Raw genomic sequence first — 57,671 nt, forward strand, 5'->3', positions numbered from 1 at the left:
GTGGCTACGCCCGTTCCGGAGAGTATCTGTCTACTCTCGCCATTCTTAGATGGGGAAAATGGTCCCCCGGCGGGACGCGCCATCCCTTCACCGGGCTGGCCTGCCTGTTCCGCCAACTGCCCGGGTGTCTGATACCCGATTTCGAACCGCGCCGATTGCCAAGATCGACCAAGACATTCACCCTGGCCTTACCCAGTTGGATCAACTAATGTGAATCCACCTTTGCCAAGGTCAAGATGTGGTTACAAAGCCAGCAAGATGCGAGGGGGCACTACGTTGCCGGACGACGACCCGTTCCGCAGTTCGGCCCCCGACCAGGTCCAGCCAACACGGACAGTCACCGAGATCGGCCCCCTGCCGGACCGGACCGGGCCCGTGCCCCTGTCCTTCGCTCAGCAGCGGTTGTGGTTCCTCGAACGACTCGGCGGCGTCAGCCACGCCTACCACATGCCCATCGCCCTCAAACTCGACGGCTGGCTCGACCACAACGCCCTCACCCAAGCCCTGAACACCATCATCACCCGCCACGAAATACTGCGCACCCGCATCATCACCACCGGCGCCAACGCCCACCAACACATCGACCCACCCCACACAGGCCTCCACCTACAACACCACGACCTCACCGAACACCCCAACCCCCACACCCACCTCACCCAACTACAAGAAACCGAAACCACCACACCATTCGACCTCACCACCGGCCCACTCATCCGAGGCCGACTCATCACCCTCGCCCCCGACCAACACGTACTACTCCTCACAATGCACCACATCATCTCCGACGGCTGGTCCATCGGCATACTCACCCGCGAACTCAGCACCCTCTACACCACCCACCACCACGACCTACCAAACCCACTACCCCCACTCCCCATCCAGTACGCCGACTACGCCACCTGGCAACGCCAATGGCTCACCGGCAACACCCTCACCACCCAGGAAACCTACTGGCGAAACACCCTCACCAACGCACCCACACTCCTCGAACTACCCACCGACCGACCCCGACCCACCGAACAGGACCACCACGGCGCCCAACTAGCCGTGAACTTCGGAGCTGACCTGACCGCTGGCCTGCGAAACCTCAGTGCCCGACACGGCGGCACCCTCTACATGACCCTGCTCACCGGCTGGGCAATCGTCCTGTCCCACCTGTCCGGCCAACACGACCTCGTCATCGGCACCCCCACCGCCAACCGACGCCGAACCGAACTCGAAGACCTCATCGGCTTCTTCGTCAACACCCTCGCCCTACGCATCAACCTCGACGGCAACCCCACCATCACCGAACTACTCGACCGCGTCCGCGACCTCTCCCTCACCACCCTCGAACACCAGGACCTACCCTTCGAACACGTCGTCGAACTCGTCAACCCCACCCGCAGCCTCGCCCACACCCCACTGTTCCAGGTCATGTTCGCCTGGCAGAACACCGAGACCGCCGACCTCACCCTGCCCGGTATCGACGTCAACCCACTACCCACCCCGTACCCGATCGCCAAGTTCGACCTCAACCTCGCACTCGCCGAACACAACAACCGCATCACCGGCAGCCTCGAATACGCCACCGCCCTGTTCGACCAGACCACCGCACACCGCTACACCCGATACCTACACCACATCCTGACCCAGATGGTCGAACACCCCGACCGACCCATCGCCGAACTGACCCTGCTCGACCCGGCCGAACGCCACCAACTGCTGGCCGTCAACAACGACACCACCGCGTACCCGGCCGACCGGACGATCCACGCGCTGTTCGAGGAACGGGCCGCCGCGACCCCCGACGCGGTCGCGCTGACCTTCGAAGGCCAGTCACTCAGTTACGACGACCTCAACAACCGCGCCAACCAACTCGCCCACCACCTACGTGAGCACGGCATCGGCCCTGACTCGCTGGTCGCGGTCTGCATGGAACGCTCGCCAGAGATGATCGTCGGACTGTTGGCCATCCTCAAGGCCGGCGGCGCCTACCTGCCGCTGGACCCGGCCCACCCCGCCGAACGACTGACCTACCTGCTGCGCGACAGCACCCCCAGCATCGTGCTCACCCACGACGCGACCCGTACCCTGCTGGACGGCCTGACATCCGCACCGGTGGTCGACCTCGACGCCCATGCCGCCGACTGGGCGGGCCTGCCCCGCACCGACCCGGCCGTCGACCTCACCCCGGGAAATCTCGCGTACGTCATCTACACCTCCGGCTCCACCGGCCAGCCCAAGGGCGTCATGGTCGAGCACGCCAACGTCGTACGACTGTTCTCGGCCACGGCAGACTGGTTCGGCTTCGGTCCGGCCGACGTGTGGAGTCTCTTCCACTCCTTCGCATTCGACTTCTCCGTCTGGGAGATCTGGGGCGCGTTGCTGCACGGTGGCCGACTGGTGATCGTCCCCCAGTTGACCAGCCGCTCCCCCGCCGACTTCTACCGGCTGCTCTGCGACGAGGGCGTCACCGTCCTCAACCAGACGCCCAGCGCCTTCCGCAGCCTGATCGCGGCCCAGGCCGACAGCTCACGCGCACACCACGTACGCACGGTGGTCTTCGGCGGCGAGGCGCTGGATCCGACGATGCTGAAGCCGTGGTACGCCGACGCCCGCAACGGCCGTACCGAGCTGGTCAACATGTACGGCATCACCGAGACCACGGTGCACGTGACCTACCGGCCGATGACCCCGGCCGACACCGAGCATCCGGGCATCAGCCCGATCGGCCGGCCGATCAGGGACCTACGCCTCTATGTGCTCGACGGGCGGCTCGAACCCGTGCCCCCCGGGGTCGTCGGCGAACTGTACGTCGGTGGCGCGGGCGTCGCGCGCGGCTACCTCAACCGCCCCGAACTGACGGCGGAACGCTTCCTCACCAGCCCCTTCGTCTCCGGCGACCGGCTCTACCGGACCGGTGACCTCGTCCGCCACCGCCCCGACGGCAACCTGGAATACCTGGGACGCAACGACTTCCAGGTGAAGGTCCGTGGCTTCCGCATCGAACTGGGCGAGATCGAGGCCCAGCTGGCCGCATCTCCGGGCGTACGCGAGGCGGTCGTGCTGGCCAGGCCGGACGCGACGGGCGAGACACGGCTGGTCGCCTACTACACCGCGTCGGTACGCAAGCTGGCCGTCGACTCGTTGCGTAACAGACTCTCCGCTGCCCTGCCCGAACACATGGTCCCGGCCGCGTACGTACGGATCGCCGAGTGGCCGCTCACCGCCAACGGGAAGCTCGACCGCCAGGCACTGCCCGCACCCGATGGAATGGCGTTCGCCACCCGGCACTACGCCGACCCGGTCGGTCCGACGGAGGCCGCCCTCGCCGCCATCTGGGCCGAGGTGCTGGGCATCGAACGGGTCGGTCGACACGACAACTTCTTCGCGCTGGGCGGGCACTCGCTGCTGGCCCTGCGGGTGCTGGAGCGGATGCGTCGGCAGGGCATGCACGCCGACGTACGTGTGCTCTTCGGAGCGCCGGTCCTGACCGACCTGGCCACCGCTGTCGCATCCGGACCGGGCCGGGTCGCGGTAACACCCAACCTGATCCCGGTCGGCTGCGCACGGATCACCCCGGACCTACTGCCGCTGGTGGACCTGAGCCAACAGGAGATCGACGCGGTCGTCGCCACGGTGCCCGGCGGAGCGCCGAACGTCCAGGACATCTATCCACTGGCCCCGATGCAGGAAGGCATCCTGTTCCATCACCTGATGGCCCACGACGGCGATCCGTACCTGGTCACCAGCCTGATCGGCTTCCCCGACCGGGACCGGCTGGACCGCTACCGGGACGCGTTGGAGGCCGTGGTCGCCCGGCACGACATCCTACGCACCTCGGTGGTGTGGCAGGGGGTCAACGAACCGGTACAGGTGGTGTGGCGGCAGGCTCCCCTACTGGTGGAGGAGGTCACGCTCGATCCGGCGGGCGGGGACCCGGGTCGGCAGCTACGCGAGCACTTCGACCGGCAGCACACTCGCCTGCCCCTGCATCAGGCTCCCCTGCTACGGCTGCTGATCGCCCGGGACCCGCGCGACGGCCGGTGGCTGGCCCTGGAGCTGATGCACCACATCATCGACGACAACACCTCACTGAAGCAGCTCAACGCGGAGATCCAGGCCCATCTGGCCGGACAGGCCGATCTGTTGCCGCCGGCGCTGCCGTTCCGCGACTTCGTGGCACGGATCCGGCGCGGTACGGACCGGGTCGAGCAGGAGACCTTCTTCCGCGAGATGCTCCGCGACGTCGACACCCCGACCGCGCCGTTCGGCATCCTGGACATCCACGGCGCCGGTCACACCATGCGCGATGCCCGGGTACGCCTGGGCGCGGATCTTTCGCTAAGACTACGGAACCGGGCGCAGGCCCTTCAGGTCAGCGTGACCAGCCTCTTCCACGTCGCCTGGGGGCAGGTGCTGGCCCGGACCAGCAACCGCCAGGACGTCGTCTTCGGCACCGTGCTCTTCGGCCGGATGCAGGGCGACGCGGGCAGCGACCGGATCCTCGGCCCCTTCATCAACACCCTTCCGCTACGGATCACCCTCGGCGAGACCGGCGTCGCAGACTGCGTGCTGCGCACCCACGGGGCGCTGACCGGGCTGATCCGGCACGAACATGCGCCGCTGGCGCTGGCCCAGTCGTGCAGCGGGGTGGTGCCACCGGCCCCACTCTTCACCACCCTGCTGAACTACCGGCACGCCGAGGTGCTGGCCGAGTCCGGGAACACCACGCCGACGATCGGCTCGGACGACCTGACGTACCTCGCCGCCGAGGAGCGCGGCAACTACCCCCTGGCACTGGACGTCGACGACCTGCGCGACGGCTTCGTCGTGACGGTCGCCGCAACGGCTGGGGTGGCGGCCGACAGCGTCTGCGCAATGGTCGAACGGGCGCTGGAGACACTGGCCGACGCGCTCGAGCAGGCACCCGACACGGCGGTCGGCCGGCTCGACGTACTGCCCCCAGTCGAGCGGCACCGGCTCCTCACCGACGGCAACGACGCCACGGTGCCGTATCCGCCGGGGCGCTGTGTGCACCACCTCATCGAGGCCCAGGCGGCCCGTGACCCACACGCGGTGGCCGTCATCCTCGGCGACCAGCGGCTGACCTATGGCGAGTTGAACACGCGGGCCAACCGGTTGGCACACCACCTCCGCAAACATGGCGTCGGGCCAGACCGGCTGGTCGCGATCTGCGTCGAGCGCTCACCGGAGACGGTGGTGAGCCTGCTGGCCGTACTCAAGGCGGGTGGTGCCTACCTGCCGTTGGACCCGGCCTACCCGGTCGAACGGCTCGCCTACATGCTGCGGGACGGTACGCCGGTCGCGGTGCTGACCCATGGCCCGGCCCGGGACCGGCTGCATGCCGCGCTGGCCGGGATCGACGTCGACGTCATCGACCTGGATCTCGACGCGGCCGACTGGGCGGACCTGCCGGTGACCGAACCGGTCGTTGACGGGTTGGCCGCGCACCACCTGGCGTACGTGATCTACACGTCCGGCACCTCTGCCACGGCGAACGGGGTCCTGGTGGAACACGGCCAACTCCTGGCCGTCGCCGCCGCCTGGGAACACCTCTTCGACCTGCGCCCCGGCCTGGTGCACCTGCAGATGGCCAGCTTCTCCTTCGACGTCTTCACCGCCGACGTGGTGCGGGCGTTGGGCTTCGGCGGACGGCTCGTGCTCTGCCCGCGTCCGCTGCTGCTCGACAGCCCCGGTCTGTACGCCCTGCTGCGGCAGCACGACGTGGACTTCGCCGACTTCGTACCGGCGGTACTTAATCCGCTGATGAGCTACCTGGACAGCGTCGGTGGGAACCTCGCCGGGATGGAGACGGTGGTCTGCGGCTCGGACGTCTGGACCCTGGAGAATGCCGTACAGCTGCGGGCACTGTGCGGCCCGCAGGTACGCATCGTCAACGCGTACGGCGTGACCGAGGCGGCCGTCGACAGCACCTGTTACCTGCTCCCGGCCGTCGACGTGGCCGACCTGACCTGCCTACCGATCGGCCGGCCGCTGCCCAACGTGCGGATCCACCTCCTCGACGGAACCGGCGAACCGGTCCCGGCCGGGGTGATCGGTGAGATCTACATCGGTGGTGCGGGGGTGGCACGCGGCTACCTGAACCGACCCGAGCTGACCGCGTACCGCTTCAGCACCAGCCCGTTCGTACCGGGAGACCGGCTCTACAAGACCGGTGACCTGGGTCGCCGGCTGCCGGACGGGCAGATCGAGTTCCTCGGTCGGGACGACTTCCAGGTAAAAATCCGTGGCTTCCGTATCGAGCTCGGCGAGATCGAGGCCCGGCTGGCCGCCTGCCCCGGGGTACGTGAGGCGGTCGTCGTCGCGCGTGCGGATCCCAGCGGTCACCAGCGGCTCATCGCCTACTTCCTGGCTGTCGCCGGGCAGCCGCCGAACGCCAAGGTGTTGCGTGACCGGCTGGCCGCCGAGATGCCGGAGTACATGGTGCCGGCGGCGTACGTACGCCTGGCTGCCTGGCCGCTGACGCCGAACGGCAAGCTCGACCGGGCGGCGCTGCCGACCCCGGACGGCGAGGCCTTCGGTCAGCGCGGCTACGCCGAGCCGCTCGGCCTGCTGGAGACCATGATCGCCGCGATCTGGGCCGAGGTGCTCGGCATCGAGCGGGTCGGCCGCCACGACGACTTCTTCGCCCTCGGCGGTCATTCGCTGCTGGCCATGCGGCTGGTCTCGAAGATCCGTCAGACACTGGGGCGGGAGGTCTCGCCAGCGGCGATCTTCGCGGCTCCGGTCCTCTCCGCCTTCGTCGCACGACTGACGCCGGACGGTCGCGATGTGCTGCCCCCGATCCGCCCGGTGGACCGCACCGGCACGTTGGAACTCTCCTTCGCTCAGCAGCGGTTGTGGTTCCTCGAACGACTCGGCGGCGTCAGCCACGCCTACCACATGCCCATCGCCCTCAAACTCGACGGCTGGCTCGACCACAACGCCCTCACCCAAGCCCTGAACACCATCATCACCCGCCACGAAATACTGCGCACCCGCATCATCACCACCGGCGCCAACGCCCACCAACACATCGACCCACCCCACACAGGCCTCCACCTACAACACCACGACCTCACCGAACACCCCAACCCCCACACCCACCTCACCCAACTACAAGAAACCGAAACCACCACACCATTCGACCTCACCACCGGCCCACTCATCCGAGGCCGACTCATCACCCTCGCCCCCGACCAACACGTACTACTCCTCACAATGCACCACATCATCTCCGACGGCTGGTCCATCGGCATCCTCACCCGCGAACTCAGCACCCTCTACACCGCACACCACCACGACCTACCAAACCCACTACCCCCACTCCCCATCCAGTACGCCGACTACGCCACCTGGCAACGCCAATGGCTCACCGGCAACACCCTCACCACCCAGGAAACCTACTGGCGAAACACCCTCACCAACGCACCCACACTCCTCGAACTACCCACCGACCGACCCCGACCCACCGAACAGGACCACCAGGGTGCCCAACTGGCCGTGAACTTCGGAGCTGACCTGACCGCCGGCCTGCGAAAGCTCAGTGCCCGACACGGCGGCACCCTCTACATGACCCTGCTCACCGGCTGGGCAATCGTCCTGTCCCACCTGTCCGGCCAACACGACCTCGTCATCGGCACCCCCACCGCCAACCGACGCCGAACCGAACTCGAAGACCTCATCGGCTTCTTCGTCAACACCCTCGCCCTACGCATCAACCTCGACGGCAACCCCACCAGCACCGAACTACTCGACCGCGTCCGCGACCTCTCCCTCACCACCCTCGAACACCAGGACCTACCCTTCGAACACGTCGTCGAACTCGTCAACCCCACCCGCAGCCTCGCCCACACCCCACTGTTCCAGGTCATGTTCGCCTGGCAGAACACCGAGGACGGCGTACTGGCACTGCCCGGTATCGAGGTCAGCTCCCTGCCCGCCCCGTACCACAGTGCCAAGTTCGACCTGGTCCTGTCCCTGGCCGAACACAACAACCGCATCACCGGCAGCCTCGAATACGCCACCGCCCTGTTCGACCAGAACACCGCACACCGCTACACCCGATACCTACACCACATCCTGACCCAGATGGTCGAACACCCCGACCGCCCCATAGCCGAACTGACCCTGCTCGATGAGCGTGAGCGGGAGCGGTTGCTGCGTCAGTCCGGTACGTCGCCGGTGGCCCAGGGAGTCCGCGAGCGCTTCGAGGAGCGGGTCGCCGCGACCCCCGACGCAGTCGCAGTGGTCCACGAGGGACAGGCACTGAGCTACCGCGACCTCAACACCCGCGCCAACCAACTCGCCCATCATCTCCGCGACCGGGGCGTCGGCCCCGACTCACTGGTCGCGATCTGCCTACGCCGGTCACCGGACCTGATCGTCGCGTTGGTGGCCATCCTCAAGGCCGGCGGCGCCTACCTGCCGCTGGACCCGACCTACCCCGCCGAACGGCTGGCCTACCTGCTGCGTGACAGCGCCCCGATCCTCCTGGTCACCGGTGGGGACGCGGGTACGGTCGCCAAACTCACCGGCGCACCACCCGCCATCGACCTCGCCACCGACGGGTCCCTCTGGGCCGGTCGACCCACCGGTGATCCTGATCCGGTCACCGGGCCGGACCACCTCGCCTACGTGATCTACACCTCCGGATCGACCGGTCGGCCGAAGGGGGTGGCACAGACGTGGCGATGTCTCGACAATCTGATCGACTGGCAGCTCCGCTACGCCACGCCGGGCGGCCCGGCACCGGACCGGGTACTGCAGTTCGCCTCGATCAGTTTCGACGTGTCCTCACAGGAGGTGTGGAGCACCCTGTGCCAGGGCGGCACGCTGGTGCTGATGGGCGAGGAGCGTAGCCGCGAGCTGGGCCAGCTCCGCCAGTTCATCGCGGAGCAGGGCATACGACGGGCGTTCCTCCCGACGGCGGTGCTGCACCAACTGGCCGGTATCACCGGAGCCGTTCCCCCACTGGCACCCGGCTGCGAGATCATCACCGCGGGCGAGGCACTGCGGGTCAACGACGACGTCCGCGCCCTGCTGACGGGACTGGGTAGCAGGTATCTCTACAACCAGTACGGCCCGACCGAGACCCACGTGGTCAGCCAGTTCGCGCTGGCCACGACGGATGCAGGCAACTGGCCGGCGCTGCCACCGATCGGCCGGCCGATCGCCAACGCCCGGCTCTACGTGCTTGACTCACGACTGGAACCGGTGCCACCCGGTGTGCTCGGCGAGCTCTACATCGGTGGCGCAGGCGTGGCGCGGGGCTATCTCAACCGGCCGGCGCTGACCGCGGCACGGTTCCTGCCCGACCCGTACGCCGGTCCGGGCGAGCGGATGTACCGCAGCGGTGACCTGGTCCGCCGGCTGGCCGACGGCACCATCGAGTTCGTCGGGCGGGCCGACGACCAGGTCAAGGTGCGCGGCTTCCGGGTCGAGCCGGGTGAGATCGAGAGCGTGCTGCGCGACGTGCCGGGGGTACGTGAGGCGGCGGTTCTGCTACGCGAGGACTCGCCCGGTGACCCGCACCTGGTCGGCTACCTGACCGGTGACGTCACCGCCGAGATGGCCCGTGACCACCTGCGACGCCGACTGCCCGCGCACATGCTGCCGACCCGCTGGGTGGTGTTGGACCGGCTACCGCTCACCGCCAACGGCAAGCTGGACCGGCGTGCCCTGCGCGCGCCGGAGCAGACGGACGACGCGACCGCCTATGTCGCACCGCGCGACGACCGGGAAGCCCGGATGGCCGCCATCTGGGCCGAGGTGCTGCGTCGCGACCGGGTCGGTGTGTACGACAACTTCTTCACGTTGGGTGGTCACTCGCTCCTGGCGACCCGACTCGTCCACGCCATCAACCAGCGGATGTCGGCGCAGCTGTCCCTGCGTACCCTCTTCCAGAAGCCGGTCCTGGCCGACCTGGCGGCCGAACTGGCGCACCACGACTCCACCACCACCGACGCCTTCGCGTTACTCGTCCCGGACCACGCCGGGCGGCACGAACCGTTCCCCCTCACCGACATCCAGGAGGCCTACTGGGTCGGCCGGGAGTCCACCATCGAACTCGGTGGGGTCGGCGCGCACGGCTACAGCGAGCTGCGGGTACGCGACTTCGACGAGGAACGCTTCACCCGGGCGCTGCACCGGATGATCGACCGACACGACATGCTGCGTACGGTCTTCGACGACGGCAGCCAGCGGGTCCTACCGGCCGTACCACGCTATGTGATGGCCCGGCAGGACCTGCGCGGGCTCGATCCGGACACCGTCGAACGACGGCTGGCCGAGACCCGGGAGCGGATGTCCCACCAGTTGCTCGACGCCAGCCGCTGGCCACTGTTCGAGTTCGCGTTGACGCTGCTCGACGGCGAGGCGCGACTGCACGTCAGCATCGACGCGTTGATCGTCGACGCGGCCAGCACCCAGATCCTGGAACACGAACTGGCGCTGTTCTACGCCGATCCGGACGCCGACCTGCCGCCGCTCACGGTGACCTTCCGCGACTACGTCCTCGCCGAGCGGGCACTGCGGCAGACACCACGCTACGACCGGGCACTCGACTACTGGCGTAGGCGGGTCGGCACGCTGGCGCCGGCACCGGGGCTGCCGCTGGAACGCCAGCCGGAGAGCATCAACCGCCCACGCTTCACCCGCTACGACGAGGTGCTGCCGGCCGAGCGTTGGGGCCGGTTGAAGGCGGCGGCCGGCCGGCACGGGGTCACCCCGTCGGTGCTGCTGCTGACGGCGTTCGCGCAGGTACTCGCCCGGTGGAGCCGCCAGCCACGGTTCACGCTGAGCCTGCCACTGTTCAACCGGCTTCCGCTGCATCCCAGCATCAACGCGGTCATCGGCGACTTCACCTCCCTCGTACTGCTGGAGGTCGAGGTGGCGGCCGGGGCCGACTTCGTGACCCGGGCCCGTACGGTGCAGGAACAGCTGTGGCAGGACATCGATCACGCCGCGGTCAGTGGCGTACGGGTGAACCGCGAACTCGCCCGGGCCCGGGGCACCCGCCACGCCGCCATGCCGATCGTCTTCAACAGCACCCTGAGCGAGTTGGCTCCCGAGACCGGGGACAGTGGTCTCGCGTCGGCGCTCGGTGGCGAGATCGTCCATGGCATCACCCAGACCCCGCAGGTGTGGATCGACCACACGGTGCTGGAGGCCGCCGGGCGGCTGTACTACAACTGGGACAGCATCGACGAGTTGTTCCCCGCCGGTCTGGTCGCCGAGATGTTCGCGGCGTACCGGGCCCTGCTGGCCCGGCTCGAGGATCCCGACGCCTGGCACACCACGGTGGACGGGCCGGTCGCACCGCCGGCACCGGCGGCCCTGCCGGCCGGACGCCCCCTGATGCACGAACTGTTCGACCGGCAGGCGTTGGCGACCCCCGCCGCGCTCGCGGTGCTGGCACCGGACCGGCGGCTGGACTACCGGACGTTGCGTGTCGAGGCACGGCAGTTGGCCGGCCGCCTACAGGAACGTGGTGTTCTTCCCGGCCAACTGGTCGGGGTGTGCTTGGAACGCGGCTGGCGACAGGTCGTCGCCACCCTGGCGATCCTCTACGCCGGTGGTGCCTACCTGCCGATCGACCCGGACTGGCCGGCCGATCGGGTGGCCCGGGTGCTGGACCGGGCCGAGGCCCGCCTGGTCCTGGGGGATCCGGACCGGGCGGTGGTACCCGGGGATGTCGAACACCTGGTGGTGGACGCGACCGCGGTCGGTGCCGGTGGGCCGGCGTTGCGGCCGGTCGACCTGGCCGACACCGCTCTCGCGTACGTGATCTACACGTCCGGCTCCACCGGTATGCCGAAGGGCGTGATGATCGATCATCGCGGTGCGGTCAACACGCTGCTCGACATCAACGAACGCTTCGGCATCGGGCCGGCCGACCGGGTCCTGGCCATCTCCTCGCTCAGCTTCGACCTCTCCGTCTTCGACATCTTCGGCACGCTCGCGGCCGGAGCGGCGGTCGTCACGCTCGACCCGGAACTGGCCCGCGATCCGGCCCACTGGCTGGACCTGGCCCGGGTCCATCGGGTCAGCGTGTGGAACTCGGTGCCGGCGCTGGCCGGCATGCTGGTCGACTACGCCGACGGTGGACACCCGCTGCCACCGTCGCTGCGGCTGACCATGCTGTCCGGCGACTGGATCCCGCTCACGCTGCCCGTACGACTGCGCGAACTGTTGCCCGGGATCAGGGTCGACAGTCTCGGCGGCGCCACCGAGGCGTCGATCTGGTCGATCCACCATCCGATCGACGTGGTGGACCCGGCCTGGCGCAGCATCCCGTACGGCCGGGCGCTGACCCACCAGCGGGTCTACGTCCTCGACGACGCCCTGCGCCCCCGTCCGACCTGGGCCACCGGGCACCTCTACATCGGCGGTGTCGGCCTGGCGCAGGGCTACTGGCGGGACGAGACCGCCACGACGGCCAGCTTCGTCAGTCATCCGGTCACCGGTGAGCGGCTCTACCGCACCGGCGACCTGGGGCGGCTGCGGCCCGACGGCACGATCGAGTTCCTCGGCCGCGAGGACGGCCAGGTCAAGGTGCATGGCTACCGGGTCGAGCTGGGCGAGATCGAAGCGGCGCTGGAAGCCCACCCCGGGGTACGCGCAGGCGCAGTGCGGCTACTCGGGCAGGCCCAGGGCGACAAGCGACTGGCCGCCTACGTGGTGCCGGACGTCGCCACGCTCGACGCAACCGCCCTGGTGGAACACCTGGAAGGCCGGCTGCCGGCGTACATGGTGCCGGCGTCGTTCACCTTCCTCGAGGCGCTTCCGCTGTCGGCCAACGGCAAGGTCGACAAGGGGCAGCTGCCCGAGCCGAAGCCGTCAGCAGTGGTGGCCGTCGAGGCGCCGGTGCTCGACGATCCGGCCGAGAACCGGCTGGTGGAGATCGTCACCGAGATCCTCGACCTGACGGTCGTCGCGCCGGACGCCAACCTGCTGCTGCTCGGTGCCACCTCGATCGACATCGTACGGATCGCAAACGCCCTGGCCAGCGAGTTGGGTTTCCGGCCGAAACTGGCCCGGTTGATGCGCCAACCGACGCTGGCCGACCTGCTCGGCATGTTCCGCGAACACATCGCCCAGCGGGCCGTCGTCGCCGCGGCACAGCGGAACGTCGCGGCGGCAGCGCGGCAGACCGTCGCGGCAGCCCAGGAGACCGCCGGCACGACAGCGCAGCCGGCCGCCACGGTGGTCGAGGATCCGGCTGCCCGTGCCGAGTTCAAGGCACGCGGTCAGGGCCGACGGGTCTTCGCGGCCGAGACGCCAGCGGTCGCGTTGGCCGCACCGGCCGACGCGGGTTTCGAACGGCGATACACCGACTACCGCTCAGTCCGCGAGTTCGGCGCGGACCCGATATCCGCCGAGGCACTCGGCCTCCTCCTGGCCGCCCTCGCCGAGCGGGAGGTCGACGGCCGGGCCAAGTTCCAGTACGGCTCGGCCGGCGGCACCTATCCGGTGCAGACGTACCTGTACGTCAAGCCCGGCCGAATAACCGGCGTGGCGGGCGGCACCTACTACTACGACCCGGCAGCACACCGGTTGGTGACGATCGGCAACGACCGCGAGCTGAGCCCGGACGCCTACGACTACTTCGTCAACCGGCCGGTCTTCGAGTCAGCCGCGTTCGCGCTGTTCCTGGTGGCGCAGCGGACGGCAATCGAGCCCCTCTACCAGGATCAGAGTCTGGCTTTCTGCAACATCGAGGCGGGTGCCATGGCACAACTACTGACGATGGCCGCCCCCGACCGGGGCCTCGGTCTCTGCGGTATCGGCTCGCTGGAGACGGCAGAGCTGGATGCCCTGTTCGAGCTGGACGCGTCGCATCAGTTGATCTATTCACTGGTCGGCGGCAGCCGCCCCGGGAGGGCCGGTACCGAACCCACCGACACGATCGCGGTCGAAGTATGAACGCCTACGAACTGCTCGACACGCTCAACCGGCACTCGGTCGCATTGGAGGTCGACGGCGACCGGCTACGGGTCAAGGCGTCGCGCGAGGTGCTCACCCCGGAGCTGCTGGCCGACCTCAAACTCCACAAGCAGCAGTTGATCGCGATCCTGACCGGTTCCGACGCCGACACGATCCCCCGCCGGCCCCGATCGGACGCGCCACTGCCGCTCGCGTACGCCCAGCGCCAACTGTGGTTCCTCGACCAACTGTCGCCGGGCAACCCGTTCTACAACAACCCGGTCGCGTTCGACATCGTCGGTGCGCTGGACGTGCCGGCGCTGACCCGGGCCCTGACCGAGGTGGTACGCCGGCACGAGGCACTGCGTACCGTCTTCGCGAGCGTGGACGGCGAGCCCTGCCAGGTGGTACGCCCGGCGGAACCGGTCCTCCTGCCCGTCACCGACCTCACCGCGCTACCCGCTGTGGAACGGCTCCGGCGGGCCGACGAGGCCGCCGGGGCCGACGCCCGGGCACCGTTCGACCTGGCTACCGGGCCACTGCTGCGCAGCAGCCTGATCAGGCTGGCCGAGGACGAACACCGCTGGCTGCTCAACGTGCACCACATGGTGGCCGACGGCTGGTCGATCGGCATCCTGATCGGCGAGGTCACCACGCTCTACGGGGCGTACGCACGGGGTGGGACGAACCCACTGCCCGAACTGCCGGTGCAGTACCCCGACTACGCGTTGTGGCAGCGCCGGCACCTGGCCGGCGGCGAACTGGACCGCCAACTCGGCTACTGGACCGCCGCGTTGGCCGACGCGCCCGCACTGCTGACCCTGCCGACCGACCGGCCCAGACCAGCGGTGCAGCGCTATCGCGGCGACTGTCACAACACGACGGTGGACGCCGAGGTGGTCCGGGGGTTACGGGAGATCGGCCGGGTCGGCGACGCGACCCTGTTCATGACGCTCATGGCCACGCTGTCGGTGCTGCTCTGGCGCTACAGCGGGCAGGACGACGTCTGTGTCGGCACCCCGTTCGCCAACCGTAACCACCGTGAGGTCGAGGGGCTGATCGGCCACTTCATCAACACCGTGGTCATCCGTAACCGGCTGGACCCGGAGCAGTCCTTCGCGGCGTTGCTGGACGACGTCCGGCGGCACCTGCTCGACGCGTACGCCCACCCGGACCTGCCGTTCGAGCACCTGGTGGAGGCACTCAAGCCGGAACGCCACACCAGCTACTCGCCGCTGTTCCAGGTGATGCTGGTACTGCAGAACATCCCGCGCGGCCGGCTCGACCTGCCGGACCTCGAACTGCGGCCGCTGGCGAGCAGCACCGGGGCGGCCAAGTTCGACCTGTCCGTGGAGGTGTTCGAACAGGCCGATGGGTTGCAGGTCACCTTCGAGTACAGCACCGACCTCTTCGATCCCGCGACGATCGCCCGGATGGCCGACCACTTCGTACGTCTCCTCGGGCAGGTGGCCGCCGACCCATCGATGCCGGTGGGTGAGCTGCGCCTGCTCGGGCCGGCCGAACGGCAGCGCCAGGTGGTCGACTGGAACGCCACGGCGCGACCGCTGGCCGCCCCGGTGAGCCTCGCCGAGCGGTTCGAGGCGCAGGCCCGGCGTCACCCCGACCGACTGGCCGTGGCCTGTGCCGACGAGCGACTCGACTACGGCACAGTGGACCGGCGGGCCAACCGGCTGGCACACGCGCTGATCGCCCGGGGCGTACGTCCTGACCAGCTGGTCGGCCTGCGGACGCGCCGGTCTACGGGGCTGATCGTCGCCATCCTGGGCATCCTCAAGGCCGGGGCCGCCTACCTGCCGCTGGATCCGACCCTGCCGCCGGAGCGGCTGGCCGGCATGGTCGCCGACGCCGTACCGGCGCTGGTGCTCGGCGACGACGACATTGCCCGGTTGGCGGCCGAGGGGCAACGGGACGACGCACCCGGTATCGCCCGGCACCCGGCCAGCCTGGCCTATGTGATCTACACGTCGGGTTCGACCGGTCGGCCGAAGGGTGTCGCCGTCGGCCACGGCAGCATCGCGAACCTGCTCGACCACTGGGTGTCGCAGCTCGGCCCCGTACCGGGCGAGGCGGCGGCACTCTGGTCGAGCATCGGGTTCGACGTCTCGGTGCAGGAAATCTTCCTGCCGCTGACCACCGGTGGAGCGCTGCACCTCGTACCCGACGAACTGCGCAGCGATCCGGGGGCGTTGATGGCCTGGTTGCGCCAGCATCGCATCGTCCAGGCCTACCTGCCGCCGGCCTTCGTCAGGTGGATCGACGAGGAGCCCGGGACCCGCCTGGCCGGGCTGGCGCTGCGCCAGCTACTGGTCGGGGTGGAACCACTACCCGAGCAGGGGCTGCACCGGCTCCAGCAGGTCCTACCCGGCCTGCGCATCCTCAACGGGTACGGGCCGACCGAGACCGCGGTCTACAGCAGCGCCTACCTCGACCCGCAACCGTTGGCGCGGCAGTGCCCGATCGGCCGGCCGCTGGCCAACACCCGCATCTACCTGCTCGACGAACGGCTCGAACCGGTGCCGATCGGGGTGACCGGTGAGATCTACATCGGTGGTGCCGGCCTCGCCCGGGGCTATCTGGGCCGGCCGGGCCTGACCGCCGAACGGTTCGTACCCGACCCGTTCGTTCCCGGTGAGCGCGTCTACCGCACCGGTGACCTGGCCCGCTTCCTATCCGACGGGAACATCGAGTACCTCGGCCGCCAGGACGGTCAGGTCAAGGTGCACGGTTTCCGGATCGAGCTGGGCGAGATCGAGGCAGCGCTGCTCGACCAGCCGGGCGTACACGATGCGGCGGTGCTGGTCGACCGGGACGCGGCCGGCGAACCGAGGCTGGTGGCCGGAATCAGCCGGGGTGGGGCTACACCGTTGCTGGTGAGCGAGTGGCGCGAGACGCTGTCCCGACGGCTGCCCGGCTACATGATCCCGTCGCGGTTCGTGGAGCTTCCGCACCTGCCGCGGACCGCCAACGGCAAGCTCGACCAGGCCGAACTGCTGCGGCTGGCCAGAGCGAACGCGCCCTGGCAGGTCAACCTGGCCAGCCCTCGCGACCAGATCGAGCTGACGCTCTACCAGATCTGGAAGCAGTTGCTGCTCGAACCGAACATCGGCATCAGCGACCGGTTCTTCGATGTCGGCGGGACGTCGATCTCGGCGATCAAGCTGGCACACGCCATCGGTGAGGCGTTCGGCGAGGCGCTGCCGGTTCACGAGATCATGCTGCATCCGACCATCGAGGCGTTGGGTGGCCGGCTCCGCCGGGGCGCGTCGGGCAAACCGCCGAGCAACCTGATCGAGTTCCGTGCGGGCGACGGCAGCGGTCAGGTGATCTGTGTACACCCGGCCGGTGGCACCGCGTTCTGCTACCTTTCGCTGGCCAAGGCGCTGCCGGAGTTCGTCGGCGTCCATGGCATCCAGTCGCCGGGGGTGAACCCGGGCGAGGCTTTCCTGCCCACCGTCGAGGCCATGGCCGAGGCGTACCTGCGGCAGGTCACGCCCCTGCTCGACGGGCCGGTCGTGCTCACCGGGCTCTCCTATGGCGGCCTGATCGCGTACGAGATGGGCCGCCGGCTGGCGCTCGCCGGGCACACCGGGCTGAGCGTGGTCCTGCTGGACACCCTCGGTACCGACGACCCGGGCCACCGCGCAGCGATCGAGCCGGTGGACATGGCCGAATTCCGGGACAAGCTGATCAAGTTCAACGGAATGTACCCGGGCATCGACGACCAGCAGATCGACCAGTACCACCGCATCTACAACCACAACCGGTCGACCATGCGCGACTACCCCACCCTGCCGTCACCGGCCCGGTTGGTCCTGTTGCAGGCCACCGCCGGGCGGACCGAGGACTTCCTGCAGGAGGTCCGCGGCTTCTGGCGTCGCCGCGGTGGCACCGACTTCCGGCTGAAACTGGTGCACTGCGACCACTGGGACATCCTGGAGAGCGCGGAGGTGCTCCAGGTGGCCGCCCTGCTACAGGACGAGTTGGACCGGATCCGGGCTGCCCGTCCGATGGCACCGGCCGTACGGGAGGCGTGATGGCGCACGTTCCCGGTCTCGCCCACGCGGTGCTCGCCCAGGCCCGCCGTACGCCCGACGCGGTCGCGGTGGTCGACGGGGACCGACGCCTGCGCTACGCCGACCTGGCCGCCGCCAGCGCTGCCGTCGCCCGATCCCTGCACGCGATCGGGGTACGCCCTGGGCAGGCGGTCGCGGTCCGGCTGCCCCGCTGCTGGCAACTGGTCTGCACCATGCTCGGCATCCTGCGGCTCGGCGCGACGGTGGTGCCGCTGGACCGGCAGAGCCCACCCGAGCGCCAACGTCACATGCTGCTCGACTCGGCGGCCGTGGCGCTGGTCCACGGCCCGGGAACGCCCGGTGACCTCCCCGACGGCATCCAGCCGTTACCGGTGGACACACTGCTGCAGACGAACACGGATCCGGTCCCGGAGGTCACCCCCGCGCCGGTCGCGTTCCTGTTCTACACCTCGGGCACCACCGGCCAACCCAAGGGCGTGGAGGTACGCGACGCGGGCATCCTGCGGTTGGCCCAGCCGGGATACATCGAGCTGACCGGGGCGGTCCGCTATGCCAATCTGTCCAACCCGGCGTTCGACGCGCTGAGCTTCGAGGTCTGGGTACCGCTGCTGACCGGCGGCTGCTGTGTCGTCCTCGACGACGAGACGGTGGCCACGCCGCACCTGCTGGCCGCCGCGCTGCGCCGGGAGCGGATCGACACGCTGTTCATCACGGTGGCGCTGTTCAACGCGGTCGTCGACAGGGTGCCGGACTGCTTCGCCGAAGCCGGCCAGGTGCTGGTCGGCGGCGAGCAGCTCAACGCCCGGCTGATCCGCCGCTGGTACCGCGACAACGCCACCAGCGCCACCCGGCTCTACAACGTGTACGGGCCCACCGAGGCGACCACGTTCGCCCTGTGCCACCCCATTCCACGCGACTTCGACGCCGAGGTGGTGCCGATCGGCCGGGTACTGCCGGGAACCGACGCACTCGGGGTGGTCGACGGCACCCGCGTCGCCGGACCGGGCGAGGTGGCCGAACTCTACCTCGGCGGCGAGGCCCTGGCCTCCGGCTACCGCAACCTGCCGGAGGAGACCACTGCCCGGTTCGTACGACTGCCCTGGCTGGACGGCTCCGCCGACCGTTACTACCGCACCGGCGACCTGGTGCGTGGTGACGGTAACGGCCGGTTCGAGTACGTCGGGCGGGTCGACCGGCAGGTCAAGGTCCGGGGCTTCCGGGTCGAGCCGGGCGAGGTGGAACGGCAGATCGTCACCCACCCGGCGGTACGGCAGGCGTACGTGTGCACCCGGCGCGACCCGGTGCACGGGACGAACGAGCTACTGGCGTACCTGGTCGTCGACCCTGAGCTGTCCTTCGTGGACTTCGACCGGCACCTGGCCGCGACCCTGCCGCCGTACCTGCGTCCACACCGGGTCCACCGGGTCGGGGCGCTGCCGCTGAACGCGAACGGCAAGGTCGACCAGGAGACGCTGCTGCGGTGCGACGACCCGCCCTGGCGACGCGACGACGGGGATGCCGGTTCGTCCACCACCGCCTGGCAGCGGGAGGTGCTGGAACTGGCCGGCGAGGTGTTGGGCGTACCGGACCTGCGGCTAGGCGACCGGTGGATCGCCAACGGTGGTGACTCGCTCAAGGCGCTGCGGCTCCGCTTCGAGATCCAGCGGCGCTGGGGTGGCGAGGTGTCACAGGCGGTGGTCCTGCACGGGGACTTCGCCGGGTTGGCCGCCGCGATCGACGGGTCGCGGGCCACGACCGGTTCACCGTATCCGGCACCGGCCGCCCCGACGGGGGCGCGATCGGCACCGGCCACCTCCGAACAGCAGCGACTGTGGCTGCTGGAGCAGCGGTCACCGGGGTCCGGTGCCTACCACGTGGGGCTCGCCTTCGAGCTGCGTGGTCACATCGACGTCACCGCGCTGCGGCAGGCACTACGCCGGTCCGTGGCCCGCCATCCGGCGTTGCGGACCGCCTTCCGGACCACACCCGAGGGGCTGCGGCAGGTGGTGGCCGAGCCGTACGACCCGTGGACCGAACCCGCCCCGCCCAGCCGCGCCCCGGACCCGGGTCGGGACGAGCCGGACTGGCGGGAACGGGCCCATACCCTGTTCGCCGTCCCCTTCGACCTGGCGCAGCCGCGAATGCTGCGGGCCCACTGGCTGGCCTCGGCCGGTGGCGGTGTGCTGCTCCTGCACCTGCACCACATCGCGGTCGACGGCTGGTCGCTCAACGTCCTGTTCCGCACGCTGTCCGCCGACTACACGGCGGCGCTGCACCCCGGAGCGGTCGTCGTCGAAGACGGTGACCCCGCCGCCGGGGTCCCGACCCCGCTCGACTACGCCGCCTGGCAGGCCGACTGGTTCGCCGAGCCGGCCTATCTGGCCCAGCGCGCCGCACTGCGGACCCACTACGCCGGGGTGGACGAGGTCGCCCCGCCACTGCGGCCGATCCGGGACCGGGCCGGGACCGGGGACCAGCTGCTACAGACCTCGATCGACCCGGTACGCCGCAGCGCGCTCGACCGCCTGGGTGCCGAGCTGGGGCTGACCCGTTTCCATCTGCTGCTGGCCCTCTTCAGCTGGGCCGTCTACGGCGTGACCGGCCGCACCCATCCGCGCGTCGCCAGCCCGGTGGCGAACCGGCCGGTACGGGACTTCGAGGCCAGCGTCGGGATGTTCGCGAACACCGTACTGCTGCCGCTGGCACTGGCACCGCGCGAGGAACTACGCGCACAGCTGCTGCGGCAGGCCGCCGCCATGCGTACGGTGCTGGACGCCCAGGACGTGGCGCTGGCGCACGTCGTCGACGACCACGACTTCGGCACCGACGCGCCCCTGTTCGACTTCCTCTTCGTCCTCGACAACACCGACTTCGCCGCGTTGGCGCTGCCCGGCTGCGAGTCGCGTCCGGTATGGCTGGCCCCGACCGAGGCCAAGTGCCCGCTCACGCTGTTGGTCATCGAGCACGGAGCCGGCTTCGACTGCCTGTGGGAATACTCCGGAGACCACTTCGACGCCGGTGACGTGACCGCAGTGGCCGACCTGTTCCGGCAGGCCCTGGACGCGTTGGCCGACGGCGGTACGGGCACGTTGGCCGACCTGGTACGGCCGTACCGGAGCGGGCTGCCCGAGCACGGCCGGGGCGACCGTACCCCGTCGACCTTCCCGACGGTGGCCGAGGGCTTCGCCCGGCGGGTCCGCACGGCGCCGACCACGACCGCGCTGGTGTGCCAGGATCGCAGCCTCAGCTACGCCGACCTCGACGGGTACGCCTCGACCCTCGCGGCCGAACTGGCACAGCGTCATCCGGTGCCGACCGGGGACGGTGGCAGCGTCGCGCTGTACTTCGAGGCGTCGGTCGAGCATGTGGTGGCGCTGCTGGCGCTGGCCCGGCTCAACCTCACCATCGTGCCGCTCGACCGGGCCTACCCGCCGGCGCTGCTGCGCCAGATCCTGGACCAGGTCGAGCCGCTGTGCGTACTGCTGTCACCCGGCGACGAGGCCGCCCTCGACGTGATCGACCGGGGCCGCTTCCCCCGCCACCAGGTGACCCTGTCCCGGGGCGGTACGCCGCCCGCGCCGTCGTACGCCGGCCGCCCGCTCTACACGCTGTTCACCTCGGGCTCGACCGGCACACCGAAGGGCGTACGGGTCAGCGACGCCATGCTGTGCAACCTGCTCCAATGGCAGGGCGAGTCCGGCGGTCTCGCTGGCCGGGCGGTCACCCTGCAGTTCTCCATGCTCTCCTTCGACGTGTCCTTCCAGGAGATCTTCGGCACGCTCTGCGGCGGCGGCACCCTGCACCTGCCCCGGCGCGGGTGGCGGCAGGACCTGCCGGCGCTGCTGGACCACCTCGACACCGCCGGCATCGAGCGGATCTTCATGCCGTACGTGGCGCTGCAACTCCTGGCCGAGCACGGGGTCCGCCTGGGCCGGTACCCGTCACGGCTGCGCGAGGTGGTCACCGCGGGCGAGCAGTTGGTGTGCACCGACAGCATCCGCCGCTGGTTCGCCGGGCTACCCGGCGCGCGCCTGTTCAACCACTACGGTCCGACCGAGACCCACGTCGTCAGCAGCCTCTGCCTCGACGGTGACCCGGCCGGATGGCCGACCCGCCCGGCCATCGGGCGCCCGATCGCCAACACCTGGCTCCGGGTGGTCGACGAGGCGGACGAGGTCGTGCCGCCGGACTGCCCGGGGCAACTGCTGATCGGCGGAGACCTGGTCGCGCCCTGTTATCTCGGTGACCCGGCGCTCAACCGGGCCCGGTTCGTCGAGCTACCCGGCCTCGGCTGGTTCTTCCGCAGCGGTGACCAGGCCCGGTTCGACCGGGACGGGCTGCTGCACTACCTTGGCCGCGACGATCAGCAGGTCAAGGTGAGTGGTCACCGGCTGGAGCTGGGCCAGGTCGAGGCGGCGTTGCTGCGCCACCCGACGATCGTCAACGCCGTGGTGGTACGCGACGACCAGCAACTGGTCGCCTGCCTGGAGTTCCGGGCCGACCCACCGGATCCGGAGGACCTGGTCGGGCATCTCGCTCAACTGCTGCCCGCCTATGTACGCGTCGACCGCTTCCGGCGGCTGACAGAGCTGCCACGTACCGCCAGCGGCAAGCTCGACCGCCGCCGGGCGTTGACCGCCCCGGGTACGGAGTTGCGCCCACGCCGCGCCGAACCGGTCCCCGTCCTGTCCGAACTGGAAGCACGGCTGGCCGAGCTGTTCGAGGACACGATCGGGACATCCATCGGGCCTGATCAACGCTTCTTCGACAACGGCGCGGGAAGTCTTGGCCTGATGCGGTTCCACCTGCGCTGTGCCGCCGAAGGGCTGCCGCTCACCATTCCCGACCTCTTCGAACACGTCACCATCCGCCGCCTGGCCCGCTTCCTGGCCGGGCGGCCGGGGGTGACGGAACCGGCGACGGCAACGGCTGGCTCGGCCGAGATGGTCGAACCGGCACCGAAGACGACCGGGCGGTACGCGATCGCCGCTGACCTGTCGGACCGGCCGACCGTCACGGACCCGACGAGCGAGCCGGTCGCCGTCGTCGGGATGGCTGTCCGGCTGCCCGGCGCATCCGACCTGGCTGCCTTCTGGGCCCTGGTGACGGCCGGCGAGCGGGGCATCGAGCACTTCGACGCCGCCGATGGCCTGGTCGGTGCCCGCAGCCAGATGGCCGGGCTGCTGGCCTTCGACCCCCAACGTTTCGGCATCAGCCGCTCCGACGCACGGCTGATGGACCCGCAACAACGCCACCTACTGATGAGCTGCGTCGAGGCACTGGCACACGCCGGCATCGCCGACCCCGCCGGAGAGCGGATCGGCCTGCTGGCCAGCTGCGGCGAGAACACGTACTTCCAGGCGATGCTGCGCGAGGGCGACCCGACCCGACTGCCGGACAGCTTCCAGTTGGCGCTGCACCACGACAAGGACTTCCTCGCCACGAAGGTGGCATACCACCTGGGCCTGACCGGCCCGACGTTCACGGTTCAGGCAGCCTGCGCGAGTTCGCTGGTGGCGGTCCACGTCGCCGCCGGCCTGCTGCGTCAGGGCGACAGCGACGTGATGCTGGTCGGCGGGGTACTGGTGGACACGCTGCTGAGCGAGGGCTACCGATACCGTCCGCAACACATCTTCTCCCGGGACGGGCACTGCCGGCCGTTCAGCGACGATGCCAGCGGCACCATCGGTGCCAGCGGTGTCGGTGTGGTGGTGCTGAAGCCCCTGCGGCTGGCCCGGCGCGACGGCGACACCGTCTACGCGGTGATCACCGGTTCGGCTGTCAACAACGACGGAGCGGACAAGCTCGGTTACTCCGCCCCCTCGGTCTCCGGTCAGCGCGAGGTGATCCGCGCCGCGCTGGCCCGTAGTGGTCGCGACAGCACCGACCTGGGCTACGTCGAGGCACACGGCACCGGCACTGAGCTGGGCGACCCGGTCGAGGTGGCGGCGCTTCGCCAGGCATTCGACCTGACCGAGTCCGGCCGCTGCGCGCTGACGTCGGTGAAGAGCCAGATCGGCCATCTCGGTGCAGCGGCCGGAGTGATCGGCCTCGTCCGCGCCGTACTGTCCATCCACCGTGGGCTGATTCCGCCCAACGTCGACTTCCGCCGCCTCAACCCACGGCTCGACCCCGATCCGACACCGTTCTACGTACCCACATCGGCCCGACCCTGGCCGAACGGACGCCCCAGGGTCGCGGCGGTGAGCAGCTTCGGCATCGGTGGCGCCAACGCCCACCTGGTCCTCGAAGCCGCCGAGCCGGTAGTCGCCGGGCCTGTGATCGCTGAGCCGGTGGTTTCCGGGGCGGCCGTACCTGTCATGGTGCTCTCCGGCAGCAGTGTGACCAGCCTGCGGGCCGACGCCGGCCGGATCGCCGACTACCTGACAGCCCGGCCCGAGACCTACCGCCAGGTGCTGCGCCACCTACAGGCCGGCCGGCCGTCGGGGCGCTGGCGGATGGCCGCCGTGTGCGCCGACGCGGACACGGCCGTCGCCTGGCTGCGCACCGCGACCCCGGTCGAGGTCATGCCCACTGGCGAGGGCACGCCGATGGAACTGACGAACGTGGGCGGCCCTGGTCGGGCCGGGGAACTGACGGCGGTGGAACTGGCCGCCGCCTGGCTGGCCGGACGGACGATCCGGTGGCCGTCCGGACCGGCGCAGGCACCCTGGGACTTCCCACCGCCGGCCTTCGAGTTGGCCGACTACGACTTCGCCCGCGCCGCACCAACGTCCGGGTCGGAGCCACCACCAGCAACTGCGCCGGACCAGCGGTGGCCGGCGCGGCTACCCGAATCCGGCTGGTTGCACCAGCCGCACTGGGTACGGTGGCGACACGCCGGCAGGGACGTCGACGTACGCCGACCGGCGACGCTGGTGCTGCTGGCAACCGAGCCGCCGCCCTCGGCCGCACTACGCGCATTCGAAACGGCGTACGCGCGGGTGGTGACCGTGACCGCCGCCGACTGCTTCACCCAACTGACGCGGGACACCTACCGGGTCGACCCGGCCGACCCCGACTCGTTACGTCAACTGCTCGGTGCCCTGACCGACGACGTCCACACTGGCGTCGACTGGATACATGCGCTCCCGTTGTCCGTCGACGGACCAGTCGACGGGGACACGGTGACGCGCGCGTACTGGGCCTGTGTCGACACACCGGCCGCGCTGCTGGCGGCCGTGCCCGGTCTGCCCGGCCGTCCCCGGGTACGGGTCTGGTGGCTGTCACATCAGGCCCAACCGGTCGCCGGCGGCGTACGTCGACCCGAACTGGGCCTGCTGGCCGGAGCCTGTGAGGTGGCACCCCAGGAAGGCGCCGTCGAGAGCCGCTGGGTGGATCTACCGAGCCCCGACCTGGTGGAATGGGCTCCGGCGCTGTCGGCGTTACTGGCCACCACGGATCCGGCCCTGTCGTCGGACCCTGCGCTGTCGCCACCGTCAGACACGGAGCCACCGCGGCGGCTCGCACTGTACGAGGGCTACTGGTGGGAGCAGGCGTTGCTGCCGGTACGCCCACCGGCCACGACCGCACCACACCCGCTACCGACCGGAGCGGCCGTCTACCTCATCCTCGGCGGCACCGGCGGCATCGGGCAGAGCATCGCGGCCTGGCTACTGGAGCAGGGCGACTGCCGGGTGATCCTGCTGGCACGGCGGGGCCGGCTACCGACCGTCCTCGCCCCGTGGGCCGATCGCGTCGAACTCGTCGAGGCCGAACTGACCGGGACCACACCCGACGGGATGGTGGCGCGGCTCGACGCGTACACCCGGCGGATCGACGGGATCGTCCATGCCGCAGGGGTCGCGGCCGGCGGGCTGATCGCCCGACGGGACGCGGCCGCGATGCGGCTGGCCACGACGGGCAGGGTGCAGGGCGCCCTGCTGGCCGAGCGTCTGGTGGCGCACTACCGGCCGGCGTTCGTGGTCTACTGCTCGTCGATGTCGGCGCAGCTCGGTGGCGTCGGTCAACTCGACTATGCCGCCGGCAACGGACTGTTGGACGGATTCGCCCACTACCGCGCGGCGGCGACCGAACCCACGCTACGGATCGTCGTCGACTGGGACATCTGGCGCGAGGTCGGCATCGCCCGGGATGCCCTGCCCGCCGACGCCCGGCACCAGGCACACCTGACGGTGGGCCTGTCCGTGACCGAGGGCCAGCGGCTGTTCGCACATGCCCTGCGGCTGCGTCTGCCCCACCTGATGGTCTCCACCACCGCGCTGGACCAGGCACGGAACTTCTACGCTCCACCGGCCGGAGCGCCGGTCGCGGCGTCCGCCACGGTGCCGGCCCCTGGCGCGCTACCGCAGACGGCCGGCGTGGTGTCTCGGACGGCCGGCGTGGTGTCGCAGACGGCGGCCCACCAACTCACCGGCTGGCTGTGTCACTGGCTGGAGGTGGACCGGCTCGACCCGGCCAGCTCCCTCTACGACCTGGGGGCCGACTCCCTGCTGCTGCTGAGTCTGCTCGACGAGGTGAAGGAGCGCTTCGGCATCAGTCTCGCGCTGTCCCAGCTGAGCCACCAGGTGAGCCTGGCCGAGGTGCTGGGCCTCCTCGGTGAGGCGGGCCGCAGCAACGGCACCACTACGGAAGACGTGCCGCTGGAGGTCTGGCAGGCGGGTGGCGGGCGTTCACTGCTCTGCCTGGTCCACCCGGTCGGCGGCGACATCCAGGCGTACCGGTCACTGGTGTCGGCCCTCGATCCGGGGCTCACCGTGTGCCTCATCGCCGACCCCGTACTGACCCGCTCCGACCTTCCGGTCTGGTCGCTCGACGAAAGGGCCGCACGCTACTGCACCACGCTGCGGGCTCGCTTCCCACAGGGCGAGTGGCACTGGCAGCTCGCCGGTTGGTCCTTCGGCGCCTGGGTGGCCCTGGCGATGGCGGCGGAGGCGGAGTGGGCCGGCCAGCCGGTGGATGAGCTCTACCTGCTCGATCCGCCGCCGCCCGACGCCGGGCCGGCCTTCCAGACGTACGACGACGAGCAGCTCCAGGCACTCTTCGCCCATGAGTTGGGGACCGTGACGGGCTCGGGAGTCGCGGCCAAGGCGTACGTGGACGGGTTGGCGCGCTGCTGTCGAACCAATCTTGCCAGCATGGCGAATTACACTCCGCCGCAGCTCGCCGGCACGCCCAGCCGCTTGTGGTTGGCGGGCCGCCCGACGACCGGCCTACCGATGCTCGGTTCGCCCGAGGCGCAGGCCCGGCAGTGGCAGGCTCACCTACCCGGGCTGGCGGCATGGCATCGCGTCGAGACCACGCACTACGGCATCGTCGCGCCGCCACATGTCCATACGGTGGCCGAGAGCATCAACAAGGCGTTGCTTGGCCGCCGAGCAGAGCGAGGGGACGCATGACCGAGCGCAGCGAGGGAATCAGCCAACCCAGGTCACAGTCATGCGGCCGCCGAGCAGAGCGAGGGGACGCATGACCGAGCGCAGCGAGGGAATCAGCCAATCGTGGTTCTGCGGCACGTCCGATCCGGACGCGTCGGTGCAGCTGTTCTGTTTCCCGTACGCGGGTGGCAATGCCGCTGCCTTCCTGCCCTGGCAGCCGCTGCTGGGCCGGGATGTCGAACTGTGGGTGGCCCAGCTACCGGGCCGGGGCGGCCGGCTGTTCGAGACGCCGCCGCACGATCTGGACGACCTGGTCGCGCAGCTGACCGAGGCGGTTGCCGAACACGTCGATCGACCCTTCGCCCTCTTCGGGCACAGCCTCGGTGCCCTCGTCGCCTTCGAGGTGGCACGCGCCCTACGCCGCGACGGCCTGCCCACACCGGACAGCCTGTGGGTCGCCGGTGCCGAGGGTCCGCAGACCCGGGCGGTCGTGCACCCGTTGCACGACCTGCCCGACGCGGAGCTGGTCGAGGCCCTGCGCGACTACGGCGGCACCCCGACCGAACTACTGGACGACCGGGAAATGATGGAGTTGCTGCTGCCCGGGCTGCGCGCCGACCTTGCCCTGGACGAGTGCTACACCTACCGGCCCGGAGCACCGCTGGATCTGCCCATCCATCTGTTGCTCGGCAACCGGGACCCGCATGTGGAGCCCACGCGCGTGGCGGGTTGGTCGTACGAGAGCAGCCAGCCGGTACGCCGGCACGTCTTCCCCGGCGACCACTTCTTCCTCTTCCCCCACCAGGCCACCATCACCGCGCTGCTGGCGACCGCGTTGGCTGCCGACCCCACGACTACGCGATGAATCCCTACCAGTCCCTGCCCCGACGGTCGTTCTGGCGCTCCGCCGTAGCCGAGCCGGACATGCTGGCCGTCGGTGAGCTGTGGACGCCGAAGTTCACCATCGGTCCGGACGACCCGGTCCTCACCGCCGGCTCCTGCTTCGCCCGTCACATCGGGCCGGCCCTGCTCGAGCACGGGATGAACTGGCGTGAGGTCGAGCTGCCTCCACCGGGGCTGACCGCGGCCGAGCGCCGGGCCCGCCACTACGGCACGTTCTCGTTCCGCACCGGCAACATCTACACCGCCGCCGCCCTGCGACAATGGCTGTCCTGGGCGTTGGACGACGTCGCGGCCCCCGACGAGATCTGGAGCGAGGGCGGGCGGTTCTTCGACCCGTACCGCCCGGCCGTGGATCCGGACGGCCACCCCTCGGCCGAGGCGGCACTGGCCGCGCGCCAGGTCACCCTGGCGGCGATCCGTAACGCGATCGTCGAAGCGGGCTGTCTCATCTTCACCCTCGGTCTGACCGAGGCCTGGCAGGACCGGGACGCCGGCACCGTCTATCCGGTCTGCCCCGGCACCCGTCACGGCACCTTCGACGCCGATCGGCACATCTTCCGCAACTTCACGGTCGCCGAGGTGCACCGTGACCTGTCCGTGGCCGTGGCGCTGGCCCGCACCGTCAACCCGCGCCTAACCGTCCTACTGACGGTGTCACCGGTACCGCTGACCGCAACGGCGACCGGGGAGCATGCACTCACCGCCACCACATACTCGAAGTCGGTGCTACGGGCGGCAGCCGGCCAGCTGGCCCAGGAGTTCGAGTACGTCGACTACTTCCCCTCGTACGAGATCGTCACCGGTTTTCCGTTCAGAGGGGTCTTCTTCGCGCCGAACCTGCGCACCGTGACCTCCGAGGGGGTCGATTTCGTCATGCGCCACTTCTTCGACGCGATCGAGCGGCGAGCGGCCGGAGCAGGTCCACTCCCTCGCACCGGGACCCGGCCGACCCGCCCCACCGAAGCCAGCGACGGGGGTGACCTGCTCTGTGACGACGCCGTCCTCGACTATTACAACGCCGGCTAGGTTCCTGCTGCTGGGTGACTCGCACGCCGGACCGATCGGTCGGGCGGCGAAGGCGGGCGGCGTGCCCTTCGTCGGCGGCCCGATCGGCTCGGGACGCGACTTCAACGCCGGCTTCTTCGACGTACGCGACGACGGCCTGGTGTTTCGGGACGCCAAGGTGGACGGTCTATATCGCGGCTTCCTTGCCGACCTGGCCGTGACCGACGTCGACCAGCTCACGATCCCGCTGGTATCGACCTTCGGCCTCAGCGCCCATTTCTTCGCCACCACCGAGAACTGGCACGTCTATCGCGACGGTGACGGCCGGTTCCTGCCGGGTTTCCTGGCGAGCCGGCTGTTCGACGACATCGTGTGCGCGATGGCCCGCGACGCGTTGGCCTTCTATCGCCACACCGTCGACCTGGGTCTACGGGTCCTAGCCGTGATGCCGCCGCAGCGGGTTCCGGGCATGTCCGACCCGATGGTCTTCATGGCGGCACAGGAGACCATCCGCCGTGCGCTCGTCGTACTCGGCGTGGAGATCGTCGATCTGCGTGCCCGAGTCACCGACGCGACGGGCCAGCAACGTGCCGCGTTCTGTGAACCACACGATCCGATCCACGGCAACCTTGCCTTCGGCCGGCTGATCGTGGCCGACCTGCTGGCTCGGGGACTCTGAAGAAGAATCCATGAGGGGAACGAGATGGAAGACTACGTACTGACCGCCGTCGAGCGGGTGACGACCCGACCGCAACCGAACTACGACACGTTCACGGTCCAGCCGCTGTCCCCGGTCATCGGCGCGGAGATCTCCGGCCTCGACCTCTCCACCAAGCTGTCCGACCAGCAACTGGCCGAGATCAGGCAGGCCTTCCTCACCCACCATGTGCTGGTCTTCCGCGACCAGGTGCTGTCGGCCGAGGACCACAAGAGGTTCGCCGGTCACTTCGGTGAGTTGCGGCTACAGCCACTGGCCGACCTCGACGGTGGTGACCCGGCCATCCTCGAGATCAGCGCCGGCAAGGACTCGCGGTTCGTGGCCGGTGAGGAGTGGCACACCGACGGCAGTGCCGATGCTGAGCCCTCACTGGGCTCGATGCTCTACGTCACCAGGACACCGGAGATCGGCAGCGGTGGCGACACCCTGTGGGCGAACATGCACCTGGCCTACGAGATGCTGTCGCCGTCGATGCGTACGTTCCTCGACGGCCTGACCGCGGTCCACGACGGCCTGATCCCGTGGCAGGGCTACACGCCGCCGCCGGAGTACGTCGTGCCAAAGAGCGAACACCCGGTCGTGGTACGCCACCCGGAGACCGGCCGCAAGCTGCTCTTCGTCAACTCCGGCTTCACCTCGCACATCGTGCAACTGTCGCGACAGGAGAGCCGGGCACTGCTCGACCTGCTCTTCAACCTGATCGCCAACCAGCCCATCCTGAGCTGCCGGGTCCGGTGGACGCCCAACACACTGGTGTTCTGGGACAATCGCTGCACACAGCATCACGCCGTGTGGGACTACTATCCGCATTCACGGTACGGCCAGCGGGTCACCATCAACGGGAGCCGTCCGGTCGCGTGACGGGCTCCAGCCATCAGCTCTGCCCCGGGGCCACGATCTGCTCGGTGTAGGCCCAGTCCTCCTCGAGTGCGGCGTCGCGCTCGTCGGTCAGACCGGTGAGGTCCGCGCCGCTGACGCGTCCGGCGGCGGCGATCCGGTCGCGCAGGATCCGGGCCGTGACCAGGGCGGCCCGGGTGCCCTGGGCGGTCACCGGGTCCAGGTGGTAGCCGGTGTCACCGACCAGGCACCAGCCTGGGCCGGACATCGGCCGGCGCATCATGCGCATCCTGCCGGCACCGCCGATCGAGGTGGTCCGCCGTCCGGCGACGATGGCCGGCCCCAGGCGCGGATCGGCACGCACCATCCGGTCGTACGAGCGCACCGGATGCTGGCCGATCTCGTCGATCAGGCTCTGGTGCAGGTCCAGGGCGATACACCACTGCTTGTCCCCGCACGGTGTCGAGATGAGGACGCTGCGGTCCTGTAGCGAGAAGTACGAGCGGTCGGTCGGTAGTGGCAGGTTCTCGTAGTAGGCGAGAAGGGCGAACCAGGGCGACTCGACGACGCGGTAGGCGGTCGCACCGACCCGCTCCGCGTTGCGGGACAACCGGCCGTCGGCGAGGATCAGCAGGTCACAGGTGACCTCGCTGTCGATGCCACCGTGCTGGATGGTCACCCCACGCACCCGGCCGTCGTCGATTGCGATGTCGCGCGCCTTGGCGGGACGCAGGACGGTGACATTCCCCCGGCTCTGTGCCGCGGTGAGCAGCGCCGGATCCAGTACCTCACGGGACACGCTCATCCGGTACGAGTACTCGTCCTCCCGTGGGTATTCGCGCTCGACGACGTCGTCGCCGACCCGGTAGGTGTCGCCGTAGGTACGGGGGGCGCCGCAGGCCAGGACCGTGTCCAGGAGACCGAGTTCGGACCAGGCAAGGTTGCCGGTGCGGTCCCAGGTTGACTGTTGCGGCCAGAAGGTGGAGGCGCGTGAGGCATCCACGACAAGGACCCTTTCCGCGTACGGAGCGAGCGCCCAGGCGGTCGACGCCCCCGCGATCCGGCCGCCGACCACGACGACCTCCCAGTGTCCGGCGATCATCGCAGAGCCGGTCCGACGTCATGGTGCCCCAGAGGTCTCTGGATGTCGTCGATCAACACGGCTCAGTGTCCCACCGCAGACTGGCACCGGGAAAGAGCAACTCGGCCGGCACCCGGTCGCGGGACTCCCGGGACAGATCGGTATCAGGACCTACGTACCGCTTCGCCGGTTGTCGGTGGAGATGAGCGTGGTGGAGGAGCATGTTTTGATCGTTGCCAAAGCGGCGTTCATCCCGATCAGTGAAATGAACGCGATGCCCCGGGGCAGAGTTGTCCAGATTAAAGCGCAAAAACTGGGTACCGTGGCTTGCATCCCGGTCAGGGCCGTCGTCCCCCAGGCTGTCCCCAGCCGCCACTCCCGTGGTCGACAACCGGCACTGACCAGCTACGACACCCCCGCCGACCCGGTCCGACCCGGGGGATGTCGCCAAATAATGGCGTACGAAAATCGCGTAGCGCGTTCTTGTCATATACCACCCACAATGGACGCAGATCGCGGAGCGTAACCGCGTCGCCGCAATTAAGAACGTCTTCATATTTTTGAAGATCGGCATTACCCTTTGGGGCAGTCCTTGGTGATCCACAAAGGAGGTGCTCTATGAGGAAGATGACCGTCCGCCGCGCGAGCGCGCTGCGCCTGGTGTCCGGTGCCCGCCGGCTCTGGTTCGAGTGGTGCTGGTAAGTCCGGATACGGCGGGCGCTCCCGGGTGCCCGCCCCTTCCAAAACACGGGTGCGACCTTGAACAGTGAACTGGGCAGCTACGACTGCCACCGCGACCACGGGCCGTACGCCGGGGTCTCGGCTTTCCTCAGCCGGATCGCCGCCGAGCATCCCCGCCTCGCCTCCCGGCACATGGTCGAACTGCATGCCATCGCACCCCAACTCGACGGCACGGCACGACCGGCTGCCGAGGAGGAGCCGATCCGGTTCCATCCCGCCCGACGAACCGCCTACCTGGCCTACGGTGCGGCGGAGTTCGTGGCGGCCTGGGCGGATGCACTCCGGCAACCGGTCACGGTTCGGTTCGACCACGTCGGCAACGCCGACGAGACCACCCGTGAGCTGCTGGACGTACTGACCCGCAGGATCGGGTCGACCCCGTTGCGGCTGGACCTGCGCGAGGACGGTCCCCACCGGCCGGTGGCGGCCGACCCCACGCCGGAAGCAGTGCGTACGGCCCTGGGGGACAGCCTGGCCCGGGGCTTCTACCACCATGCGGCCCGACTCGCCCGACGCGGGCGCGCCATGGTGACACCGGAGAACGACCTGCGGAACTGGTGGGCGTTCACGACCGGTCTGGCAACCGCCCTGGTGGCGCTGGACCAGGCCGCCGAGGCGCTCGACCTCTACCACGAGGTGCGCACCGTCACCGACGACCCGAAAATCAACTCGTCGGCCGCATACTCCACCGCCATGCTGTACACCCGACACCTGCCCTCGGCCGGGCAGGACCCGGCGCAGGCTCGACACTTGCTGGAACGGGCACTCCACCTCACCACCGAACTGAGCGACTCACGGCAGCGGGTGGTGTCCACCGTCTTCTACGAGCAGGGCCTGGCGCTGCTGGACAGCAAGGCAGGTGAGCCCGCCCGCGCGCTACGGCTGATCGACGACGGGCTGGACCGACTGATGGCGGTACTCGGCCCCGGTGAGCGCACGCAGGACGTGGCCCGGCTACGCCACAACCGGGCACAGGTCTACCTGGCCATGGGTGATCCAGCGCGGGCGCTGGCCGAGCTCGATACCGTGATCGCACACGACCCCGACAACTGCGAGTACTACGTGGACCGGGCCGCCCTGCACCGGGCAGCCGGCCGGGCCAGAGCCGCGATCCGGGACTACGACACCGCGATCCGCCTGGGACCGCACCTGCCCGAGGCGTACTACAACCGGGCCGTACTCCAGCAGGAGCGAGGTCGCTCCGAGCAGGCGCGCGACGACCTGAACCGGGTGCTCGCCATCGATCCCCGACACCTCGACGCCCGGATCGCCCTGGTCAACCTACACATGGAGCGCGGTGCGCTCGACGTGGCCGAAGCGGAGGCGCGGGCCGGCCTGGCCCTTGCCCCGCAGGAACCGGCACTGCTGTGCACCCTCGGGCTGATCCGCTCCGAGCACGGCGGCCTCACCGAGGCCGACGAACTACTCACGCAGGCGCTGGCCGGGGATCCGGGATTGGTCGAGGCGTGGACGAACCGAGCCGCGGTCCGGTTCGAACGGGGTGACGTGACCGCAGCGGTGGCCGACCTCGACCGGGCGGTGGCGTTGTCGACGGCACCTGAGCCCCGGTACAACCGGGGAACCGCGCTGATGCGACTGGGCCGGTGGGACGAGGCCGCCCGTGACTTCGCCCATGCCCTCGACCAGCCCGACCTGGACCGGTCACTGCGCCGTGACCTGCGCGCCGAGTTGGCCCGGTGCCGCCGCGCCATGGCGTAGTGACGGACACCGACAGGAATGGGCGTTCCAATCCCTCAGCGGCGCGAGCCCTTGGACGCGTCAGAAGGCCCACCGTCTGCGGGAGGATTTTCGTCGAACCGGGTCACGCTCACGGAGCGGGTACGGGTCCGTAGCGCGTAGATCACCCCGGCCATGTCGGCGTTCGCGTACCCCAGGGCGAGTGTCTCGGCATACAGGGCGTGGCAGGCGTCCAGCAGTGGAGAAGCGGTGCCACGGCTACGGGCAGCGGCTGCGATGAGACGGTTGTTCTTGAGAACGTCGACAATTGCGGCCTGCACCTCGAAGTCGTCCCGGACCAGCTTGTCGGCCTTGGTCCGCGACACCAGTGAGGCCATCGGTCCCGCATCGAGGATCTGCTCCAACAGACCGGGATCCACGCCGTGTTCCTCGGCGAAGTGGAAAGCCTCCGCAAGACCGGTGACCATGGTGATCAGAAACAGGTTGACCGCGAACTTCATCACCAGCGCCGAGGGCACCTCGCCACAGGTGACCACCTCGGCGCAGAGGGGCGCGAGCAGCGGACGAACCCGCTCGATCGCGGCATCGCTGCCAGCCAGCATCGCAATGAGCCGGCCAGCCTCGGCGGGTCCCCGCGAACCGGACACCGGGGCCTCGACGTAGCTGCCGCCAGTGGCCATGACCTCGTCAGCCAGATCGCGCGAGTACTGGGCCGCGAAGGTGCCCATCTGCACCAGTATGCGCCCCCGTACCCGGGTGGTGAAGTCCCGCGTTCCCCGGCCCAGTACGGCATCGACTGCCTGCTCGTCAGCGAGCATCAGGAACACCACGTCGGCGCGCTCGAAGACCTCGCCCGGCCCGCCGGTGAGTTGGGCACCTGCGGCCAGCACCGGGTCGCAACGCGATGCCGTCCGGTTCCATACGACCAGCGGCGTTCCCGCCCGTGCCAGGTTGAGGGCCATCGGCTGGCCCATCACCCCGAGGCCGATGAATCCCACCGTGTCCATCGCGCCACTCACCTCCGCCCTGCCGCCGTGCCAGGTCAGCGGTAGAAGCGCAGCTGATGGCGGCTTGCTTCGAGTTAGCCACGACGCCACGGGAGTGTCTTGAAGGCTTGTGCAACCACGTCCGCCACCGTCGGCCCGATCATCACCGCCCCGGCTCCGACGGGAGCGGGTCGCCGGGGTTGGGGCATGATGACTGACTCAGGTCCGAGGTACCGCCCGCAGGACGGAGCACACCATGAGGGTCATCGCCCAGGCCGGCGCATACCACGTCGCCGACGGAGCAACGTACGCCGAACACCTGCGGGTGCCCTGCCTCAGCCTGGGCACGTACTCACTTCCAGCCGGGGCGCACGATCCTCAGCAACCCCACACCGAGGACGAGATCTACATCGTGCTCGACGGTCGGGGCCGGCTCTGGACACCGGACGAGGTCGTCGACGTCGCTCGCGGCAGTGTCGTCTTCGTGCCCGCGGGCGAGGAGCATCGCTTCGTCGACATCGCTCAAGATCTCACGGTGCTGGTGGTCTTCGGTCCGGCGGAGGGCACCGCAACACCCCGTTGATGCTGCTGGCCGGGTGTGCGGCCGGTTCGATAACGTGACCAGGGTGCAGGTCGAGGTGGACAGCAGCGACCCGACTGAAGCCGAACTTCTGCGCCATCAGCTACGGACGGGCGGCGGTCGGGCACCCGTACCCGATGGTCTTCTACCGGCACCGGGTTGTCGGTTCCGGTTCGGTGCCAGCGTTGCCGGCATCGAGCGTCTCGAAGCCGCGCTGCGTGGCGAAGCATTCTCACCGCACCGCCACGACAGATACGCGGTCGGCGTCACCCTGACCGGGGTGCAGACGTTCAGGTACCGCGGCCAGCAACGACACTGCCTACCCGGCGAGTGGCACGTACTCCACCCGGACGAACTCCACGACGGGGCCGCCGGCACCGAGGACGGTTTCGGCTACCGGATCATCTACCTGGATCCGGCCCTGGTCCAGGACGCGCTCGGTGGTGGACCACTGCCGTTCGTCGCAGACCCGGTGATCCGGGCGGCGGCGATGTCCCCGGCGCTGAAGGGCTTCCTGGCACACATCGACGAGCCACCGGACGAGATCGAGGTCGTGGACGTCACCACCGCGATCGCCGACACGCTGCGCAGGCACGCCGGACCCGTCCGGTCCGGCCGGCTCGCTCTCGACATGGACGCGATACGACGGGTACGCGGCATGTTGACCGAACAACCCACCGTCCGGCACCGCGCGGCGGATCTCGAGGTGGTGGCCGGCCTGGATCGCTGGTCCATCGCCCGTCAGTTCCGGGCGGCCTTCGGCACCAGCCCCACGCGGTACCGCACCATGCGGCAACTCGACATGGCACGTCGGTTGATTCGCGCTGGCCACCCGTTGGCCGTGGTCGCCGCGATGGTGGGATTCGCCGATCAAGCCCACCTGACGCGCCTGTTCAAGAGAACGTACGGCCTGCCTCCCGGCGCCTGGGCCGCCTCCGTACGCGCTGCGACGCCCCCGGCCTTCCTCCGCCCCGGCGAGTGACCGCCTGAACAGGGGCGGAACAGGTCACCCAGAGGCGGCTATTCGCTCCGGGTGTCCTCTCCGTCGCCGCGCCGGCCGGCTGCGGCGAAGAAGAGGATGCTGCCGCCTACTCCCACCAGACCGAGGATCAGCATCCACGTACCGTTCTCCCGGACCTCGACCCTCTCGTCGTAGGACTGCGATCCTCCCCGTGAGGACACGCAGGTGTCACCCGGCTCCATCGTCTTGCCGCCGCAGTCGACCTCGTCGCTCCAGGGCTGGCGGAAGAGTCCGCTACAGAGGAATATGACACTGACGATGAGGGCCACCATCGCCACGCCAACCGGCCAGGTCGGCTTGTCACCCTGCTGGCTCATGTTCGTTACTCCGCTCGCATCTGTACGGGTTGGCCTCGAACTTGGGATCCTTCGCGGCGGCCAGCTGCCGGGCGGGTGCGGCCAGGTGACCGGCGTACGCGAACGCGTGGATGAACCGTGCGGCGGCCGGGTTCCGTTGTGTGAACCGCAGGTCACGGTCTGCACCGGTGACGACCGCTGGGTGACCGTCCATCATGGAGGAAGCGTAGCCGGGTATTCGAACGGATTTCCAGAACGACCGACTGGCCGGTACCGGCCACATGCTCACGCACACAGCACGGGAGATCGCCGTACCGGCAGGTCCGACCGGCTGCACGACTCACCGGACAGGAGCTAGCCGTCCCGCCCCCACGGCCGTAGCTTCTCCGGATTGCGGACCACCCAGATCCGGGTGACGCGACCGCCGGCGACATCGAACGAGGCCACGGTCGTGACGGTGCCGGCCTGCTGGGCCACCAGGCCCGGCACACCATTGACCGACCGCTCCAGGAGTTCGATCCCCGGAATCCTGTCGGCGATCGCGACCATGTACTGGGCGATGCGCGCGCCGCCTTCGATCGGGCGTAGGACGCTACCGACCATGCCGCCGCCATCGGCGGTCAGCACGGCGGCCGGGTCGAGGAGGTCGACGAGGGCCGCGATGTCCCTGGTCTCCCATGCCGCTTTGACATTCCGCACCACGTCGGCCTGCCCGGTCGCCGTCACCGGAGCCGACGCGACGCGCACCCGCCGCCGGGCCGAGGCCGCGAGCTGCTTGCAGGCCGCAGGGGTCCGGCCGACGATGTCGGCGACTTCGGCGAAGGGGTACCGGAAGACGTCGTGCAGTACGAACGCCACCCGCTCGGCGGGGGTCATCGCCTCCAGGATGACGAGGAAGGCCATGGTCACCGATTCGTCCAGGACCAGCTGGTCGACGGGATCGTTACCATGGCCGTGGCCCAACGCGGCGTGGTCGGGTAGCGGATCGGGCAACCACGCGCCGACATAGCGTTCACGTCGGGCCCGCGCCGAGCCGAGCACGTCCAGGCAGATGCGGCCGGTCACCGTCGTCAGCCAGGCGCCGGGGGATGCGATCTCGTCCTGCCGGCTTCGTGGTAGCGCATACCAGCGCGCGTAGGCCTCCTGTACGGCGTCCTCGGACTCGGCCAGTGAACCGAGCAACCGGTAGGCGACGTTGATCAGTTGGCGCCGCTCACCGGCTATCGCGTCGGTGCTCGTCCCAGCCGACCCCATGCTCCCGGTCGCCTCCTCGCCTTACCTTTCGCAGGCCCGCATCGTCGGGCTGGTGAAACCTTATCGACCTACTGCCCCTCGGGGCGGAAGAGGGACCGTGGCATGGCAATCCAGGCAACGACACAGCGCCGAATCTCGTTTCTGCAGATCGCGATCACCCTGCAGACCCTGACCATCTTCCTTCAGGCGGTCTCCGCCGGACTGCTGCTGACCTCGTCCTACGGGGAGACGCTGCACAGTGTCGGAGCCCGCGTGATGTACGGAGCGTCGATGCTGTACGTGCTCGCGGCGGTGCTGGCGTGGAAGCCGGGCGGTGGCTCACCCCGGCCCGTCTGGCACGCCGCCGGTTTCCTTGTCCTCGCCTCGGTCCAGGTCGTGCTCGGCATCGCGCACATACCGTCGGTCCATCTCCCCCTGGGTGTCCTGATGTTCGGACTGAGCGTGCTGGCGCTGGCGCGGCGCTGAAGCCCGATACGGGGGTATACCGGGATCGACTGGGCTCACCTGGCGGACTTGTCGTGGCCGGTGCCCGGCCGGGGTGAACCCGACCGGGCACCGGTTAGGGGTACCGCCTAACGCAGACCGTAGGCCTGCTTGATGGTCTGCTTGATGGTGTTGCCGTCGGCACCGGTCGCGTCGACCCGCAACGAAACGGTGCCGTCGGTCCTGCCCAGGGACGGGTGCAGCAGCACCGCCCGGTAGTTCCCGTTGGTCCGTACGGTCGGCACCCGCCTCCAGGTGGCACCGCTGTCGTAGCTGACCTCGAGCGTCAGCGACGTGAGTCGTACCCGTGGGTCTCCGGTCGACTCGGTGTACCCGGAGAACGAGATGAGCTGCGGCCTACCCGCCCTGGCGGTGTTGTCCAACTCCAGCGGAACGTCGTAGTCCAGGTACAACTTGCTGGCCGGGTAGCAGGGGCTCTGCCAGAAGATGCCCATCATGCAGAATGCCTGCTGGTCCCCGGCACCGGGCCGCTGGTACCGGAACGTCCACTCGGTGTCGATGTCCCGCGCGTAGCGCTGGAGCTCCACCGGGCTGTGGTACCGGCTCGTCATCCGGTAGGTGTCCGGCTCGGCCGGCATGGCAAAGGTCGGGAACAGCGCGCAGAAGAAGATGAGGTTGCCGCAGTACAGCTTGAACGGGACCTCCCGCTCGCCCTGGAACATCCGCAGCGTCTCGTCGGTGGGTGCCCCGGTCTTGTAGTCCATGCCCATGGTGCGCGGGCCGGCCACCCCGGCACCGTTGCGGGTGAAGTGGGTGGCCTGGAGCAGGTCGCCCACCCGGCAGTCGTCACAACTGGTCGTTCCCGGTTGCCGCTGGTCCAGCGGAATCGCGGTACCGCCGACGGTGAACGGCTGCTGGCCCCAGCGGTAGGTGTACCGGCCCGGCTCGGCGTACACCCGCCCCGACCGTTCGGGAATGCCCAGGTGACGGCCGGTTTCGTCGGCCCGGATCAGCTGCCTGCCCCGGGAGAAGGTGACGTCGTCGGTGACCGGGCCGAGATACTCGGTCCGGGTCGAAACGCCGGTCGAGAACTGCTGCAACATGAACGTACTCTGGTCCGACTGCGCGTTGCTGGCGTACCAGCTGTGGTACTGCATCGGCTCGGGCGTGTCCCGGTGGAACCGGTTGTCGGTCTCGACCAGGTTACGGCTGTTCACCGACAGGTCGGGGCGGGCCGGTATCTGGTCGTGGTGGTAGAACTTCAGGTAGTAGAGGTAGGGCGAGTTGTCCTCACCCGTCGCCGTAATGGTCACCGGCCGGGTGGCGATGGCGGCGGCCAGCGCGCGCCCCTCGTCGACCGGCAGGCTCAGCACCGGGACGTACCTGGGGCCGAGCGGCTGATTCTGCGGCGTCCAGTACTGCAGGATGGCCCGGCCGACCGCGCCGTGGAACAGCACCGCCGCGGCCCCGGCGTCGATCGTCGCCCGAACCCGCGCGTGGGCGGCATAGTCGCAGGCCGGCGTCGGACACAGGTCGGAGAGGTCGAGCCGTACCAGTTTGCCCCGGACATCCACTCGGGACAGGTCCTCGGTGGTACCGGAGCCGACGTCGATCGCAGTGAGCTGCTGCTTTCCGTCGAACATTCCGATGGCCGGGTCGACCGCCTGGTACCGAGGGTGCAGGGACAGGCCGTCGGCGGTCATGCTGACCGGTGCCACACCGAGCAGGTGCTGACTCTGCGCCCGGAAGTCACCCATCGTGGCCCTGTCGGTGGGCAGCGTCCAGAGCCGGCTTCCGTGTGGCAGCACACCGGTGTCGAGGTAGACCCAGAGCCGCTGGTCGGCGCCCCGACGCTGGTAACCGCCCTCCACCTGGTACTCGTAGGACGGCCTCGGCGTGCGTACCTTCGACGCGCTGGCCCGGCTCAGGTCGAAGGTGACCGTGGTGTCGCCGTCAACGAGCACCTCGGGCGCGGTGATCGGAAGGGCGTTCCACGTGCTGTCAGCGTCGTACCAGCCGACGTACCCGTTGACGCTGAACCGGCCGGCCAGCACCTCGAAGGACTTCTCCGGGCCACCCTCGTAGGAGATGCCGTGGTCGAGGTCGTACCGGTCGTCGACCCGGAGGTTGGCGAAGCCCCCGTACTGTAGCCCGGTCATGTGCGGGGCCGGGTTGATCCTGACGGTGAGCCTGCTGCGCTTGGGCTCCTTGAAACCACCCACGGTGGTACGCACGCTCGTCCCGTCGGTCCCGGTCGCGGTGATGAGTCCGCTGTACCAGGTGTCGGGGCGGCCGTTCGTGCCGAGGTCCAGCTTCGCGGTGACCGTGGCGGTGCCGTGGGCGGGGACCTCGATGCTGGTCCGGTCCAGGGTGAGGGTGCCGTCCGGTGCGGCACCGTTACGGGACCGGACGGACGCGGCCAGGTCCAGCGTGACCGGGGCGTCACCGTCGTTGGTGTAGGTCAACGTCCGGCTGGCCGGCGTGTCGTGCGGGAACTGCACCCGACCGAAGTCGATGTTGCCGGTGCCCCGTACGGTCGCGGTGACCGCTCGGGCGACGTCGACCCGCCCGGCCCCCTCCTCCAGCACGCCGGCCGGCGTATCCACGCTGGACTCGGTGAGTCCCGCCTTGAGCTGCGCACCGGTCCAGTCCGGATGCCGCTGGGCCAGGATCGCGGCGGCACCCGCCACGTGCGGGGTCGCCATCGAGGTGCCGCTGGCCGAGGTGTGCAGGTCGTCGACCGGAGTCCCCATCCGGGTGCCGGCCGCGCGGGCCGCCACGATGTCCACGCCCGGCGCGGCGATGTCCGGCTTGGCCAGGTATTCCAGGGTCGGGCCCCGCGACGAGAAGCTGGCGAGCTGATCCTGCTTGTCCACCGCGGCGACGGTCAACGCCGCAGCCGCGCTACCCGGGCTCTGCACGGTCCGCTCGCCGCTGCCGGAGTTGCCGGCCGCGATGACGAACAGCGTGCCGTACCGGGCGGACAGCTCGTTGACCGCCTGCTCCTTCGGGTCCAGGCCGGGCAGGTCACCACCGCCGAGGCTCAGGCTGACGATGTCCGCGCCGCTGGCCGCGGCCCACTCCATGCCGCTGACGATCCACGAGTCCGTGCCGTACCCGCCGTTGGCCAGAACCTTGCCCACCATCAGTTGGGCACCGGGGGCAACACCCCGGTACCTGCCACCGGAGGCCGCGCCGGTTCCGGCGATCGTGGCGGCGACGTGGGTGCCATGTCCGTGTCCGTCCTGCACCTCTTCGTCCGGGACGAAGCTCTCCGACGCGGAGATCTTGCCGGCCAGGTCGGGGTGGTTCAGGTCGGCACCCGTGTCCAGCACCGCGACCTTCACACCGCTGCCGTCGTAGCCGGCCCGCCACGCCGTCGGTGCTCCGATCTGCGGCACGCTCACATCCAGCGAGACCTTGACCCGACCGTCCAGCCAGATCTTGGCCACCCCCTGGTCGAGGGTGGTCGGGGCCGTCGTCCGCGCGCTCTGACCGGCTGCCGGGGTCGTACCGGCGAGGCTGGCCCACAGTTGCGCGACCTTCGCCCGGGCAACCGTGGTCGCTGCGGCGTTCATGCTGGTCAGCGCCCGTGGGGTCGAGGTGCCGGGCAGCGCGTCGGCCTTGCGGTCGGGCGCCTGCACGGTCCGGGCGTTCTCGGCGGGCGGCGGATACTGGACGATGATCGGCAACCCGGCCAGCTCGTCGTTGGTGTAGCCGTTGCGGACCAGGTAGTTGACGTCGAAGAGCCGGCGGTCCAGCTTGCCGGCACCGACCAGCCCCATCGCGTCCGACGGGTAGACGTACCGTGCGTCCCCGTCGTTGACGGTCGTGAACGCTGGCGGCACGCTGCCGCTTCGCGGTGCCACCGAGGTCACTGTCGTGGTCAGCGAGTTGTCGGAGTTGATCCCGACGGTCACCACGTCACCGGTGATGAGCGTGACCTGGGCTGACTTGACCGTCAGACTCGGTTTGGTGGTCAGACTCGGTTTGGTGGTCAGGGTCGGGCCGGTGGCCGGGCTCGGAGCCAACCCGGCCGGGTCGACGGTGGGCGCCGCGAAGCTGGGCAGGCCGGTGGGGGCCAGCATGCTCAGCGAGAGCAGGCCCACGGCCGAGGCGCGTAGACGCCATCGACGAGGTCTCATCTCGATCCTTCCAAATCCAGGGGGTGATTGAAGGAGGTGGGCGCCCGACGAGACGATCTCAGGTCACATCGACCGATGGAAGATCTACCCGAGGCCCTATGCGCGCCATGGCGCGTTCCGGCCCCGGTAACGGTGTGTTCCAGATGGAAAACAACGATGGCGTTAACTGGTTCGATCAATCGATAATCGCGACGTGCTGACGGTCCTCGGTCTGACCAGCGCGGAACAGGATCTGTACGAATTCCTCGTTCCACGCTCACCGATGTCCATGGAGGCCCTGGCCAACTCCGGCATCGACGATCATCTGCCGACCATCGACCGTCTCGTCCGACTCGGGCTGGTGGTACGACTGCCCGGGCAGGTTGCGGCGATTCCACCCCGGCTCGCCTTCGACGCACTGCTGCACAGGCGGTCCGCACAACTGGCCGAGACCCGCCGGCACCTGCGCGCCCTCGCCATGACCGCCGCCAGCCCGTCCGTACCCCACGCAGCCGGCGATGCCGTGGCACCGGTGTACGGTGCCGAGGCGATCGCCCGGGCGGTGGACATGGTGCAACGCAGTGCCGAGCGGGAGGTCCGTGCCTTCGACGCTCCTCCGTACGCCGCAAACCCGTTGGTCGCCAACGAGGTCCAGATGGATCTGCTGGCGAACGGGACCACCTACCGGACGCTCTACGACCGGCGTGGGTTGGAGATACCCGGCCGCCTTCAACACGTCCTGGGGAGCCTGCGGTGCGGCGAGGAGGCCCGGGTGGTCGGAAACCTACCGATGAAGATGATGATCGCCGATGAGACGGTCGGCATCGTGCCGATCGCCGACAACGCCCACGTCATGCACGGGATGGTCGTGCGCGACCCGACCCTGATGGCCAGCCTGTCGACCCTGTTCGAACTGCGCTGGACCCGGGCCGTACCGCTGAGTGTCTACGCGGCAGCCACCTCAGGGCCCAAGTTGCACGTCGGCACTGCGGCACCGACACCTGCGGAACGCAGTGTGTTGACGCTGCTGGTGTCGGGGCTGACCGACTCCGAGATCGCCGCCCACCTCGGTTGGCACGAACGCACGGTCCGCAAGCACGTACACGCGATGAAGGCCCGGCTCGGCGCCACCACCCGCTACCAGGCCGGCATCCTGGCCGTCAAGGCCGGTTGGCTGCGCGGGGGCGGGACGGATCCGGACCTCCCGACCAGAGGACGATGATGGTTGCCGACGGGCGGCTGTGGGTGGCGGGATTGGACCCCGATGGGGAGGCGCTCTACGAACGGCTGGTGGCGGGCCCGGGACTCGCCCCGGACGAGCTGCATGCTCTGGCGTCGAGCCTGGCCAGGCTGCGTGACCGGGGCCTGTTGCGGGAGGTCGGGGGCCAGTTCCTACCGGTGGACCCGGATGTCGCCGCGGACATCGTGCTCGGTCCACGCGAACGTGCACTGGGTGCCGCGCGTCGGCACGTCGACGACCTGGCGACACGTTACCGAAGCAGCCAGGCCGACGGCGAGAGTGCGGCCGCGCTCGCCATCTACGTCGGTGTCCACGCGACCGAGGAACGGATGCTCCAGGTCCGGTCAGTCGCGCAACGGGAGCTCCGCTGCCTGGTACGCACCACCGAACGCCGGGAGTGCCCCATCCCCGATCCGGATCTGCCCTGCCGGGCCGTGCTGGACTACGAGCCACCACTGATCCCGCCCTCGGTACGGGCCCGTTTCCAGGTGGACCTTCCGGCCACCCTGTATCTCGCCGACGACCGGCTCGCCGTCATCCCGGTCCGCCGCGCCGACGAGGCATACGCACTCGTGGTGTCCCCCGGTGGCCTGCTGGATGCGTTGCAGGAGCTGTTCGAGGAGGTGTGGTCGATCTCCGATCCGATGGGCTCGACATCGGGCATCGGTAGCCGGGCCTCGGCCACCGACCAACTGCCCAAGCTGCTGCTGGCCGGGCTGACCGACATGGCGATCGCCAAACAGCTCGGCGTGAGCTACCGCACGGCACAGCGTCGGATCGCGAAACTGATGGACGACCTCGGTGCCCGGACCAGGTTCCAGGCCGGTGTGCAGGCCGCCCTCAGGGAAAGCGAGCTGCTCGACGGCTAGCCGGTCAGGCCCGGTGTCGTCCACCGTCGCCGCCTTCGACCGGCAGGTCCGCCCCGGCCGGCGTGGTCACCGCTCACAGGTCGATCGGACCGTAACGGGTCTGGTCGGCTCCGGTGCTCAGCGCCCAGTAACGGTCGCCGTACGACCAGTGCCACCACTCCGTCGGGTAGTTGACCATTCCAGCCGCCCGTAGCGCCGTACCGAGGATGTCCCGATTGCGCCGCGCCTCGGCGGAGATGTCGGGCGACCCGGTGAAGCAGGCGTTGGCGCTCTGCACCGGGGTGGCGTTGACGGCCGTACCCATGTCCAGCTCGTGTCCGTCGGGGGTGCACAGCGTGAGGTCGACGGTACCGCCGGTGCTGTGCGGGGCGACTTCGGGCGGCGAGACGTACTTGCTGGCCTCGACGCGTAGCCGCTCGGCGTCCCAGTCCGGATACCGTAGGCGCAGCTCGTCCCGGTAGTCGTCGAAGTACTTCGTCTGGAGCCAGAGCGGCCGGTAGCCCTCGACGACCAGCAGCCGCAGCCCGTCCGGCAGGGACCGCTGGGCGGTCAACAGCCTCTCCACGGTGCCTTCCCGCAGGTGTGCGTACGCCCCGGCCGCGTCGGCCAGACGATCGTCGACCCGAAATTCCGCGATCTCGCGCAGATCGACCATGGCCTCGCCGGTGTCACCGAGTGGGATGGCGGAGATTCGCCGGTCGGAGAGCAGGATCAAGGGACGGCTCCAATCAGGTCGGCGCCTGGCAGTGCTGCCGGCGAGGGTCCGGGCTGGACGGGTCCGCCGGCCCGGGCTCGGCCCATGGTCGGCCATCCGCCGACGATCAGGATATCGAGCGGGACGACGCCCCGGATGCTGGCCGGTCGTCGGATCCGGAGGCACCACGGAAGGGCAACCGGATCTCGCGTCCCTGCCAGCGCCTACGTAGCCACCGGTCATGGCTGGCCACGACGACCGCGCCGGGGCCGGTGCCCAGGGCGGCCTCCAGCTCGTCGCACAGTCGCGGGGACAGGTGGTTCGTGGGTTCGTCGAGCAGCAACAGCTGCGGTGGACTCGCCACCAGGAGTGCCAGTGCGAGCCGACGTCGCTGGCCGACCGACAACTCCCCGACGGGCCTGTCCAGGTCCGTCTCGTGCAGCAGACCCAGTGAGTTCAGCGGAACGGCCTCCACCCGCTCGGGGCCGAGCGAAAGCCCATAGGTGTCACGTGCGCTACGGTCCGGTCGGGCGAACACGGTGTCCTGGGCCAGCAGCGCCACGGTCAGCCCGGGCCGCCGCCGTATCTCGCCCTCGGCTGCGAGACACCCGGCGAGTACGGCCAGAAGCGTCGACTTTCCCGCCCCGTTGCCTCCCGTGACGAGTAGGCGTTCCGTGGCGGCTATGTTCAGCTGCCCGATGGTGAGCCGCCCCGGCACGCACACGTCCCGCAGGGAGACGAGTGTGCCGTCAGCCGCCTGTTCGACGAGCGCGGTGGTCCGGAAACGCAACGGCTGCGGCGGCTCACCGATGCGACCGTGTTCCAGTTCGTCGAGTTGTCGGGTCGCGTTGCGCACGCGTCGTGCGATCTGGTTCTGCACCCGGCCGGCGCGGTGACCGTAGCCCATCTTCTCGTTGTCACGCCGCTCACGACCGGGGGCGACGAGGTACGCGGTCACCCCGGCCGCACGACGCAACGCCTCCAGCTTCTCCTGTTCCTCGGCATGACGCCGTTCCCAGCGTTCCCGCTCGGCCCGTTTCTCCGCCTGGTAGGCGCTGTAGTTGCCGCCGTACCGCACCGGACCGTCCATCGCTGGATCGAGATCGATCAGATCCGTGCAGACGGCGTCGAGGAAGGCCCGGTCGTGGCTGGCCACCACGACGGCCCCGGGCAGGCTACGCAGTTGCTCCTCCACGAAGGCGGCAGCGTTGTCGTCGAGGTGGTTGGTCGGCTCGTCCAGCAGCAGCGCCGAAGGTCGACGGACCAGCAGCGCCGCCAACGCCAGACGGCCGCGCTGCCCACCGGAGAGCGAACCGAGGGTCCGGTCGGGTCGGAACGTGCCGAGGCCGAGCCCTTCGAGCATGATCGCGGCGCGTCGGTCGGCGTCCCACGCCTCCCGTTCCCGGGCGTGCTCGAGGCGTTGCCCGTACGCGTCGAGCAGTTCCGCATAGCCGGGATCCTCCTGCGGGGTGCCGGCCACCAGCTCGGTGAGGCGGTCGAGTTCAGCCAGATCGGCGCGGGCCTCACGTAGCGCGTCATCCAGTACGTCGGCGATCGTCGACCCGGTGTCGAATGGCATCTCCTGGTGCAGAAAGCCCAGATCGGCCGGCCGGGTGATGCTGCCGGCGTCGGGGGCGTCCGTGCCCGCGAGCAGGCGCAGCAGCGTCGACTTGCCGACGCCGTTCTCCCCGATCAGTCCGATGCGGTGCCCGGGAGACGCCGTGAGGGAGACGCCGTCGATCACCCGCCGGCTCCCGAGGGTACGGACGATGTCGTGGGCGATCAGGGCTGGTTGAGGCATGTTGGTCCACCAAACGTGATCGGTACTCGGCCCGCCGGGCGGAAACCTCGGACGCGGACCCGGTCGACACGTCAGCGGCTCACACCTGCGGTGCCCCGGTCTCCGTCAGTTCGCCGTCGGCCAGCCGCAGCCACCGGTCCACGCCGATCTCGACGAGGAACCGCTCGTCGTGGCTGACCACCACGAACGCCCCCTGATAGGAGCCCAGGGCGCTTTCCAACTGGCCGACGCTGCTCAGATCGAGGTTGTTCGTCGGCTCGTCGAGCAGCAGCAACTGCGGTGCCGGTTCGGCGCACAGGACGCAGGCCAGAGTGGCTCGCAGCCGTTCACCACCGGAGAGCACCCCGACCGGAAGATGGGCCCGGGTCCCCCGGAAGAGGAAGCGCGCAAGCAGGTTCATCCGCTCCGCCTCGGTCCGACCGGGGGCGAAGGCGGCGAAGTTCTCGGCGACGGTGCGGTCGAGGTCCAGCAGGTCCAGACGCTGCGAGAGGTAGGCGATCCGGCCGTCCGCCCGCTTGATCCGGCCACTGCCCAGTTCGAGATCACCGTTGATCAGGCGTAGCAGCGTGCTCTTGCCCGCACCGTTGGGACCGGTCAGGGCGATGCGTTCGGGACCCCGGATCGTCAGGTCGACACCGTCTCCGGCGAACACGGCCCGTCCGCCGAGGCGGACCTGCATCTGCTCGCCGAGGAGGAGCGTGCGTCCGGCGGGGACGTTGGTGTCCGGCAGGTCCAGCGTGATCCGCTGCTCGTCGCGCAGGGCCCGCCCCGCCTCGTCCAGCCGTGCCCTGGCCTCGCTGACCCGGGAGGCGTGCATCTGACCCGCCCGGCCCGCGGACTCCTGAGCACCCCGCATCATGTTCCCGGCGACGATGCGGGGCAGGCCCGCGTTCTTGAGGTTGCGGGCGGCGTTGCTGGCGCGGCGTTCGGCCCGTTCCCGGGCCTGCTGCATCTCCCGCTTCTCCCGCTTCAACTCCTGCTCGGCGTTGCGTACGTTCTTCTCGGCCACCTCCTGCTCGGCCCGCACCGCCGCCTCGTACTGCGTGAAGTTGCCGCCGTAGAAACGCAGTTCATCGCGGTCGAGTTCGGCGATGCGCTCCATCCGGTCGAGCAGCGCCCGGTCGTGGCTGACGAGCAGCAGGCAGCCGTTCCAGTCCGCCAGCACGTCGTAGAGCTTGTGGCGGGCGTCGAGGTCGAGGTTGTTGGTCGGCTCGTCGAGCAGCAGCACGTCGGGCTGCTTCAGCAACTGGGCTGCCAGGCCGAGTGAGACGATCTGACCGCCGCTGAGCGTGCTCATGCTCTGGTCGAAAGCGAGGTCGGCCAGACCCAGTCGGTGCAGTTGGGCACGGGTGCGTTCCTCGATGTCCCAGTCGTCGCCGATGGTCGTGAAGTGTTCCTCACTCGTGTCCCCCGACTCCACCGCGTCGATCGCCTGGATCACCGTGGCGACGCCCAGGACCTCGGCCACCGTGAGATCACCGGTCAGGGGAAGGGTTTGTGGGAGGTATCCGAGCGTGCCGTTCACGGACACGGATCCGGTGGTCGGTCGCAATTCACCCGCGATCAGTTTGAGCAGGGTGCTCTTGCCGGCACCGTTGGGCGCGACCAGGCCCGTGCGTCCGCTGCCCACGGTGAAAGACAGGTCTTCGAAGACCGGTGTGTCGTCGGGCCAGGCGAACGAGAGGTTCGAAGCGGTGATGGAGGCGTCAGACATGAAGGAAACCTCGGGTGAGACGCGGGCATACGGGAACGTGATGCCCGATTCATGGAAAAGGGGACGACAAAACGGGCCGCTACGGCGCGTAGGCTCTCGCGCACGGTCCAGCAGCCTGTCAGATCCGGGTATCACCCGGAGATGTCGTCGTCACCCGCCATGTCTGGTCTCCTCGGTCACAGTTGACGTAGTCCCGAGCGTACCAGCAACGGCCCGCCCGGCCATGCGCCGCCGCCAGCCATCAGACGGCGAATGGTGTGACGGTGTTCTTGGGGACACACCGCCACACCGACGCCGGGGCTGCCGCAACACCCCGGCGGGATTGACCGCTGTCCCACCCGCACGGGCGCCGGCAGCAACCCGGCCCAAACAGGGTGGGCCGACGGATCTCAGGACCGGGTCTTCACCGTGAAGTACCAACCGGTCCGCTTCTGCCCGTTGACCCAGTAGTACACAGCCCAGCATGGTCCCGGCGACGTCCATGAGCTGGCGTACGCCGGCCGGGCGGCATTGCAGGCCGAAAGCGAGTGGTAGAGCGGGCTTCTGTAGTCCGCGTGCGCGGGCGAGGCCATGCCGAGCACCAGACCGCCAGCCACCGCAGCGGCAGTGACGAGAGCGCGGATGCGAGGGCGACCTGAAATCTCCGCCATCGTTTCTCCCTTCTTCCCAGCCCGGTCCGTCGAGGACCACGGGCCACCAGTTGTCCATGAACGGCCTACGCCCCAGGATCCAGGTCGGTCCGGCAATGGCCCTGGGCATGAAAGAGCCCATCGCGCCCATCACCAACTCCGTCGACCAGTTGCCGTCTGCTCCGTTCCGACGGCTGCCCTGATCAACGGGTCACCTCCATTTCGGACACCTCGCGCGAAAGGTGCCGACCTTTTGGCGTGTGGCGCAGTTGGGCGGACTCTACCTGAGTTTCTCCATCATCAATGTCATGCTTTTGGGGGTCCACCATCGTTGTCATTGATTCATGATCTGGATTGTCCGGGTAGTGAACCCTCGGAACGGCGGGCTCTGATGTACGTCGCGAAGTTCTCAGCGGCTGGTGGGGGCGCCTCCCCGGCGCGCAGATAGAGGCCGATCGGATTCTCGATCCGCACACCGTCGACGGTGACCCGGCTGACCTCGCCACGTTCGACGCTGTCCCGCACTTCAAGTGCTGAGGCCAGTGCGGTTCCGTAACCTGACGCGACAGCCCTGATCGTTTCCGCCGTTCCGCTGCACTGCAATCCGATGCGCGGGGCGGGCACACCGTGCATCTGGCATATCGCCGCCAGAAGCTCCCGGCCGGAGCTTCCCTTCTCCCTGGCGACGATCGGCTCAGCCAGTACCCTTTCCAGGGTTGCGTTCCGACCGGCGAGCGGATGGCCGCTCGAGACGATGAAGCAGAGTTCGTCGTACAGGACCTGTTCACGGCGTAGCCCGGCCGGCAGTGGCCGTCCTCCGCCTACGACAGCGAGATCGGCCTCGTAGTGCAGCAGCCGGTCGAGAGCCTCGCGTGAGTTCGATGTCGTCAAAACAATGTCGATCTCCGGGTGGGCCCGTTTCCAGTTTGCGACCCAGCCCGGCAGGAGCATGTTGGCGGGCAGGTACGTCGCGGCGATCCGCAGCGTGCCCTTCTCGCCGAGCCGGATGAGTTGGGCCCCTCGTTCGATGTCGCGTTCCAGGGCGAACAACACCCGCGCCCGATCAGCCAGCCACCGGCCCGCCTCGGTCGGAGCGATGCCCCTGCCCTGCGGGCGGAACAGCGTGAGCCCGAGTTCGCGCTCGAGTTTGCGCAGCTGAGCCGTCACCGCAGGCTGACTCACCCGCAGTCGCTCGGCGGCCTTCGTCACGCTGCCGCATTCGATGACCTCGTAGAACATACGGAAGGCATGCAGGTTCACCAGAGGCCACGTCCCATCAGCACAGGTTATGAGTTCACAAGAAACATATACTAGTGCTATCGGTTGCCTCCTTCTAGCCTCATACAAACGGACTCGGAGAAGGCGAAGGGGGAAAGAGACCAGGCGGTTCGACTCGCCATCGACACGTCGAACCAGGCCGAGGCTCTCTCGCGGATGAACTACCGTTGCATGGAATGCGGCAAGGAATCGTTCGACTCGAGGCGTCCACCATTTCGGTGCGATTGCCAGGGGCTACTGGATGTCGTCCACCACAACCTGTCGGACGTCGACGCCGATCGACTGAAACACGTATTCGATTCGCGGCTCGGTGAGCGCGGCACCCCGTTCTCCGGAGGGGTCTGGCGCTACAAGGAGCTCATCCATCCAGAGCTGCCAATCGATCAGATCGTGACCAAGTACGAGGGCAACACGGGGCTCTACGAGAGCGAGTCGCTCACCAGCTACGCGGGTGTTCGCAAACTGTGGATCAAAGCGCAGAGCGAGAACCCGAGCGGCTCGTTCAAGGACAACGGAATGACCGTTGCCGTCTCCCACGGTCGCTGGCTCGGCTACGACAATTTCGCGTGTACCTCCACGGGGAACACGTCCTCGTCGATGGCGATGTACGCCGCGTTGAGCGGATCGAAGTCGACCGTCTTCCTTCCTTCGCATGGCGTGTCTCGCAACAAGGCGCTACAGACCGAGGCGTACGGAGCGCGACTCATCCGGACCGAGGGCGGCTACGACGACGGCATTCGTTTCCTCGAACGCCACGCGGACGAGTTCGGGCTGTACGTCTGCAACTCGATCAACCCGCTCCGTGTCGAGGGCCAGAAGAGCATCGCGTTCGAACTCGCGCACCAGTTGGGCTGGACACTCCCCGACTGGCTGGTCGTTCCCGGTGGCGCGCTCAGCAACGCATCCGCGATCGGGAAGGGACTGCTGGAGCTACATCGGACCGGATTCATCGACTCCGTCCCACGGATTGCGATCGTTCAGGCCGAGGGCGCGTCCCCCTTCCACCGCATGGTCGCGGCGAAGGAACGAAGCCTCATCCCCGAGCCTCGGCCCGCCACGGTCGCCTCGGCCCTGAACATCGGCCATCCACCGAACTGGCCGAAGGCGATGCGCTACGTGATCGAACAGTCGGACGGCATCACCGTCTCGGTCACCGACAACGAAATCCTCGAGGCGAAGAACCGGATCGACCGGAGTGGAATCGGCTGTGAGCCGGCCTCCGCTGCCTCGCTTGCCGGACTACGTCGACTCGTATCCGCCGGAGACGTCGGCCCGGACGAGACAGCCGCCTGCATCCTTACGGGAAACCTACTGAAGGACACGGACGCGATAGCACGATCGCTGAAACACGAAAAACGGCACGGGCCGGACGACGTGGTCCCGCCGATCCCGCTCACGCCCGACGTCGTACGGGCAATGCTGTGACCACCCCGGCACCGTCGACAGTCGACCGGATCGCTCAGGCCCGCATGCGCCGTCTCGTCGCGGCGATCAGCAGTTCGACCAGTTTTGCGAGCCCGGCGGCACCGAACTGGTCGCCCGCCTGTCGTACGGTCACGAGCAGCGGTGCGGCACGGTCGAGGACCACCTCCTCCCGGGCCAGCACGTAGTAGAGCGCCAGCATGGCGGCGCGGGCGTTGCCGTCGTCGAACGGATGGAAGAACGCCACGTCGAGATAGACCCGGGCAGCTCGGGACGGTAGCGGCAGGTCGTCATCGGTGGCCTGTGCCAGGCATTCCTCGAACCGGGCAGGAAGATCAGGCCGCCAGAGGTAGCGTTCCCGGCCCCGTTTGGCGTAGGCGGGGCCGGCACGGAAACCCGCCTCGGGTACCCCGAGCACCGTGCGCTGCCACTCCGCCAGCCGTACGAAAGTGAGCGGTCCGCCCTCGGCCGCCGCCCGGCGTACCTGGCCGAGTGCGACAGTCAACTCCTGGCTGCCCGCCGGACGTTGGGCGACATGGTCGGCGATCGCATCCCGGTCGGTTCGGACTGGGCCGGACACGTGGCCGGCGGCGATGCTCCAGTCGACCCGGGCGCGCACGGCTTGCCACGCGGCCAGATCGTCCGTAGCCGGCCCGGCTTCCGGTCGACGGTACCGGCGGGGCTGAGCTGGCAGGTTGCTGGTCCGTAACGATGGCCAGCCGGGCGGCCAGGTGTCGGGCCAGTCGTCGGTCCCGGGTGTCGGCTGGGCTGCTCGTCCGGTGGCCTGCGGCCCTACGATCCGATGTGCCAGCCGCTCCGCAACGTCGGTGATGGCCACCGTGCTGGGTTCCACCCAGCTCTCGAACCGTCCATCGATGGCGTCCTCGATCAGCGTCGAACGGTGCTGCTCGGGAATCCCGGCAGCGGTGAGGAACCAGGTAAGGACCTGCTGGCAGCGGGCGTACCAACCGCCGTCACTGCGAGATCGTGCCGCGGTCAGGTTCACGAGTTGAGCGACAGCGACCTCCCAGGCGACGACCAGGTCGTCCGGTGACTCCTGGGACCTGAGCAGCGGCAGAAAACGGGTGAACTGCCCGGCCAGGTCCGCCAACCAGCCTCGCCATCCGATCAGCGATTCTGCGACGAGGGTCAGGGTCTCGTCCGCAGACGTGACGGAATGCGAGACGCAGCACCATCCGTCGACCGGTCCGCCGTGGTATTCGCCCGCACCGGCAAACCACCACCAGCCGCAGGCCCAGCGCCCGCACCGGTCGACGAGGGCATGACTCACGACGTTCCGCCACTGCTCGGCCTCACTACCACCGACAAGTTGGAAGCCGACCCACTTCGGCGGTGGTGGTACGGGAGGCGCGACGGCCCGTACCACGTCACCCGCCCGGACAGCGTCGAACGGGTGCCTGGCCGGATCAACGTCAGCCCAGGTGAGCAAGGCTGGTGCGATCCGCTTCCACGATTCGTCATCCGACATCGGCAGCCATCCTGACAGGCCGGTCGGACACCCGCCGCCGAAGGGGCACGGCTCAGACTCGCTACCCAGCCGATCGGGCAAGGTCGCCGCCGTCGACTCACTCGGTGATCGACCGACGCAACTCCCGTTTGAGCACCTTGTGACTCGGCCCGAGCGGCAACTCCGACACGAACCGGATCCGGCGCGGATACTTGTGCCGGCCGAGCCGCTCCCGCGCCCAGCCGATGACCTCCTGGACGTCCGGCGGGTCAACCGAGGGATCCAGCACCACCACCGCGCAGATCTCCTCCCCGTGTACCGGGTCCGGTACACCGATCACGGCGACCTGGGCAACCGCCGGGTGCCGGGCCAGCACCTCCTCCACCTCGCGCGGATAGACGTTGAAACCGCCCCGGATGACGACATCCTTGGTCCGGTCCACGATGGTGACGAAGCCGTCGGCGTCCCGCGTGCCGAGGTCCCCGGTACGGAACCAGCCGTCGACGAGCGCCTCCCCGGTCGCCTCCGGACGGCCGAGATATCGATCGAACACGTTGTGCCCACGAATCACGATCTCGCCCAGTTCACCGACGCCCAGCAGCTCGATCCGCTCCGGGACCTCCGGGCGGGCGATCTCCACCTCGACCCCCCAGACCGGGTGGCCGACCGTACCGGCCCGGGTACCGAAGTGCGGCTGGTTGGTGGTCGCGGTCGGCGAGGTCTCCGACAGCCCGTACCCCTCGAAGATCGTCGTGTCGAAGGCCGTGTTGAAGCGTTCGAGTACGGCGACCGGCAGTGATGCGCCGCCGGAGATGCAGAGCCGCAGCCGGGGCAGCGCCGTACGGCCGGCGGCGGCCTCCAACAGCGCGAGGTACATCGTCGGTACCCCGTGGAAGACGTCCACCCGCTCCCGGACCATCAACTCCAGTGCGGCCGGACCGGTGAACCGGGCCAGCAGCACCAGGGTGCCGCCGATCCGGAAGGTGCCGTTCATCGCCACCGTCTGCCCGAAGCTGTGGAACAGCGGCAGACAGCCCAGCACCACGTCGGTGGGTCGGGCGTCGTTGGCGTCGAAGACGTTCACCATCGCGTTCATCACCAGGTTGAGGTGGGTCAGCACGGCGCCCTTCGGCTCACCGGTGGTGCCGCTGGTGTAGAGGATCACCGCCGGATCCTCCGCGCTGCGCGAGGCGTACGACGGCAGCGGTTCCAGCCCGGAGCACAGCTCCGCCAGCCGCCGGATTGGGGAGCGTGGCAACGCTGCCGAACGCTGGACCGGAACCGTCGACTCCGTAGCCTGGGCTGGATCCGACGGCACCACCCCGACGGTGACCAGCGGAATACCGGCCCGCTCGGCCGCCGCCGCACCCATCGCGAGTTGGCTACCGTGACAGATCAGCAGTTCGGCCCGACTGTCCCGGAGCACGTAGGCTGCCTCTTCCGCGGTGAGCAGCAGATGGACCGGAACGACCGTCGCGCCGACCGCCAGCGCCGCATAGTAGGCGCGCGGAAAGTCGGCCACGTTCGGCGCCAGCAGTGCGACCGTACCGCCGGGTCGCATGCCCAACTCGCGCAGTCCGGCCGCGTACGACCGGGCCTCCTGCCACAGGTCCGCGTAGGTGATCCGGGCCTCGCCGTCGACGACGGCGGTCTTCGTCGGATACCTCCGGGCGGATTCGGCGAGTACGGCAGCCAGCGAAAGACTGGTCATCACGCCTCCCGGGCGAAGTAGAGCCGGCTGACCGTCTCGGCCACACAGACCGGTTTGCCACCGCTGTCGCTCTCCACGGTGACCGTATTGACCAGTTGGACTCCGCCGGCTACCTCGGTCACCTCGTCGACCCGGACGGTTGCCCGGATCCGGCTGCCGGTACGCAGCGGGGCCGGAAACCGTACCCGGTTCAACCCGTAGTTGACCCCCATCCGGAGTCCCTCGACCCGGTAGACGTCACGGACCAGGGCTGGCAGCAGTGACAGGGTGAGGTAGCCGTGGGCGACGGTGCCGCCGAAGGGTCCGGACGCGGCCCGCTCCGCGTCGACGTGGATCCACTGGTGGTCGTCGGTGGCTTCCGCGAAGAGGTCCACCCGGTCCTGTTCCACCGGATGCCACTGCCCGGGACCGAGGGGCTCGCCGATCACGGCGGTGAGTTCCCTGGGCGACTGGAAGATCCTCACCCCAGATTCGAAGGTGCTCACGCGAGGTGCCCTCCGAGCTTCGTGTAGCCGCGCAGCAGGTCGCGGGAGATGATCAGTCGTTGCATCTCGTCGGTGCCCTCGAAGATGCGCAGCAACCGGACCTGCCGGTACCACCGTTCGATCGGCAGTTCCCGGGTGTAGCCCATACCGCCGTGGATCTGCATCACGCGGTCCACCACCCGGTTGATCATGCCGGCGCCGTAGAGTTTCGCCATCGAGGAGGCGTGCCTCGGGTCGAGTCCGGCGTCGATGGTCCAGGCCGCCCGGAGCACCAGCCAGCGAGCCGCCTCCAACTCGGTTTCCGAGTCGGCCAGCATCCAGCCGATCGCCTGGTTCTCGCCGATCGGTCGGCCGAAGGTGTGCCGGGTGTTCGCGTACTCGATCGCCATGCCCAGTGCCCGTTCGGCGATGCCGAGCGCGTGCGAGGGGATGACGTACCGCCCCTTGCCGATCCACTGCATGGCGAGCGCGAAGCCCTGTCCGACCTCGCCGAGGACGTTCCGCTGCGGTACCCGGACGTCCTCGAAGATCAGTGACGCCGGCCCGCCCTCCCCCATCGTCTGGATGAACTCGGAACGCCAGCCCATCGTCCGGTCCACCAGGAAGGCGGTGCTGCCCCCCTTGCGTACGTCCTTGTCCCGGTCGGTGACCGCGATGACGATGGCGAAGTCGGCCTCGTTGCCGCCGGTGATGAACGTCTTCTCGCCGTTTAGTACCCAGTCGTCACCGTCGCGGCGGGCGGCGAACCGGATGTTGGCCGCGTCCGAGCCGGCACCAGGTTCGGTGATGGCGAAACAGGAGCGACGTTCACCCTCGATGGTCGGCAGCAGGTATTCGCGCTGCTGCTCGTCGTTGGCGTGGAAGAGGATGTTGTCCGCCTCCCCGCCGAACCGGAACGGCACGAAGCTGCGGCCCACCTCGGTCCAGATCAGCGACTGGGTGACGGCCGGCAGGCCCATCCCGCCGTACTCGTCCGGGGTGTCCAGGCCCCAGAAGCCGAACTTGCGGGCCTTGAGCTGCAACTCGCGTAGCTGGCCGGGCTCAAGGCCGGGCTGGTGGGCGCGCTCGCGACGCAGCACCTCCGGCTCCAGCGGTACGACCTCACGGGTGATGAACTCCCGGGCGGTGTCCCGGATCGCCCGCTCCTCGTCGCTCAGTGCGAAGTCCACGATCTCCTCCTCTGGTCTGGTCGTCGAACCGTTCGCCCGGCCTGCCGGGTGCCGCCCGGCCTGCCGGGTGCCGCCGGACGGTCAGCGGGCACCGCCGTTGACGTAGAGGGTCTGGCCGCTGACGTACGAGGCGTCGTCGCTGGCCAGGAACGCGACCACCGAGGCGATCTCGGTCGGC

The 57,671-nt window shown here is 69.1% G+C and carries 30 protein-coding genes (1 of these 30 only partly in view); 14 read left to right on the plus strand and 16 right to left on the minus strand.

The window, feature by feature from the left end; translation table 11 throughout:
* Nucleotides 1-258: 258 nt before the first annotated feature.
* The 7 genes from ACFQ4H_RS01515 to ACFQ4H_RS01545 all read left to right on the plus strand — a co-directional run bounded on the left by ACFQ4H_RS01515 (nt 259) and on the right by ACFQ4H_RS01545 (nt 30,812).
* A complete protein-coding gene (locus ACFQ4H_RS01515; RefSeq protein ID WP_377566028.1) occupies nt 259-13,932 on the plus strand; it encodes an amino acid adenylation domain-containing protein in 13,674 nt (4,557 codons plus the stop codon).
* On the plus strand, nt 13,929-17,987 hold the full coding sequence (locus ACFQ4H_RS01520) for a non-ribosomal peptide synthetase (RefSeq protein WP_377566031.1): 4,059 nt from the start codon (nt 13,929-13,931) through the stop codon (nt 17,985-17,987). Before ACFQ4H_RS01515 ends, ACFQ4H_RS01520 begins: the two co-directional genes overlap by 4 nt.
* The gene (locus ACFQ4H_RS01525) at nt 17,987-27,346 is read left to right on the plus strand and encodes an amino acid adenylation domain-containing protein (RefSeq protein WP_377566034.1); all 9,360 of its coding nucleotides are present in this window, start codon (nt 17,987-17,989) and stop codon (nt 27,344-27,346) included. Before ACFQ4H_RS01520 ends, ACFQ4H_RS01525 begins: the two co-directional genes overlap by 1 nt.
* A 70-nt stretch (nt 27,347-27,416) precedes the next feature.
* A complete protein-coding gene (locus tag ACFQ4H_RS01530) occupies nt 27,417-28,190 on the plus strand; it encodes a thioesterase II family protein (RefSeq protein ID WP_377566036.1) in 774 nt (257 codons plus the stop codon).
* Nucleotides 28,187-29,254, plus strand: a complete 1,068-nt coding sequence (locus ACFQ4H_RS01535) for a GSCFA domain-containing protein (protein ID WP_377566039.1) — start codon at nt 28,187-28,189, stop codon at nt 29,252-29,254. The genes ACFQ4H_RS01530 and ACFQ4H_RS01535 overlap by 4 nt, the downstream gene beginning before the upstream one ends.
* A gap of 61 nt (nt 29,255-29,315) precedes the next feature.
* Entirely contained in the window at nt 29,316-29,912 is a 597-nt protein-coding gene (locus ACFQ4H_RS01540; RefSeq protein WP_377566041.1) for a hypothetical protein, read from the plus strand.
* Between the two features lie 24 nt (nt 29,913-29,936).
* A complete protein-coding gene (locus tag ACFQ4H_RS01545) occupies nt 29,937-30,812 on the plus strand; it encodes a TauD/TfdA dioxygenase family protein (RefSeq protein ID WP_377566044.1) in 876 nt (291 codons plus the stop codon).
* A gap of 13 nt (nt 30,813-30,825) precedes the next feature.
* On the opposite strand, the gene ACFQ4H_RS01550 is transcribed toward ACFQ4H_RS01545, so the two are convergent.
* Nucleotides 30,826-31,890, minus strand: a complete 1,065-nt coding sequence (locus ACFQ4H_RS01550) for an NAD(P)/FAD-dependent oxidoreductase (protein ID WP_377566047.1) — start codon at nt 31,888-31,890, stop codon at nt 30,826-30,828.
* 738 nt (nt 31,891-32,628) lie between these two features.
* Here ACFQ4H_RS01550 and ACFQ4H_RS01555 point away from each other — a divergent pair.
* Nucleotides 32,629-34,329, plus strand: a complete 1,701-nt coding sequence (locus tag ACFQ4H_RS01555) for a tetratricopeptide repeat protein (RefSeq protein ID WP_377566050.1) — start codon at nt 32,629-32,631, stop codon at nt 34,327-34,329.
* 35 nt (nt 34,330-34,364) lie between these two features.
* Here the strand turns inward: ACFQ4H_RS01555 and ACFQ4H_RS01560 are convergent, their stop codons facing one another.
* Nucleotides 34,365-35,315, minus strand: a complete 951-nt coding sequence (locus tag ACFQ4H_RS01560) for an NAD(P)-dependent oxidoreductase (RefSeq protein ID WP_377566052.1) — start codon at nt 35,313-35,315, stop codon at nt 34,365-34,367.
* A 235-nt stretch (nt 35,316-35,550) separates the two neighbouring features.
* On the opposite strand from ACFQ4H_RS01560, the gene ACFQ4H_RS01565 reads away from it, so the two are divergent.
* Both ACFQ4H_RS01565 and ACFQ4H_RS01570 read left to right on the plus strand, forming a co-directional pair.
* Nucleotides 35,551-35,877, plus strand: coding sequence for a cupin domain-containing protein (locus tag ACFQ4H_RS01565; RefSeq protein ID WP_377566053.1), 327 nt, complete (start codon nt 35,551-35,553; stop codon nt 35,875-35,877).
* 34 nt (nt 35,878-35,911) lie between these two features.
* Nucleotides 35,912-36,856: an AraC family transcriptional regulator gene (locus ACFQ4H_RS01570; protein WP_377566056.1), complete on the plus strand. Its 945-nt coding sequence runs from the start codon at nt 35,912-35,914 to the stop codon at nt 36,854-36,856.
* A 38-nt stretch (nt 36,857-36,894) separates the two neighbouring features.
* Here the strand turns inward: ACFQ4H_RS01570 and ACFQ4H_RS01575 are convergent, their stop codons facing one another.
* The 3 genes from ACFQ4H_RS01575 to sigJ form a co-directional block, all read right to left on the minus strand.
* A complete protein-coding gene (locus tag ACFQ4H_RS01575; RefSeq protein ID WP_377566059.1) occupies nt 36,895-37,212 on the minus strand; it encodes a hypothetical protein in 318 nt (105 codons plus the stop codon).
* Nucleotides 37,196-37,408, minus strand: a complete 213-nt coding sequence (locus ACFQ4H_RS01580; protein WP_377566063.1) for a hypothetical protein — start codon at nt 37,406-37,408, stop codon at nt 37,196-37,198. The genes ACFQ4H_RS01575 and ACFQ4H_RS01580 overlap by 17 nt, the downstream gene beginning before the upstream one ends.
* 137 nt (nt 37,409-37,545) lie before the next feature.
* Nucleotides 37,546-38,445, minus strand: a complete 900-nt coding sequence (sigJ, locus tag ACFQ4H_RS01585) for an RNA polymerase sigma factor SigJ (protein WP_377566066.1) — start codon at nt 38,443-38,445, stop codon at nt 37,546-37,548.
* Nucleotides 38,446-38,547: 102 nt separating this feature from the next.
* On the opposite strand from sigJ, the gene ACFQ4H_RS01590 reads away from it, so the two are divergent.
* Nucleotides 38,548-38,910 carry a hypothetical protein gene (locus ACFQ4H_RS01590; RefSeq protein ID WP_377566069.1) on the plus strand — a complete coding sequence of 121 codons (363 nt, stop codon included), beginning with the start codon at nt 38,548-38,550 and terminating at the stop codon, nt 38,908-38,910.
* 107 nt (nt 38,911-39,017) lie between these two features.
* Here the strand turns inward: ACFQ4H_RS01590 and ACFQ4H_RS01595 are convergent, their stop codons facing one another.
* The gene (locus tag ACFQ4H_RS01595) at nt 39,018-43,034 is read right to left on the minus strand and encodes a S8 family peptidase (RefSeq protein ID WP_377566072.1); all 4,017 of its coding nucleotides are present in this window, start codon (nt 43,032-43,034) and stop codon (nt 39,018-39,020) included.
* Nucleotides 43,035-43,227: 193 nt separating this feature from the next.
* Here ACFQ4H_RS01595 and ACFQ4H_RS01600 point away from each other — a divergent pair, with 193 nt between their 5' ends.
* Together ACFQ4H_RS01600 and ACFQ4H_RS01605 are read left to right on the plus strand one after the other, a co-directional pair.
* On the plus strand, nt 43,228-44,235 hold the full coding sequence (locus tag ACFQ4H_RS01600; RefSeq protein WP_377566075.1) for a LuxR C-terminal-related transcriptional regulator: 1,008 nt from the start codon (nt 43,228-43,230) through the stop codon (nt 44,233-44,235).
* Nucleotides 44,235-45,122, plus strand: coding sequence for a hypothetical protein (locus ACFQ4H_RS01605; protein ID WP_377566078.1), 888 nt, complete (start codon nt 44,235-44,237; stop codon nt 45,120-45,122). The genes ACFQ4H_RS01600 and ACFQ4H_RS01605 overlap by 1 nt, the downstream gene beginning before the upstream one ends.
* Nucleotides 45,123-45,195: 73 nt before the next feature.
* Here the strand turns inward: ACFQ4H_RS01605 and ACFQ4H_RS01610 are convergent, their stop codons facing one another.
* The 5 genes from ACFQ4H_RS01610 to ACFQ4H_RS01630 all read right to left on the minus strand — a co-directional run bounded on the left by ACFQ4H_RS01610 (nt 45,196) and on the right by ACFQ4H_RS01630 (nt 51,220).
* Nucleotides 45,196-45,837 carry a M15 family metallopeptidase gene (locus ACFQ4H_RS01610; protein WP_377566081.1) on the minus strand — a complete coding sequence of 214 codons (642 nt, stop codon included), beginning with the start codon at nt 45,835-45,837 and terminating at the stop codon, nt 45,196-45,198.
* Nucleotides 45,838-45,943: 106 nt separating this feature from the next.
* On the minus strand, nt 45,944-47,617 hold the full coding sequence (locus ACFQ4H_RS01615; protein ID WP_377566084.1) for an ABC-F family ATP-binding cassette domain-containing protein: 1,674 nt from the start codon (nt 47,615-47,617) through the stop codon (nt 45,944-45,946).
* Nucleotides 47,618-47,696: 79 nt separating this feature from the next.
* Nucleotides 47,697-49,331, minus strand: a complete 1,635-nt coding sequence (gene abc-f / locus ACFQ4H_RS01620) for a ribosomal protection-like ABC-F family protein (protein ID WP_377566087.1) — start codon at nt 49,329-49,331, stop codon at nt 47,697-47,699.
* A gap of 389 nt (nt 49,332-49,720) precedes the next feature.
* Nucleotides 49,721-49,981, minus strand: a complete 261-nt coding sequence (locus ACFQ4H_RS01625) for a hypothetical protein (protein ID WP_377566090.1) — start codon at nt 49,979-49,981, stop codon at nt 49,721-49,723.
* Nucleotides 49,982-50,302: 321 nt separating this feature from the next.
* A complete protein-coding gene (locus ACFQ4H_RS01630) occupies nt 50,303-51,220 on the minus strand; it encodes a LysR family transcriptional regulator (RefSeq protein WP_377566093.1) in 918 nt (305 codons plus the stop codon).
* 189 nt (nt 51,221-51,409) lie between these two features.
* On the opposite strand from ACFQ4H_RS01630, the gene thrC reads away from it, so the two are divergent.
* Complete coding sequence (gene thrC, locus ACFQ4H_RS01635) at nt 51,410-52,663, plus strand: threonine synthase (RefSeq protein ID WP_377566229.1); 1,254 nt, start codon at nt 51,410-51,412, stop codon at nt 52,661-52,663.
* A 34-nt stretch (nt 52,664-52,697) separates the two neighbouring features.
* Here the strand turns inward: thrC and ACFQ4H_RS01640 are convergent, their stop codons facing one another.
* From ACFQ4H_RS01640 to fabG, 5 genes are all read right to left on the minus strand, one after another.
* Nucleotides 52,698-54,149, minus strand: a complete 1,452-nt coding sequence (locus tag ACFQ4H_RS01640; RefSeq protein WP_377566095.1) for a Fic family protein — start codon at nt 54,147-54,149, stop codon at nt 52,698-52,700.
* A 97-nt stretch (nt 54,150-54,246) separates the two neighbouring features.
* Nucleotides 54,247-55,839 carry a long-chain-fatty-acid--CoA ligase gene (locus ACFQ4H_RS01645; RefSeq protein ID WP_377566098.1) on the minus strand — a complete coding sequence of 531 codons (1,593 nt, stop codon included), beginning with the start codon at nt 55,837-55,839 and terminating at the stop codon, nt 54,247-54,249.
* Nucleotides 55,839-56,324: a MaoC family dehydratase gene (locus ACFQ4H_RS01650; protein ID WP_377566101.1), complete on the minus strand. Its 486-nt coding sequence runs from the start codon at nt 56,322-56,324 to the stop codon at nt 55,839-55,841. The genes ACFQ4H_RS01645 and ACFQ4H_RS01650 overlap by 1 nt, the downstream gene beginning before the upstream one ends.
* Entirely contained in the window at nt 56,321-57,493 is a 1,173-nt protein-coding gene (locus tag ACFQ4H_RS01655; RefSeq protein WP_377566103.1) for an acyl-CoA dehydrogenase family protein, read from the minus strand. Before ACFQ4H_RS01655 ends, ACFQ4H_RS01650 begins: the two co-directional genes overlap by 4 nt.
* An 81-nt stretch (nt 57,494-57,574) precedes the next feature.
* Nucleotides 57,575-57,671: the 3' end of a 3-oxoacyl-ACP reductase FabG gene (gene fabG / locus ACFQ4H_RS01660; protein ID WP_377566106.1), read on the minus strand. 662 nt of this gene lie beyond the right edge of the window; the window shows 97 of its 759 coding nt (coding positions 663-759); its start codon lies beyond the right edge, outside the window; it ends in the stop codon at nt 57,575-57,577.

This window comes from Micromonospora sonneratiae, assembly GCF_042679305.1.
In the GTDB taxonomy this organism is placed as follows: domain Bacteria; phylum Actinomycetota; class Actinomycetes; order Mycobacteriales; family Micromonosporaceae; genus Micromonospora_H; species Micromonospora_H sonneratiae.

Excerpts from the sequence above, each read along its gene's own strand:
- ACFQ4H_RS01615 (WP_377566084.1), bottom strand. The coding sequence starts at position 47,617 with ATGCCTCAACCAGCCCTGATCGCCCACGACATCGTCCGTACCCTCGGG.
- ACFQ4H_RS01575 (WP_377566059.1), bottom strand. The coding sequence starts at position 37,212 with ATGAGCCAGCAGGGTGACAAGCCGACCTGGCCGGTTGGCGTGGCGATG.
- ACFQ4H_RS01560 (WP_377566052.1), bottom strand. The coding sequence starts at position 35,315 with ATGGACACGGTGGGATTCATCGGCCTCGGGGTGATGGGCCAGCCGATG.
- ACFQ4H_RS01525 (WP_377566034.1), top strand. The coding sequence starts at position 17,987 with ATGGCGCACGTTCCCGGTCTCGCCCACGCGGTGCTCGCCCAGGCCCGC.
- thrC (WP_377566229.1), top strand. The coding sequence starts at position 51,410 with ATGGAATGCGGCAAGGAATCGTTCGACTCGAGGCGTCCACCATTTCGG.
- ACFQ4H_RS01590 (WP_377566069.1), top strand. The coding sequence starts at position 38,548 with ATGGCAATCCAGGCAACGACACAGCGCCGAATCTCGTTTCTGCAGATC.
- ACFQ4H_RS01530 (WP_377566036.1), top strand. The coding sequence starts at position 27,417 with ATGACCGAGCGCAGCGAGGGAATCAGCCAATCGTGGTTCTGCGGCACG.
- ACFQ4H_RS01550 (WP_377566047.1), bottom strand. The coding sequence starts at position 31,890 with ATGATCGCCGGACACTGGGAGGTCGTCGTGGTCGGCGGCCGGATCGCG.
- ACFQ4H_RS01640 (WP_377566095.1), bottom strand. The coding sequence starts at position 54,149 with ATGTCGGATGACGAATCGTGGAAGCGGATCGCACCAGCCTTGCTCACC.
- ACFQ4H_RS01545 (WP_377566044.1), top strand. The coding sequence starts at position 29,937 with ATGGAAGACTACGTACTGACCGCCGTCGAGCGGGTGACGACCCGACCG.
- ACFQ4H_RS01605 (WP_377566078.1), top strand. The coding sequence starts at position 44,235 with ATGGTTGCCGACGGGCGGCTGTGGGTGGCGGGATTGGACCCCGATGGG.
- ACFQ4H_RS01595 (WP_377566072.1), bottom strand. The coding sequence starts at position 43,034 with ATGAGACCTCGTCGATGGCGTCTACGCGCCTCGGCCGTGGGCCTGCTC.
- ACFQ4H_RS01520 (WP_377566031.1), top strand. The coding sequence starts at position 13,929 with ATGAACGCCTACGAACTGCTCGACACGCTCAACCGGCACTCGGTCGCA.
- ACFQ4H_RS01565 (WP_377566053.1), top strand. The coding sequence starts at position 35,551 with ATGAGGGTCATCGCCCAGGCCGGCGCATACCACGTCGCCGACGGAGCA.
- ACFQ4H_RS01625 (WP_377566090.1), bottom strand. The coding sequence starts at position 49,981 with ATGGCGGAGATTTCAGGTCGCCCTCGCATCCGCGCTCTCGTCACTGCC.
- abc-f (WP_377566087.1), bottom strand. The coding sequence starts at position 49,331 with ATGTCTGACGCCTCCATCACCGCTTCGAACCTCTCGTTCGCCTGGCCC.
- sigJ (WP_377566066.1), bottom strand. The coding sequence starts at position 38,445 with ATGGGGTCGGCTGGGACGAGCACCGACGCGATAGCCGGTGAGCGGCGC.
- ACFQ4H_RS01580 (WP_377566063.1), bottom strand. The coding sequence starts at position 37,408 with ATGATGGACGGTCACCCAGCGGTCGTCACCGGTGCAGACCGTGACCTG.
- ACFQ4H_RS01645 (WP_377566098.1), bottom strand. The coding sequence starts at position 55,839 with ATGACCAGTCTTTCGCTGGCTGCCGTACTCGCCGAATCCGCCCGGAGG.
- ACFQ4H_RS01515 (WP_377566028.1), top strand. The coding sequence starts at position 259 with ATGCGAGGGGGCACTACGTTGCCGGACGACGACCCGTTCCGCAGTTCG.
- ACFQ4H_RS01535 (WP_377566039.1), top strand. The coding sequence starts at position 28,187 with ATGAATCCCTACCAGTCCCTGCCCCGACGGTCGTTCTGGCGCTCCGCC.